Genomic DNA, 57,671 nt, shown 5'->3' with positions numbered 1-57,671 from the left:
TTCGTGGGAGAATTGAACAAGCAATTGACATTCTAAAAGAAAATCCACCAGATGTGTTTAACCATAATCTGGAAAATGTACCACGCTTATATCGTGAAATCCGTCCGGGCGCAGATTATGATTGGTCATTAAAATTACTCAAAGGCTTTAAACAACAATTCCCTAATATACCCACTAAATCTGGCTTAATGGTAGGCTTGGGTGAGACTAATGATGAAATTTTAGAAGTAATGCAAGATTTGCGTAATCACGGCGTGACAATGCTCACCCTGGGACAATATTTACAACCAAGCCGTCATCATTTACCAGTAGCACGTTACGTCCCGCCAACAGAATTTGATGAACTACGCGAAAAAGCCGAAGCCATGGGATTTGAACACGCGGCTTGTGGACCTTTCGTACGTTCTTCTTATCATGCGGATTTACAGGCGAGTGGTGGGGTTGTGAAATAATTTTGTAAAGTAGACTTAATTAAAGCGCGGTGGAAAATCTTAAAATTTCCACCGTATTTCTTTCTAACTAGTGAGTTTTTTGTTGTTGTCCATATGTTGAGAGATAGTGGAAAGACACTTATTTCACTCATTTTTATAGCATTATAGTAGTTGCACGAAGACTAAAAATAACTCAAGCTACAAAAAATTAAACTGATAATTCTTTATTAATTACATTAAACTTTTCTCTCGCCTGTAGTAAAAGTTTTTTGATTAACGTTTTTTTTGTTTCATTCACTCTAAAAACAGGCAAACTGATACTTAAGGCTATTCTCTGATTATTATGCAGATTAATTGGTGTAGCGTAGCAACATAGATAAGGTGTTACTTCCTCTTCCTCATAAAAAATATTTTCTACTGAGAAATTATCTAATTGTTTTTTCAACTTATTTATATCTGTAATTGTATTTTCTGTTTGGGCTAACAGCCCATTGGGGTACAGATCTTTTAATTGAGATATGTCATAACCTGCAAGAAGTGATTTTCCTAAGGCCGTGCAATATGCGGGTATTAGTTTTCCAACATAAGAAATAATTTGAATTTCTAAATTACTTGTTGGTTCTTCTTTTGCAATATATAACACATTTGGACCTTCTAAAATACCCAACTGACAAATTTCATTTGTTTTTGCTGTAATATTTTTCATTTCTCGCTGAATATGAGTAAATATTTCTTGGAGCGGATCATAATAAGAAGCTATTGCGTGAGTGGTAATACCAATATGATATTTATTTGTTTGGTTATCTAAATATAAATAATTTTGATACACCATTTCTTGCAATATTGGTGAAATAGTACTTTTGGGAATATTTAGACTATTTGCCAAATCAGTCAAAGTTCTCCCTTCTCGCCAGTTGGCAAGGTGTGTAAAAACACTTAGAACACGCTCAGTTGGTTTATGGTACATATTTTTACCTTCGTTGATTCTACGCGTTATCTTTCCTTAAAAAGTTTCGATTCATTATAAATGGACTTACTAAAAATAGCAATTTCATCAATAAGCTCCAGATGCTTCTATAGTACCTATTGTTGGTCATTATCGACATTATTTGGATGTTTGTAATTTGTGATCTAGATCACATAAATGAATTAAATCAATTTTTGGTACCGTTTTCTTGTTGACATATAGAAATAGCTTAAGTACTATTGCGCTTAATTCGCATATACGAATTAATAAAACGCATATACAAACAAAATATTGTATGGAGAGATTTATGTCTATTGAAACATTATTTTCAAATCAAGATCCAAAGATCTTTAACGCAAGAACTCATGCAGATGGACCAAATGGGAAATTACCTCTAACACCCGAGTTTTTACGTTCAGCACCAAGTGGAAATATATTTGGTATGACGGTAAATGCAGGTATGGGATGGAATCCTGATACTTTAGCAAATGGTGATTTTATGATCATTAGTACTCAGGGAGGGATTCGTCGAGACAATGGGACTACAACAGCAGTGGGATTACATAACGGTCATTTTGAATTAGGCCTATTAATGTCAGAAGCTGCGGATGTCATCAAGCAAATGGGGGGAGTACCACATGCAGCTTTCGTGACAGATCCTTGTGATGGTCGTAGTCAGGGTACTATTGGTATGTTTGATTCGTTACCTTATCGGAACGATGCCGCAATAGTAATGCGACGTTTAATTCGTTCATTACCGACAAGAAAAGCCGTGATTGGTGTTGCAAGTTGCGATAAAGGATTACCTGCGATGATGATGGCTCTTGCTGGGCAGAAAAATGATACTACAATTCTTATTCCTGGAGGTGCCACATTAGCACCAAATAATGGTGAAGATTTAGGTACGGTACAAACTATAGGTGTTCGTTATGCTAATAATGAAATTTCTTTTGATTATGCTACTCGTGTAGGGTGTAGTGCTTGTGCTTCGGCAGGTGGTGGTTGCCAATTCTTTGGTACAGCAGGTACTTCTCAAGTTATTGCAGAAAGTTTGGGACTATCACTTACCCATTCTGCTTTAGCTCCATCCGGTGAAGAGATCTGGTATGAAATAGCTCGTAACTCGGCTACAGCTGCATTGGAATTAGTCGTAAAAGGAATAAAGACTAAGGATATTTTAACAGATAAAGCTATTGAAAATGCCATGGTATTACATGCTGCTTTTGGGGGTTCTACAAATCTACTTCTCCATTTACCAGCAATTGCTCATGCTGCTGGCTTGAAAATGCCTCAAGTGGCAGATTGGTCTAAAGTGAACAAAGAAGTTCCACGTTTAGTTAGCGTGTTGCCAATTGGACCTGTAAATTACCCAACGGTATATGGATTTATGGCGGGGGGAGTGCCTGAGGTCATGTTACATTTGCGTAAACTTGGTCTGCTCCATGAAGATGTTCTCACGGTAACTGGTAGTAGATTGGGGGAAAATCTTGATTGGTGGGAGCAATCAGAACGTCGTCATAATTGCCGTACACATCTTCAAGCAACGACAGGAGTTTCTCCGGATGAAGTAATTTTCACTCCAAAAAGAGCAAAAGAAAGAGGTATTGGCTCGACAGTTACTTTCCCAATCGGAAATATAGCACCTGAAGGCGCTGTTGTGAAATCAACAGCAATTGATCCAAGTGTAATTGGTGAAGACAAAATTTTTAGACATACGGCTAAAGTAAAAACATTTGTTTCAGAAAAAGACGCTATTAAAGCATTAAAAGAGCCAGGTCGAATCCAATCAGGCGATATTATGATCGTCATGGGAGGAGGACCAAAAGGTACTGGTATGGAAGAAACTTACCAATTAACTTCTGCATTAAAACATTTACCTTTTGGAAAACATGTTTCATTAATCACTGATGCTAGATTCTCAGGAGTATCTACAGGGGCTTGTTTCGGTCATGTCGGCCCGGAAGCATTAGCAGGAGGACCAATCGGTAAATTAAGGGATGGTGACATTGTGGAAATTATTGTTGATACAGTGAAACTAGAGGGTAGTTTAAATTTCATTGGTACTGAAAATCAAAAACTTACTTATGAAGAAGGAGCTCAAGTATTAGCACAACGCGAAACACATGAAAACGTAGGGGCTGATAAAGATCTTCCTGAAGATACACGTTTATGGGCTGCATTACAAGAAGTTAGTGGGGGGACATGGCGTGGTAATGTTTATGATGTTGATAGAATCATTGAAGTCCTAGAAGCTGGTAAAAAAACTTTAATGAAATGACCATTATTTGGATTATAGAGGAGAATTTATATGCCTTTACTTATAACAGCTATTGCCGTAGTTATTTTGATATTACTTATTTCTATTTGGAAAATGAATACTTTTATTGCATTAATCATTGTTTCTGCAGGAGCTGCATTAGCATTTGGTATTCCAGTGGAAAAGGTAGCAGCTACCATTGAAAGTGGTATTGGTGGTACATTAGGACATATTGCCCTTATATTTGGACTTGGGGCAATGTTAGGGAGACTTGTAGCAGATGCAGGAGGTGCACAACGCATTGCTTTAACTTTAATTAATAAATTTGGCGAACAAAAAATCCAGTGGGCAATTTTTATCGCATCTTTTATAGTTGGTATTGCAATGTTCTTTGAAGTTGGATTAGTGTTATTAATTCCGATTGTGTTCTCTGTCGCTAGGGAAATGAGAGTAAATCCTCTTTATTTAGGTATATCAATGTTATCTGCTTTACTTGCTACACACTGTTTTTTACCACCGCATCCAGGTCCAACAGTCATAGCCGGTGAATATGGGGCAGATTTAGGTAGTGTACTCACTTATGGCTGTATTATAGCAATTCCAATAGTCATTATTTGTGGTCCTTTATTTACTAAAATCTCACAAAAGATTATTCCATCTGCTTTTGAAAAGGTGGGTGATATTACAGCACTAGGTACTCAAAAAACATTTAAAGATAATGAAATGCCTGGTTTTGGTGTAAGTTTACTTACATCTATGTTACCTGTTATTTTGATGATGATTGCTACATTTGCTTCAGGGATCTTTAGTAAAGGAAGTTTTATTTCCAATACTATCAGTTTTATTGGGAACCCTTCAATTGCAATGTTGATTTCCATTTTACTCGCGATGTACACTATGGGTATCGCAAGAAATATATCAATAAAAGATATTATGGGTAGTTGTTATGCTTCTATTTCTGCAATAGGAATGATGCTTTTAATTATTGGTGGCGGTGGAGCTTTTAAACAAGTACTTATTGTGGGTGGTGTAGGTAATTATATCGGTGAGTTGTTTGTAGGTACTTCACTATCACCGATTCTACTTGCTTGGGGAGTTGCTGCGATTCTTCGTATTGCCTTAGGATCCGCAACTGTTGCTGCCCTCTCCACTGCGGGATTGGTTGTCCCAATTTTAAGTAATTATGATGTAAATCTGGCATTGGTGACATTAGCAACCGGTGCGGGAAGTTCAATAGCTTCTCATGTTAATGATGCAGGTTTCTGGATGGTTAAAGAATATTTTGGTTTAACGCTTAAAGAAACATTTGCAACCTGGACATTTATGTCCACAATATTATCAATATTAGGTCTAATCATGCTGTTATGCTTAGATGTGTTTCTTTAACTAATTTAGAAAGATGAAATTTAAATATTAAATTGGAGAAATTATTATGATTTTTGAAGGCGTAAACTCTCCTGTTATCACAATTATGACTGATGATGGGAAAATTGATTATCCAAATATGGGAAAACATATTAATAGATTAATCAATGCAGGATTAAATGGATTATTATTTTTTGGCAGTCTAGGAGAATTTTATGGTATCTCATTAGCAGAAAAGAAAGAGTTTATTGATTGGGTCGTTAAAGTTGTGAATAAACGAACACAAGTTATTATTGGTATTGGTGACACATCTCTTGATAATGTCCTTGACTTAGCACGTTATTCTGAGAAAGCAGGAGTGGATGCATTAAATATTGTTTCTACTTATTATTTTGGGCTCAATGAACAATCAACAGTTTCTTACTTTGCTAAAGTAGCGGAGGCAGTGAAATTACCTATCATGTTGTATAATTTCCCTGATCGTACAGGAAATGATTTGACACCTGAGTTGGTTTGTGAGCTTGCAGAAAAATATCCAAATATTATAGGTATTAAAGATACGGTTGATAATATTAGTCATACGCGCCGTTTATGCCAAAAAATAAAACCTATTCGTCCTGACTTTTCTATATTATCTGGGTTTGATGAATATTATTTAGTCAATAGAATATCAGGAGGAGATGGTGTACTTTGTGGACTGACAAATGTCATTCCAGAGGATTTTGTTCAATTTCATAAGGCGTTTGAAGCTAAAGACTTTGTTACAATGGAGAAAATGGGTAAGAAAATTTCATATCTAATGCAATTGTATCAAATAACACCATTGTTTATTGTGGCAATAAAATCGGCTGTAAAAATCTCAAGTGGATTAGATATGTCACTTTATACAAAAGCACCGGCTTCCCCTTTAACGAAAGAGCAAGAAGAGAAAATTAAAACAATTTTACTTGAAGCCAATTAATAACTTGTAATTATGTATTAACAAAGACTTGAAAATGATCTGCTCCCCAAAAGTTAGATTAATAGCTAATTAAGGTGCAGATTTTTTTATTTTTGAAACAGTTATACATCACTGATATATCTTTATCTTCAAAATAAGTATCAATTTATTCCGTAATATATATTGAGAGGTGTTTTCTAGATCTAATGGATGACTGGAAAGCTATTTCTTGATCACTTCGTGTAATAAATAACGCTGTTTTTTACAATTGTAGCATGCACTACGATTGTAGTTGTTGAAACCAAATAGTAATTATGAATAGATGCTGAATACGGTTTAATACCGCTTTAGTATCACTCAAAGGAAATTTGGTATTGGACAGTTATCTCTGTTTTTTTGATAATGTTCTCATCAATATTCTATTTTTCTTTTATTTCGTGGAGGTCATGATATGCCATTAATACAGATTACCCTTGTTGAGGGGCGTGATGATAAGGTTGTAACTGAATGTGCAAAAGAAATCGCACAGGTTGCACATACTAAATTGGGTGCACCGCTGGAAAGTATTCGTGTGGTGGTCAATCAAGTTCCTGCAACACACTGGATTGTGGGAAACCAAAGTAAAGCCGAGCGTGATGCGGCGAAAGGAGAATCAAAATGAGCTTAAATTTAGATGCGAAGACCATTGAACAGGCGGCAGCCTCTTTGCGTGGGGCGACAAATACAGGGCGTTTTATTACGCCATTACGTGAGCAATATCCAAACATGACGTTAGCAGATGCCTATGCAATTCAAGCCGCGAATACACAACATGCGATACAAGCTGGACGGCGTATTACTGGACGTAAGATAGGTTTAACGTCTGTTGCGGTGCAAAAACAATTAGGCGTAGATCAACCTGACTTTGGTACTCTATTTGATGATCTCGCATTTGGTGACAGTCAGCCCATTCCTTTCTCGCTTTTGCACCAACCTAAGGTGGAAGCAGAAATTGCTTTTGTACTTGGGCGTGATTTACCCCATGAACGTCCCGGTTTTGCCGATGTGTTAGGGGCGATAGATTATGCTGTGGCTGCTATTGAGGTAGTCGGTAGCCGTATTGAAAATTGGAATATCGGTTTGGTGGATACTGTGGCGGATAATGCATCCTTTGGTGCTTATGTATTGGGCGGTACGCCTTATTCAATGCGTGGCTTGGATCTGCGGTTGGCAGGTATGGCGATGTTCCGTGCGGGTGAACCTGTTTCTACTGGAGCAGGCGCTGCTTGTTTAGGTCATCCGCTGAATGCCGTAGTTTGGTTGGCGCGCACCATGACAGAGTTAGGTACACCATTACGAGCTGGCGATGTGGTACTTTCAGGGGCGTTAGGTCCAATGGCAGCCGTGAAACCAGGTGAACGCTTTGAAGCCCATATTGAGGGTTTAGGTTCAGTACGTGCGGTGTTTGAAAACGATAATGCAGAGGAGAAATAAGCCATGAGTCATTTAGAAAATTTTGCACAGATTGTGGATCAAGCTGCATTCAACTGCCAAGAAATTGCACAGATTGACAGCGAAGGAAAACTAACTTTAGAAGAGGCTTATTATATTCAAAAACTCTCCATTGGGCGACGTTTAGCCCGTGGTGAACGTCAAGTAGGCTTCAAAATGGGCTTTACCAGCCGTGCCAAAATGATCCAAATGGGCTTATCCGATGTCATTTGGGGACGTTTAACCGATACTATGCAAATTGAAGAAGGCTCTGAAGTAGAAGTAAATCGCTTTATTCATCCTCGGGTTGAACCTGAATTGGCATTTTTGCTGAAAAAAGATTTGCCGGCACAAGTGACGAATGCACAAGCCTTGAGTGCGGTGGAAGCCATTGCACCAGCCTTGGAGGTGATTGATTCTCGCTATAAAGATTTTAAATTTAATTTGCCCGAAGTGATTGCCGATAATGCTTCTTCTAGTGGTTTTGTAGTCGGTAGTTGGCATTCACCGACCATTGATTTTAGCAATCTTGGTCTTGTGATGAGCATTGACGGTCGCCCATTGCATGTGGGATCAACGGCTGCTTTGCTTGGGCATCCGATCCGTTCTTTAGTGGCGGCGGCTCGTTTAGCAGCGGGGGCGGGTGAACCTTTAAAAGCAGGCGATATTATTTTAGCAGGCGGAGCAACGCCAGCGGAATGGATTAAATCTGGTCAATATATTGAAGTGGAAATGCAATATTTGGGACGGGCAGGATTTTCGCTATCTGCTCAAAAATCAGCTTAACTCTCGCCTAAAAATGGAGTGCAAAAATGAGTGAAAAGAAAATTAAAGTCGCTATTATTGGTAGCGGTAATATTGGTACCGATTTACTGATGAAAATCTTACGCCATGGTAAACATCTTGAAGCCGCCGTATTGGTAGGAATTGATCCCAATTCAGACGGTTTGGCTCGTGCTGCCAAATTGGGTGTAGCGACTACGTACCAAGGCGTGCAAGGTTTAATTGAAATGAACGAATTTGCCGATATTGATATTGTGTTTGATGCCACCAGTGCCACTGCGCATGTAAAAAATGATGCTGCCTTGCGAGCCGTTAAGCCGAATATTCGTTTAATTGACTTAACCCCAGCGGCTATTGGTCCTTATTGTGTGCCAGTAGTGAATCTTGAACAGCATGTCAATCAGCAAAATGTGAATATGGTTACCTGTGGCGGTCAAGCCACTATTCCAATGGTGGCAGCGGTGTCGCAAGTGACCAAGGTGCATTATGCGGAAATTGTGGCGGCTATTTCCAGTAAAAGTGCTGGACCTGGCACAAGAGCCAATATTGATGAATTTACCGAAACCACCTCTAAAGCCATTGAAGTCATCGGTGGAGCAGAGAAAGGTAAAGCCATGATTGTACTCAATCCAGCTGAACCGCCAGTAATGATGCGTGATACGGTGTATACCTTAAGCGATCTAGCCGATGAACAAGCCATTCGAGAATCTGTTGAACGCATGGCAGCGGCGGTGCAAAGCTATGTACCAGGTTATCGCCTTAAACAACAAGTCCAATTTGAACACCTTGAAAAACCTGTTTTTATTGAGGGATTGGGACGTGTGGCTGGCTTAAAAACTTCTATTTTCATTGAAGTAGAGGGGGCAGCACATTATCTTCCTGCTTATGCAGGCAATTTGGATATTATGACCAGTGCTGCTCTTGCCACCGCAGAACGTATGGCACAGTCATTACTTAATACGGAGAAATAAGCCATGAGTACAGAAAAACTTTATATTTCCGATGTGACCTTGCGTGACGGTAGCCATGCGGTACGTCATCAATACAGTATTGAACAAGTACAACAAATTGCTCGTGCCTTGGACGAAGCTAAAGTAGATAGCATTGAAATCGCCCACGGTGACGGCTTACAAGGTTCTAGTTTTAACTACGGCTTTGCCGCCCATACGGATTTAGAATGGATTGAAGCCGCCGCCGATGTTATCAGTCATTCTCGCATTGCCACCTTGTTACTCCCTGGAATTGGTACAGTGCATGATCTCAAAGCCGCTTATCAAGCGGGGGCGAGAGTCGTGCGTGTGGCAACCCATTGTACCGAAGCCGATGTGTCTAAACAACATCTTGAATATGCCCGAGAATTAGGCATGGATCCTGTGGGCTTTTTAATGATGAGCCACATGACCACGCCAGAAAAATTAGCTCAACAAGCTAAATTAATGGAAAGTTATGGGGCAAGTTGTGTGTATGTGGTGGATTCAGGCGGAGCAATGGTCATGGACGATATTCGTCAACGGGTGCGAGCCGTCCGTGACACACTAAAACCTGAAACTCAAATTGGGATTCATACCCATCACAATATGGGCTTAGGCGTTGCCAATGCCATTGTTGCTGTGGAAGAAGGGTGTCACCGTGTGGATGCCAGTTTAACGGGCATGGGGGCAGGGGCAGGCAATGCCCCACTAGAAATCTTTATTGCCACCGCAGAACGTATGGGCTGGAATCATGGTTGTGATTTATATCGCTTAATGGATGCCGCCGATGATTTAGTGCGCCCGTTACAAGATCGTCCAGTACGCGTGGATCGTGAAACTCTTGCATTAGGTTATGCAGGCGTGTACAGCAGTTTCTTACGTCATGCCGAACGAGCAGCTAAACAATATGGCTTAAAAACCATGGATATTCTGATTGAACTCGGCAAACGCCACATGGTCGGCGGTCAAGAAGATATGATTGTGGATGTGGCGTTGGATTTATTGAAAAATCGCTAAAATATCGTATCTAAAATTAAGGACTAAATTCTGTGTAGGATTTAGTCCTTTTGTTGCAAAAAAGTGCGGTGAAAATATACCGCACTTTTGGTATTTGTGATAAAGACAGCACATAAAAAACACTCAAGCAATGACTTGAGTGTTAGTTTTGACCGAATACAAATTTTATTTCTTGCCAAGCAAATGTGCGGCTTCGGCGGCAATATAACGATTCGGTGTACGATAGTTAGTTGGTCCATAATGCGGTGTACCATAAGTATCAAATTCTTTTGGCAACGGTGCACCATACCAAATAATTGCATTATCTAATTGGTCCTGGCTCCAAACCACAGGTTCCCAAGCCGGATCTTCAATGATATAGCCGGGTACACCAACCAATTCAATGCGATTGCCACCCGGTTCAAGTACATACACAAATTGCGCTTGACTCACTGCGTGCGAGGCAGGACCCGCTTCCATTTCTAAACCGCAATCCGTTACCACTTCACAAATATCCATTAAATGTTGCGTGTTACCATATAAGAAAGCCACATGATGTAATCGTCCACCGGGACCCGCAGCGTCTTGTACTAGTGCTATGTCATGAGAACGGTGCATACATCTTAACCAAGCAGCGACTTCAGTATTGTCACTAAATACAATGTGTTCACTGAGTTTTAACCCCAAATGCTCACGTAAAAAGTGGTGATTCTCGCTTACATTATGAGAAAGAATGTTGATGTGATCGAGACGACGTACAGGAATACCACGTAAAGGACGGCGTTGAATACGATTGAGTACCACGCTTTTTTCCTCTTGCTCAGGACGATAATACTCCACGTCCCAATGAATCCGTAGCACGGCACCATCTGGCAAAGTAAACTCATAAGCACGGCCAATACCGCCTTCGGGCTCGACCCAACCGCGTCCCAAACCTGAAGATTCAATAGATTTTACTCGTCTTTCAAGAGCTTGTGGACTAGTGGTTCGCCAAGCGGTGTAACCCATACCCGGTTGGTCACGATAAGTCACTTTCAGCGAATGTTTATAGGGATCTTGCCAACCACGTAGGTAAACGGATTCACCATCGCGACCAGTCTCGATCATACCAAGTAAGTCTTTAAAGAACCAAACTGTTTCATCAACATTGGGCGAAAACAGCTCAAACGCAGAAATGCTGGCAATATCAAAGATCGGTTCAGGGGGTAAGGTGTTTTGAGAAAATGTAGTATTCATGTATCCTCCATTAGGTATTGGAATAAGATGATTAAAAGTACTGCACTACTCACTATAATTTTGATTATAAGATGAATCCAATACTTTTTTTTGTTTGTCTTGATACCTAAAATGTAAGGAAATTTAGCAGGAAAAACAGCGTAAAATCGGTCGTAATAATTGTGATTATTCACTATGCTGATACTGCTGCACAACATCCAGAAAAGCCCGCAACGCGGGAGAATTATCATTGTGTCGATACAAATAGTTGAGTTCTATATATTGTAGATATTTGCTGATTAAAGGACGATAAACCACGCCCGGCAAATTTAAATTGGCGACAGAAGCGGTCGTAATACAAAGTCCGAGACGGCTAGCAACTAGAGCGATAGCCGTAATGAAATCCTCCGTTTCCCAACCGACCGTTAAATTACACCCTTCGTGCTCAAAAGCCTGTCTGACTTCTTGCGCCAAACCATGGGTGGGAAAATTGGGATAGAGAATAATAGACTCGCCGGCTAAATCAGCCAGCTTAATCAGTGTTTGTTGACAGAGCGGGTGGTCCTCATATAGGGCAACCATAAAGGGTTCTTGCAATATAGTGCCTACTGCAATGTCGTCCTCCTGTGGTGTAAAACGAGTAAAACCAATGCTGATACGTCGCTCACGTAGCGCTTCTATTTGCTCGTACTTAGTCATATTGTGCAAACCGATACGTACCCCCGGGCGTTGGGCGTGAAAACGTGCCAATAATTGCGGGATAACATATAGTACGCCAGAACTGAAAATACCAATATCCAAGCGACCAAGCATTCCTTGGCTGGCAAGTTGGGTCTGTTCTTTAGCACGTTGAACCAAGGAGAGTATATTGGGTACCTCAGCCAGTAGTACTTCTCCTGCTTCAGTCAATTCTGCTCCTTTGGTTGTACGAACGAACAGATCTGTACCCAACTCTTCTTCTAAAGCACGAATTTGACGAGTTAAAGGAGGCTGTGCGATATGTAGGCGCTGTGCCGCTCGACCAAAATTGGCTTCCTGTGCGACAGCCAAAAAATAACGCATATGTTTCAAGTTCATAGTGATAATAGCCTTTGGCAATATTCTAATAGACAGGGCGAATCTCAGAACTTGATTGTAACAGAACAGAAAAGATTATCAACATTCTGTCAGTACCAGCCTTGAAAAGTTAAAATATCAACCTATCAATAAACACTCAATAATCATCTATTTCTATAATTATTGGATAAACTTATACAATCACATTGCTAGTTTGAAAAAATTTGGGGCAAGCACGACAGAATAACGAAAATTTCCACCGCACTTTTAATTTGATTTATGGTTCTTCAAGGAATTATGCTGAATTGATACATTTTTCCCTTTATCTTTAAAATACTTGCCAATTTGTTCGGCAATATACACTGAACGATGTTTTCCACCAGTACAACCAATGGCAATGGTTAAATAACTGCGGTTGTTGTTCTCTAACATTGGGAGCCAAGTTTCGATAAAGTTACGTGTTTGGTAAATAAAATTATGCACTTCGGTATGTCGTTGCAAAAAGTCAATGACGGGTTGTTCTAAGCCAGTCATTGAGCGTAAAGAGGGATCCCAATGGGGGTTGGGGAGAAAACGTACGTCAAATACATAATCCGCATCAAGAGGAATACCATATTTAAAGCCAAAGGATTCCACCACGATTTTAAGTGCTTTATTATTTTCACCACGCAAGAACTTTCGCAATTTTTCAGCCAGCTCGTGGGTGGATAATTCCGTGGTATCTATGATGATATTGGCTTGCTGATATAAAGGTTCAAGATAATCACGTTCAGCATTAATGGCGACTTCAAGGGAAATATCTTTGATCGATGAAAGTGGGTGAGGGCGACGAGAATCACTGTAGCGTCGAATTAACACATCCTGATCCGCATCTAAGAAAATAATTTTTACTTGATGTTGTTCTGATAGCTGAATAATTCTTTGTTCTAAGGATTCTGCTGAATCAGGGAGATTACGAATATCGACACTCACCGCCGCAAGCTGCTGGTTTTTTGAGAGAATTTTGGCTAGTTGAGGGAGTAATTCAATAGGTAAATTATCGACACAATAATAGCCGATGTCTTCTAAAGCACGTAAAGCAACTGATTTTCCTGCTCCTGAGCGTCCGCTAACAATAATCAATTCCATAAATTCTCTCAATAATGTGGCTATGTTGTTGAATCTATATTTTCTTGTTTATGATCATCAAAATGTTGAAAAATTTGCCAAATTTCCTCCGCACTTTGCGCGGATCTAAGCTGTTTATCCAGAGTTTTGTCTTTTAATTTTTCACTTAATTCTACCAGAATTGGAGTATAAGTTTGACAAAGTTGTTCAGGAATAATCACGGCTAAAATTAAATCTACTTCTCGTTTATCTGCTGCTTCATAATCAATAGGAGTATTTAATTGTAAAAATACCGCAAATACCTTATCTCCTTGTGATAGACGAGCTCGAGGCATAGCGATACCATTACCGAGTGCTGTGCAACCTAATTTTTCTCGATTAAATAGACTTTCAAAGCATTCAACTTCATCAACATTTGCTTGTTTAGCTAAAATACCAGCCACCATTTCTAATGCCGTTTTTTTACTTGAACAAATAACGCCTTGACGAATATTTTCAGGACGTAAAAGTGCGGTAAATTTTGCCATGGTTTTCTTCTTTATAATTTAAATTCTTCACCAAGATAAACACGTTTAACCTGTTCGTTATTCATCACTTCACTTGGTGTGCCCGTAGCAATCATATGCCCGGCGCTCACAATATAAGCACGTTCACACACATCAAGGGTTTCACGCACATTGTGGTCAGTGATTAACACGCCTAAACCACGATTACGTAAATCTGTAATGATTTTCTTAATGTCGATTACCGAAATGGGGTCAACTCCGGCAAAGGGTTCATCTAACAAAATAAATTTGGGATTAGCCGCTAAGGCACGCGCAATTTCCACTCGGCGACGCTCACCGCCTGACAAAGATTGCCCTAGATTATCACGAATATGTCCAATATTAAATTCATCAATTAACTCATCCGCTCTGTCTTTACGTTGTACGGAATTTAAATCTTTACGAATTTCTAATACTGCCATTAAATTATCATACACACTTAACCGGCGAAAGATAGAGGCTTCTTGTGGTAAATAACCGATTCCTTTTTGTGCCCGATTATGCATAGGTAACAGACTGACATCTTCATTATCAATGCTGATTTTGCCTTCATCATGACGCACTAATCCAACCACCATATAGAAAGACGTGGTTTTACCTGCACCATTTGGTCCAAGCAATCCTACGATTTCCCCCGATTTCACGGTGAAACTCACGTCACAGACGACTTTGCGGCTTTTATAACTTTTTGCTAGGTTCTCAGCGTTTAATACGGCCATCTTCGCTTACCTTATTTTTTCGTTTTGTTATCGTTTAACTGGGTTGGAATTAATATGGTTTTAACTCGGGTTCCGTTTGAACCATTTGCTTTAAGTTGTTGTTTTTTAACATCATAAGTAATACGTTCACCATTAATCTGACTGTCTAACTGTTTGAGTTCCGCATTGCCTGTTAGGGTTAAAAATTCCGCGCCTAAGTCATAATGGACTTTATTGGCTTTGCCATCCACCGGTTTGCCGTCATCTAACAATTGGTGAAAACTCACAGGGCTACCAAAAGCCTCCACTGTTTCTTTTTTACCAGAATTTTCTGGCGGACGAGTAATAGTGACTTTATTGGCTTTAATTAAAATGGAGCCTTGGGTAATCACCACATTGTCGGTAAACGTAACTACGCTATTTTCCATATCTAAGGATTGATTATCAGATGTAATACTAATCGGTTGATTAGTATCATCTTTTAATGCAAAAGCAGATACCGACGTCATTATTAACGCGGTTAATAGCATAATTCTATTGTTCATTTTGGGATTCATCGGTTTCATCATTTGTTTTACTAATTTCATAGTGAGTTTTCACCTGTTCTTTCAATGTGGCGACTTGTTGTTGTAAATTACCGGTTAATTTCAATCCTATAGAGGTAAAATTTAAACCGTTAATTTTTACTTGTTTATCGGAACTAATATCTTGCGTAGTCAAATTAACCACCGCACTTTCCGTTTCAAAACGCTGTAATTTAGACTGTGGCAATAAACTTTCACCCAACACATTACCGTCTAAATACAACATATTATCTTTGGTTAATGTGGCTTTGTTCGCACTCAATTTCCAACTTTCTGTTTGTTGGATTTTTTCGTGTTGAATGTCAAATAAATAGACTATCGGGGTGTAGAAATCCGTATGTCCATCGTATTCGTAATATTCCACCTTTTCAGACAATGCTACATATTGTTTGGCACCAGTGGGAGAATATATCACGGTATTCATTTTGTTCCCAACGTATTCAGGGCTTTCTTCCTGTTTAATTAATTCAGCTAATTCACTATCTGTCTGATTTAACGAATAAAACCAGCCTAATAAGATCAATGTAATGATAGCGAGAATAACTGTCCAACGAATATTCATGTTTATTGTGTTAAATTAATATAGGGTTAAATTAGTAAATTATAACATAATTTTGTTAATTAGTTAGTCGAATAATGACGTTTACCAAAAATTGCCGTACCGATTCGTACCATCGTGGAACCACAAGCAATCGCCGTTTCCATATCACTGGTCATACCCATTGAGAGCGTGTCAATTTGTTGTTCAGGAAAAGCTTTTTTTAGTTGTTCAAATAAAACATACATCGCACTCAATGCCATTTTTTGCTGGGGCATATTATCTGTTGGGGCGGGAATTGCCATCAATCCACGTAAACGTAAGTGAGGTAAATTTTCAATGTGTTTTGCTAACCCCAACATTTCTTTCGGTTGAATACCGGCTTTACTGTTTTCATCGCTAATATTAATTTGAATAAGGACATTTAACGGTGGTTTTCCCATTGGACGTTGTTTATTTAATCGTTCAGCAATTTTGACACGATCAAGGGTTTGCATCCAGTCAAAATGTTCTGCCACTAAACGTGATTTATTGGATTGTAACGGACCGATAAAATGCCAAGTTAAAGGAATGCCTTTTTGCGCAAAATATTGAATTTTCTCCACGCCTTCTTGTACATAATTTTCGCCAAAAGCCTGTTGTCCAGCATTTATAGCTTGTTGAATATCTTGTACAGTTTTGGTTTTTGATACGGCTAATAACTGTACTGAATCCGCTAACCGATTCGTTTGTTGGCAGGCTTGACTAATTTGTTGGTGAATATGGATTAAATTATCTTGAATTTGCATTGTTGTCTGTGTTCAATAATTTTCAATTTAAAGAATCTATTTTAGCTGATTTCTAAAAAATAAGCATCAAGGATAATTTTTAGTGTTATTTTTTTATTTTCTATTTGACAATCCTAAAAAATTTCGGTATTTCTAGCATCAGTTAGAAATTTCGGAAAAAACGAATGCAATTAAACCGCACTTTTGCAATGATGATTATGACCACCACTATTATGACGATTAATGGGGCGGGTTAGTGCGTAATAAGATTCAACGAAACCCGCAACTGGTTAAAAGTGCGGGTTTTTTTATACAAAATTTTAAATATTCACAACATTAAGGAAACATTATGCGAGTACTCAAATTTGGTGGCACTTCTTTAGCTAACCCTGAACGTTTTTTACAAGCAGCAGAGCTTATTGAAAAAGCCCATTTAGAAGAACAGGCAGCGGGGGTTTTATCGGCACCCGCTAAAATCACCAACCACCTTGTCGCCATTTCAGAAAAAGCCAGTCTAAACCAACCTACCGAAGATCATTTTAGTGAAGCACTTGATATTTTCTATAATATTATCAATGGATTACATGAAAAAAATAATAAATTTGATTTGGCTGGTACAAAATCCTTAATTGATGCAGAATTTGCTCAAATTAAACAATTAGATGCGGAAATTCGCCAAGCAGGTAAAGTAGATGATGCGGTGAAAGCGACCATTGACTGTCGTGGTGAGAAGTTATCTATTGCGATGATGAAAGCTTGGTTTGAAGCCTGTGGTTATCAGGTGACCTTAATTGATCCGGTACAAAAATTATTAGCCAATGGTTCCTATTTAGAAAGTAGCGTCGATATTGCCGAATCTACTAAACGTGTTGATGCTAGTTCAATCCCAACCAAAAATGTAGTACTTATGGCTGGGTTTACGGCGGGTAATGAAAAAGGCGAACTCGTGCTGTTAGGCCGTAATGGTTCAGATTATTCAGCGGCTTGTTTGGCAGCCTGTTTACATGCCAGTGTATGTGAAATTTGGACGGATGTAGATGGTGTATTTACTTGTGATCCTCGTTTAGTACCAGATGCGCGCTTATTACCAAGCCTTTCTTATCGTGAAGCCATGGAGTTGTCTTATTTCGGTGCGAAAGTGATTCATCCACGCACTATCGGACCGTTGGTAGAACCGAAAATTCCTTGCTTAATCAAAAATACCGGCAACCCGGATGCTCCAGGTTCTATCATTGACGGAGAAGAACGTGCATCTAATGGTTTGCAAGTGAAAGGGATCACCAATTTGGATAATGTCGCCATGTTTAATGTGTCTGGCGCAGGTATGCAAGGTATGGTCGGCATGGCCGCGCGAGTGTTTTCTACTATGTCAAAAGCGGGTGTGTCGGTGATTTTAATTACCCAATCTTCTTCTGAATATAGCATTAGTTTCTGTGTGCCAACCAAAGCCATGGATAAAGCTAAAGCTGCTTTAAATGTGGAATTTGCCAATGAATTAGCGTCCAAAGCCCTTGATCCTGTGGAAGTGAGCCATGATTTATCTATTATTTCAGTGGTTGGCGATGGCATGAAACAAGCCAAGGGGATTGCGGCTAACTTTTTTTCTGCGTTAGCCAGTGCGAATATTAGTATTGTGGCGATTGCACAAGGATCTTCGGAACGTTCTATTTCTGCCGTGGTACCTTTAAATAAAGCCATTGAAGCCGTACGTGCTACCCACCAATCTCTTTTTAATAACAAAAAAGTGGTGGATATGTTTCTGGTCGGCGTTGGCGGCGTCGGTAGCGAGTTAATTGAGCAAATTAAACGTCAGCGGGAATATTTAGCAAAAAAGGATATTGAAATCCGAGTGTGTGCCTTAGCCAATTCGAATAAAATGCTGCTCAATGAAAATGGCTTGAATTTGGACAATTGGAAAGAAGATTTAGCCCATGCGATGCAACCTTCTGATTTTGATGTGTTATTGTCATTTATTAAATTACATCATGTGGTCAATCCGGTCTTTGTGGATTGTACATCTTCCGATTCTGTGCCAGCTTTATATGCGCGTGCGTTAAGTGAAGGGTTTCACGTGGTGACACCGAATAAAAAGGCAAATACTCGAGAACTCGAATACTATAATTTACTGCGTGAAAATTCGCGTGGCACACAGCGTAAGTTTTTGTATGATACCAATGTGGGCGCCGGTTTGCCGGTGATTGAAAACTTACAAAATCTGCTCGCTGCCGGTGATGATGTGGTGAAATTTAACGGTATTTTATCAGGCTCATTATCCTTTATTTTTGGTGAATTAGAAACGGGCAAAACTCTATCAGAAATCACCGCACTTGCACGTGAAAAAGGCTTTACCGAACCTGATCCAAGAGATGATTTATCGGGGACTGATGTGGCACGTAAGCTATTAATTTTAGCCCGTGAAATTGGTTTAAACCTTGAATTAGACGATATTGAAGTAGATAGTGTGCTACCAAAAGGCTTTAGCGAAGGCAAAAATGTCGATGAATTTATGGCAATGTTACCGCAATTAGATGCGGAATTTGCACAGCGAGTAGCAAAAGCCAAAGCCGATGGGAAAGTATTGCGTTATGTGGGTCAGATTGAAAACGGCAAATGTAAGGTGTCTATTGTTGCCGTGGACGGTGATGATCCTTTATATAAAGTGAAAAACGGTGAAAATGCGTTGGCGTTTTACACTCGCTATTACCAGCCGATTCCGTTGTTATTGCGTGGTTATGGGGCGGGTAATGCGGTGACTGCCGCAGGAATCTTTGCCGATATTCTCAGAACATTGAAATCCTAATAACGGCAAAAAGAATAGCAATAAGGACAGCCAGTATGACAACATTACGAATTTATGCCCCTGCATCCAGTGCCAATATTAACGTGGGCTTTGACACGCTCGGGGCGGCGATTTCGCCCATTGACGGCTCGTTGCTTGGCGATGTGGTGCAGATTGAAGAAATTGAGCAGGGTTTTGAGCTGGAAAATGCAGGTTATTTTGTGCGGAAATTGCCTAAAGAACCGCAAAAAAATATTGTCTATCAAGCCTATGTGTTATTTAGCGAACGCTTTAAATTGCGTGGCGGAAAAACCAAAGGCTTACGTTTAACCCTTGAAAAAAATATGCCGATTGGTTCTGGGCTTGGCTCAAGTGCTTGCTCTATTGTGGCAGCCTTGGTAGCGTTGAATAATTTCCATGATCAACCGTTCTCAAAAATGGAATTATTGGAAATGATGGGCGAGTTGGAAGGTCGCATTTCAGGCTCGATTCATTATGATAATGTGGCACCTTGTTATTTGGGTGGTGTGCAGTTAATGGTGCAAAGTTTAGGCAATATCAGCCAAAAATTACCGTTTTTTGACAGCTGGTATTGGGTGTTGGCGTATCCGGGCATTGAAGTGTCCACCGCCGAAGCCCGTGCCATTTTGCCGAAAAGCTACACTCGTCAAGATATGATCGCCCACGGTCGCCATTTAGGCAGTTTTGTGCATGCGTGCCACACGGGGCAAGATGTGTTGGCGGCGATTATGATGAAAGATGTCATCGCCGAACCTTATCGAGCAGCATTATTGCCAAACTTCGCCGAAGTGAAACAAGCCAGCCGCGATCTCGGGGCATTGGTGAGTGGCATTTCAGGATCAGGACCCACTATGTTTAGCATTACGCCAGATTTAGCCACGGCAACCAAAGTGGCAAATTACCTTGAAAACCATTATCTGCAAAACAACGAGGGTTTTGTGCATATTTGCAAAGTGGATAATGCAGGGGCAAGGGAATTGGGGTAGAATGTCATTATTCGTAGGGGCGTATTGCATACGCCCATAACAACCGTAGCGTATTGCATACGCCCAAATCACCCAATTAAATGAAAAAAACGACAAAAACGGAACAACCATGAATTTATACAACATCAAACACCCAACCGAACAAGTCAGCTTCGCCCAAGCCGTCCGCCAAGGTTTAGGCAAAGATCAGGGCCTATTTTTCCCTGAAACCATTCCCCAATTTCACAACATTGACGAACTGTTGGCGTTGCCCTTAGTGGAACGTAGCCAAAAAATCTTAGGGGCATTAATCGGCGATGAAATCCCAACGGATAAGCTTAACGCCATGATTGAAAACGCCTTTACGTTTCCTGCCCCTGTGGCGAAAGTGGCAGACAATATTTACGCCTTAGAATTATTCCACGGGCCCACCTTGGCGTTCAAGGATTTCGGCGGTCGCTTTATGGCACAAGCATTGGCTACCGTGCGTAAAGATGGCAAAATCACCATTTTGACTGCCACTTCGGGCGACACGGGAGCAGCCGTGGCTCACGCATTCTACGGGTTAGAAAACATTGAAGTGGTGATTTTGTATCCAAAAGGCAAAATCAGCCCGTTGCAAGAAAAATTATTCTGCACCCTTGGCGGCAATATTCGCACTGTGGCGATTAATGCGGATTTTGATGCCTGTCAAGCCTTGGTAAAACAAGCCTTTGATGATGAAACACTCCGCCAAACTATCGGCTTAAATTCTGCCAACTCCATTAATATCAGCCGTTTATTGGCACAGGTTTGCTACTATTTTGAAGCGGCAGCACAGTTGACCGCCGAACAACGTCAAAACTTGGTGGTGTCCGTGCCAAGTGGCAATTTCGGCAACTTAACCGCAGGCTTAATCGCCAAAACCTTGGGCTTACCAATTAAACGCTTTATTGCGTCCACCAACGCCAACGACACCGTGCCACGCTATTTACAAACAGGCGAATGGTCGCCAAATGCCACCGTGGCAACGCTGTCCAATGCCATGGATGTCAGCCGTCCAAACAACTGGCCAAGAGTGGAAGAATTATTTAAACGCAACGGCTGGAATTTAAGCGAATTAGGCAGTGGGGCATTAAATGATGCCCAAACCGAAACCGCCTTAAAAGCCCAATACGCCCAAGGTTATTTATGCGAACCACACGGAGCGATTGCCTACCAAGTGTTAAGCGAACAACTACAAGCAGGCGAAACAGGGCTTTTCCTTTGCACCGCTCACCCTGCCAAATTCAAAGAAAGTGTAGAACGCATTTTAGACATCGAATTGCCACTGCCCGAAGCCTTGGACAAACACAATAAATTGCCGTTATTGTCCGATGAAATGGACGCTGATTTTGTGGCGTTAAGAGCATACTTGTTGAAGTAACCAGAAAAAAGTGCGGTGAAATATTAACCGCACTTTTCTTTTGTAAAGGATAAATAATGATAAAAGTGTATGGCATCAAAAACTGTGACACCGTGAAAAAAGCCCTCAAATGGCTAAGCGATAACCATGTGGAGCATCAATTACACGATTACCGTGTAGACGGGCTACCTGCTGATTTTTTAATTCAAGCAGAACGCCAATTTGGTTGGCAGAATTTAGTCAATAAACGTAGCACCACTTGGCGAAATTTAGATGAAAAGGTGAAAAAAACGTTGGAAAAAAACACCGCACTTCAAGTGCTAACAGACCAACCCACCTTAATTAAACGCCCGATTATTTTGCAAGAAGAGATTGCGTTGATTGGGTTTGATGAAACCGACTATCAATCTGCTTTTAAATAAAATGAAAAACGATATTCTCTCCCTTGCTCAAAATTTAATCCGCCGTCCATCTATCAGTCCTGATGATCAAGGTTGTCAACAAGTCATTGCTGAACGCCTTGAAAAACTGGGGTTTAGCATTGAATGGTTGCCTTTTAATGATACGCTCAATCTATGGGCTAAACATGGCACGACAGCCCCAATTTTTGCCTTTGCAGGGCATACTGATGTGGTGCCAGCTGGTGATGAGAATCAATGGACATATCCGCCTTTTTCCGCTGAAATTGTCGGTGATATGCTGTATGGACGTGGGGCGGCGGATATGAAAGGATCGCTGGCGGCAATGGTGGTGGCAGCGGAAGAATTTGTGAAAGCCAATCCAAATCATCAAGGTACAGTGGCGTTGTTAATCACTTCCGATGAAGAAGCAGCAGCCAAAGATGGCACGGTGCGAGTGGTGGAAACCCTGATGGCAAGGGGAGAAAATATTGATTATTGTCTTGTCGGCGAGCCATCCAGTTCCCAAACCCTTGGCGATATGGTCAAAAATGGCAGACGGGGATCGCTCACAGGGAATTTGTATATTCAAGGTATTCAAGGGCATGTGGCTTATCCGCATTTGGCGGAAAATCCTGTACATAAAGCTGTGCCATTTTTGCAGGAACTGACCACTTACCAATGGGATAAAGGCAATGAATTTTTTCCGCCAACCAGTTTACAAATTGCTAATATTCAAGCTGGCACTGGCAGTAATAATGTGATTCCAGGGGAGCTTTTTGTACAATTTAATTTACGCTATTGCACCGAAGTGACCGATGACATCATTAAAAATAAAGTTGCTGAAATGTTGGCAAAACATGGATTAAAATATTGCATTGAGTGGAATTTATCAGGCAAACCGTTTTTAACCAAGCTAAATAAATTGGTGCAAGCGGTTGTTGAAGCCCTTGAAAAAATCGTCAATATTTCACCGCAGTTAGACACCGGCGGAGGTACGTCTGATGCCCGTTTTATCGCCTTAATGGGCGGTGAAGTGGTGGAACTTGGACCGCTGAATCGCACGATTCATAAAGTGGATGAGTGTGTGAGTGTAACGGATCTTGCAATATTGGGAAAGGTTTATAAAAGTATATTGGAAAAATTATTGTAACAAATGACTACATATTTGCATGCAAGATTAAACGTGGTATAGCTACAGCGTAGCATTACGTTGTTAACTCTGTACGCAAGTGCAGAGTAAGATTATGTTTACTAAAAACCAAGACAAAAATATGAAATTAACTATCGATCAATTAACCGGTAAATCCCGTACCCATTTAGTGTCATTACCTTGTCCACATTCGCCAAATCATTTCTTGCAACCGCAGGCGATGAAAGCCTTTCAAGGGTTGCAACAAAGTGCGGTGCAAAATGGCTTTAATTTACAGCCAGCCAGTAGCTTTCGGGATTTTCAACGCCAGCAGTTAATTTGGAATGCGAAGTTTAATGGGGCACGAAAAGTGCATGATGATCAGGGCAATCCGATTGATTTAAACCAACTTTCTGATTGGCAAAAAGCTCAGACAATTTTGCGTTGGTCAGCCATGCCGGGAGCAAGCCGTCATCATTGGGGAACAGAAATTGATTTTTTTGATCCCGATTTATTACCCGTCAATCAATCTTTGCAACTCGAGCCTTGGGAATATCAACAAGGTGGCTATTTTTATGAATTAAGCCAATTTCTACAGGAAAAATTATCACACTTTGATTTTGCCTTGCCTTTTATGCAATATAATCAATATTTTAATATTGGGCGTGAGCCTTGGCATATCAGCTATTTGCCGTTGGCAGACATTGCTCAACAGCAATTTTGTCCAGAAATATTATTAGCCAGTTGGCAAAATGAAGAGATTGCCGGGAAAATAACCTTAATTCGCAATATAAATGAGATTTTTATGCGTTTTTTGAACTAAAATAGACAGCCGTCTTGTAAATGAATAAGGAATTATAATATGTCAGAAGAAACCAATTTTCCTTCAAGTAAAAAGAAAAATCGTAAAAAAGCCCTAGTTATTTTTATCTTTATTTTATTATTGCTCGCGTTAGTCACCGGACTTTATTGGTTCTTTTTTGTGAAAGGCTATGAAAGCACCGACGATGCTTATGTGAGTGGAAATCAAGTGATGATTTCATCACAAGTAAGTGGCAATGTTCAGCAAATTAACGCGGATAATATGGATTTTGTACGAGCGGGGGAACAGTTATTATCTTTAGATAACAGCGACTTACAACTTGCCTTTGAACAAGCTCAAAGTAATTTAGCCAGTGCTGTTCGTCAAGTTTCCCAATTAAATTATACCATCAAACAACTCTCTGCTGCGGTGCAAAGTAAAACCGTTAGCCTTGAGCAGGTGCGTGGTAATTTACAACGGCGTGAACAGTTAAATAAAACGCAATCTATTGATAAAGAAAGTTATTTACACGCTAAAGAAGCGGTAGAATTGGCAAAAGTAGATTTAATTGCCACGCAAAATCAATTGAGCGCTAATCAAGCATTATTACTGGATGTACCATTAGATCAGCAACCGAGTGTTTTGCATGCGGTGAGCCAGTTAAAACAGGCGTGGTTAAATTTACAACGCAGTAAAATTGTCAGTCCGATTGATGGTTATGTGGCGCGTCGTTCAGTACAAGTGGGACAAAAAGTCGCCGTGGGATCGGCATTGTTGGCGGTTATTCCAGTTGATCAAATGTGGATTGATGCCAATTTCAAAGAAACCCAATTAAGATATATGCGACTTGGTCAACCAGTCAAAGTAAAAGTGGATTTATACGGCGATAAAGTGGAATTTAACGGAAAAGTATCTGGGATTGATATGGGAACAGGTAGTGCCTTTTCTTTATTGCCAGCCCAAAATGCGACGGGTAACTGGATTAAAGTGGTGCAACGTGTGCCTGTGCGTATTGCGTTAGAACCTGAGCAGTTGCAAAAATATCCGCTACGTATCGGGTTATCTTCTCAAGTGGAAGTGAATGTACAGCAAACCGACGGTGATGTATTGCGAACCGCACGTGATCAAACTCAACAACAAACGCTCTATTCCACTTCTAGCTTAGTTTATGATCAAACTGCGGTGGAAAATTTAGTGAATTCTATTATTTCGCAAAATACCTACTAAGGCGGTTCGCTATGCAAAAACCAGTTCATGGGGTGGCACTTGCCATAATGACCATTGCCTTAGCGTTGGCCACTTTTATGCAAGTGTTGGATTCGACCATTGCGAACGTTGCCATTCCAACCATTGCAGGGGATTTAGGAGCGTCAACTAGTCAAGGAACTTGGGTTATTACGTCTTTTGGGGTGGCAAATGCCATTGCCATTCCGATTACTGGTTGGTTGGCAAAACGCTTTGGCGAAGTGCGGTTGTTTTTGTTGGCGGTGTTAGGTTTTGTGGTCGCCTCTTGGCTATGTGGTATTTCACATAGCCTTGAAATGCTGATTTTATGTCGTGTGCTACAGGGCTTAGCCGCGGGTCCCATTGTTCCTCTTTCGCAAAGTTTATTATTAAATAATTATCCGCCCGAAAAACGAGGCATGGCGTTGGCGTTTTGGTCTATGACCGTGGTGGTAGCCCCTATTTTTGGACCGATTCTTGGTGGTTGGATTAGTGATAATTTACACTGGGGATGGATCTTCTTTATCAATGTACCGATTGGGTTAGCCGTGATGTTTATGACGTGGAAAACCTTGGGCGATCGTGAAACGCCGACCCAGCACAGTCCAGTGGATTTAATCGGGTTAAGTCTATTAGTGTTAGGTGTAGGTTGCTTGCAATTAATGCTCGACCAAGGGCGTGAACAGGACTGGTTTAATTCCACTGAAATTGTGGTATTAACCATCGTTTCCGTTGTTGCCTTAATTGCGTTAATTATTTGGTCATTGACCGATGATAATCCGATTATTGATGTGTCTTTATTTCAGCGACGAAATTTTGTAATTGGCTGTTTATGTTCTAGTTCAGCTTTTTTAGTTTATCTCGGTTCTGTGGTGCTGATTCCGTTGTTATTACAACAAGTTTATGGCTACACTGCCACGTGGGCGGGGCTAGCTGCTGCACCAGTGGGTATATTGCCGATCTTTCTATCACCGATTATCGGACGATTTGGGCATAAAATTGATATGCGAATTCTGGTAACATTCAGTTTTATTATGTTTGCAGTGACATTCTATTGGCGTGCTGTTACCTTTGAAACGTCCACCACCTTTTGGGATTTTGCTTTGCCGCAATTTATACAAGGTTTTGCCGTAGCGTGTTTCTTTATGCCGTTAACCACCATTACATTATCAGGTTTACCCCCACAAAAAATGGCATCCGCCTCCAGTTTATTTAACTTCTTACGGACGTTAGCCGGTTCGGTCGGCACCTCATTAACCACCTTTTTATGGTACCGCCGTGAAGCCATGCATCACACCCGTTTAACCGAAATGATTACGCCGTATGACTATAATTCACAAGTGTATTATCAAACGCTCGGTCAATTGGGGTTAAATGATACACAAATTTCCAGTATGTTGGCTCAGACTATTACGGGACAAGGCTTTATTATTGGCGCAAATGAAATCTTTTGGTTGTCTGCAATTTTATTTTTATTGCTGGTTATCGTGGTATGGTTTGCCAGACCACCCTTTGGTGGACGGCATTAAAATATAGCAAAAGTGCGGTGAAAAAATAAAAATTTTTTCACCGCAGTTAGCTTGAATAAGAATGTTAATTTACATAACGGCTAATTGCACCAGCAATTTCAGTGTCTTTATATAATGCAGAAACTACGTCTGTTAAAGTCGCATCCAGAGATTTTTGAATATCGTTATTATTTACCCCTAAAGCCCCTTCATCAATGCGGCTTGCACCAAAGTTTTTGGTGAAATTGCCTTGAATGCCTTGGACATGAATTTCTAACTGGATTTTAGAGGTGATTTTATGCCGAATATTACCTTCTTCTACTTTGGCATAGAATTCTTTTACGGTGACTAACACGTTCGTATTCACGCCACTATCGGCTAAACGGAAGCCTTTTGCATTTAAATCTTGTTGAACCACTTGTTGAAATAATTTTTCTACTGCTGGAGAAGAATATAGTTTGAATAAGGCACTATTTAGCGTGTAACTAGAAACTTCTGATTGACTACGCCCGTCTTTACTTACGACATTCACAATGGCTTTTTGATTTTGGGTATTAAATGCAGTGGTTGCTGTTGGGGATTGTGGGTTAAAGGTTAATGTGTTACTTGGCATGCTTGAACAGCCTGCCAGTAAAATAGCACTGGCTAGGCATGCTCCAAATGATAATTTTTGCATTAATTTCATAATTGCTCCTTAATGTTAAAATTTTATATGACTATATTCTTGCAAACTTCATGAATAATGTATAGCCTTTCCATATCAATTTTATGTTAGGAACTTATTTATGTCAAAACAACAAGCACTAGCGCAGCGATTAATGGCTGAATTTCAACCGCACTTTGTGAAAGTCGAGAACGAAAGTTATATGCATAATTCAGGGAAAGGGGCAAATTCACATTTTAAAATAGTGTTAGTCAGCGACAAATTTAACGGTATTCGTCAAGTCGCTCGTCATCGCCTGATTTATCAACTATTTGCTCAAGATCTTGCGAATGGTATTCATGCCTTAGCCTTACATACGTATACCTTAACGGAATGGCAAAATTTGCAAGGGAATTATCCTAAGTCACCAACTTGTACTGGAGTTGGTTTGTAACGCTTTCTTAGTATATTAAAATATTTTCACCTTTTTTTAACAAAAACACGTAAAAAAATACGGTTAAACTGGAAGAACGATCGGATTTTAGTTAAAATACTTCGTTATTATTGTTTTTTATGAACAACAACACTGAATTTGAGTTTTTATTTTTATGATTTCTTGGGGGCTGTCTTTTCTTCTCTCCAATGTTATCGCTCAAAGTGCGGTCATTATTTTAGTTAATTTTGTTGCAAAAATAATGGCTTAATTTTCAACCCTAACGAAAAAGTAGTGCAAATAATGATTACGATTAAAAAAGGCTTGGATCTTCCCATTGCGGGAAAACCAGAACAAGTAATCCGTGACGGTAATACCGTGACTGAAGTTGCTATGCTTGGCGAAGAGTATGTGGGTATGCGTCCTTCAATGAAGGTGCGTGAAGGTGATGTGGTGAAAAAAGGTCAGGTGCTTTTTGAAGATAAAAAGAATCCGGGCGTCGTTTTCACAGCTCCTGCAAGTGGTACTGTAACTGCGATTAATCGTGGCGCTAAGCGTGTGTTACAATCTGTGGTTATTCATCTGGAAGGTAACGAACAAGAAACATTTACGAAATATGATGTGCGTGCCTTAACCCAATTAACTGAACAACAAGTACGTCAGAATTTACAATCCTCAGGCTTATGGACAGCATTTCGTACTCGCCCATTTAGCAAAATTCCTACGGTAGATGCCGTACCATCATCTATTTTTGTGAATGCCATGGATACTAGTCCACTGGCAGCAGATCCTGCGGTGGTTATTAGTCAACATGCAGAAGATTTCACTCATGGTTTAACGGTATTAAGTCGTTTACATGATAAAATTCATTTAGTCAAAGCACCTGAATTAAGTGTAGCAAGTGTTAATGGTGTGACTGTGCATGAAGTCAAAGGGGTACATCCAGCAGGCTTAGTAGGGACACATATTCACTTTATTGATCCCGTAAGTATTAGCAAACAAGTATGGCATTTGAATTATCAAGATGTGATTGCTATTGGTAAATTATTTACCACTGGTGAATTATTTACTGATCGCGTGGTTTCTTTAGCGGGTCCACAAGTGAAAAAACCATGTTTGGTACGTACTCGTTTGGGGGCGAATTTATCCCAATTGACCGCAAATGAAGTCAAAGACGGAAACAATCGCGTAGTATCAGGTTCTGTTTTACATGGTGCAATTGCCAACGGACCACATGATTACTTAGGGCGTTATGCCTTGCAAGTCTCCGTATTGGAAGAAGGCGAAGGTTTAGAGTTCTTTGGTTGGATCACCCCACAACCGGATAAATATTCTATTACTCGTACGGTATTAGGACATTTCTCAAAAAAACTATTTAATTTTACCACCGAGATTCACGGTAGTGAGCGGGCAATGGTGCCAATTGGTTCTTTTGAACGAGTGATGCCGTTGGATATTTTACCAACGATGCTATTGCGTGATCTTGCATCAGGTGATACGGACGGGGCGCAAGCCTTAGGCTGTTTGGAGCTAGATGAAGAAGATTTGGCACTTTGTACTTATGTTTGTCCAGGTAAAACCGATTACGGTGCTTTACTCCGTCAAGCATTAGAAAAAATCGAGAAGGAAGGTTAATACTATGGTTTTTCTGAAAAATTTATTTCACAAACTTGAGCCTGCGTTCTTACCCGGTGGCAAATTTGAGAAGTTTTATACCATATTTGAGGCAATGTACACCTTGCATTTCACGCCCGGTCAAGTTGCTAAGGGTACTACTCATGTACGTGATGCCATCAGCTCTAAACGGATGATGATTACCGTGTGGCTGGCGTTATTTCCTGCGGCTTTTTACGGTATGTATAACGTAGGACATCAATCCATTCATGCCATTGCCAGCCTCGGTACCACCGTGGAAGCCTTAGCAGCACAAGATTGGCATTATGGCTTAATTCAATGGTTAAACCTTGATACTGCTGTTACTGCTGGTGTCGGCAGTAAAATGGCTATAGGTGCAGTGTTTTTCTTACCGATTTATTTATTAGTCTTCGGTTTAGGTTCATTGATTGAGATGATTTTCGCTATTGTGCGTGGTCATGAAATTAATGAAGGGGTATTCGTTACCACCATTTTATTTGCCTTAATCGTGCCACCAACCTTGCCATTATGGCAAGCTGCGCTTGGTATTACTTTCGGTTTAGTGGTAGCCAAAGAAGTATTTGGGGGAGTCGGTAAAAACTTTATGAACCCGGCGTTAGCAGGTCGTGCATTCTTGTTCTTTGCGTATCCGGCACAGATTTCAGGTGATGCAGTGTGGACAGCAGCCGATGGTTTCTCTGGTGCCACTGCACTTTCCCAATGGGCTCAAGGTGGCGAAGTCGCATTAAAACATATTTCTACCGGTCAACCGATTGTGTGGATGGATGCGTTTTTAGGTAACTTACCGGGTTCTATGGGGGAAGTTTCTACCTTGGCATTGATTATCGGTGGTTTGATGATCGTATTTGCGCGCATTGCTTCTTGGCGTATTATTGCTGGTACCATGATAGGGATGATTTTGACATCAACCTTATTCAATTTCATTGGTTCCGACACCAACCCTATGTTCTCTATGCCTTGGCATTGGCACTTGGTATTAGGAGGCTTTGCGATCGGTATGATCTTTATGGCAACCGATCCAGTTTCTGCTTCCTTTACCAATAAAGGTAAATGGTGGTATGGTGGTTTAATCGGGGTGATGGCAGTGTTAATTCGTGTGGTCAACCCAGCTTACCCAGAGGGCATGATGTTAGCGATTTTATTCGCCAATCTATTTGCGCCATTATTCGACTATTTAGTAGTTCAAGCAAATATCAAACGTCGGAGAGCACGCAATGGCTAAATTTAATAAAGATAGTGTCGGCGGCACCTTAACCGTCGTGGTATTGCTGAGTTTGGTCTGTTCACTCATTGTGGCAGGGGCAGCTGTGTTGTTAAAACCAACCCAAGAGATTCAAAAACAGTTGGATAAACAACGCAATATTTTACAAGTAGCAGGTCTGTTACAAGAAAACACCAATGTGCAAGCAGTCTATGCTCAACGTATTGAAGCCAAATTGGTGGATCTTGATAGCGGCGATTATGTTGATGGTCCAGCAGATTTTGATGCTGCCAAAGCAGCAAAAGATCCTGCACAAAGCACCGCACTTTCGCCAGAAGAAGACATCGCTGGGATTCGTAACCGTGCTAACTTAGCTGAAGTGTATTTAGTGAAAGATGAAAATGATAAAGTTAGCCAGATCGTTGTACCGTTTTACGGTCGTGGTCTTTGGTCAACCATGTATGGCTTTATGTCAATTCAACCAGACGGTAATACCATTAACGGGATCACCTACTACGACCAAGGGGAAACTCCGGGGTTAGGTGGTGAAATTGAAAATCCACGTTGGCAAGCTCAGTTCCCAGGTAAAAAATTGCTTGATGAGCAAGGCAACCCAGCCTTACATGTCGGTAAAGGGGCAAGTGCTGATAAAGAACATGGTATTGATGCCATTTCTGGTTCAACCTTAACTAGTAATGGTGTGGATCATTCTTTCAAATTCTGGTTCGGTCAAAAAGGTTTTGGCCCATATCTAGCAAAATTAAAAGCGGAGGCTAACTAATGGCTGCTTCTAATCTGAAAAAATTGTTACTCTCGCCAATTGTCGATAGTAACCCAATTGCTTTACAAATTTTGGGGATCTGTTCCGCTTTAGCGGTGACCACTAAATTGGAAACCGCATTTGTGATGACCATTGCGGTAACTTTTGTGGTGTCATTCTCAAATTTGTTTATTTCCATTATTCGTAACTATGTGCCAAACAGCATTCGTATTATTGTGCAAATGGCGATTATTGCCTCATTGGTTATTTTGGTTGACCAAATTTTGCGTGCTTATGCTTATGGTTTATCTAAACAGCTTTCGGTTTTCGTTGGTTTGATTATTACCAATTGTATCGTAATGGGACGTGCGGAGGCCTTTGCCATGAAATCAGGTCCAGTGGAAAGTTTCGTCGATGGGATCGGTAATGGTTTAGGCTATGGAGCGATTTTAATTGCGGTTGCCTTTATTCGTGAGCTGATTGGTTCAGGTAAATTATTTGGTGCCACCATTTTCCAAACCATTAATGAGGGCGGCTGGTATCAAACTAACGGCTTATTCCTGTTAGCACCAAGTGCATTCTTTATTATCGGTTTCCTAATTTGGGGTATTCGTACTTGGAAACCTGAGCAAGTGGAGAAATAACATGGAACATTATATTAGTCTATTTGTAAAATCTGTATTCGTAGAGAATATGGCGCTTTCTTTCTTCCTTGGTATGTGTACATTCCTTGCAGTATCAAAAAAAGTATCTACTTCTTTCGGTCTTGGGATTGCGGTTATCGTGGTATTAGGCATTGCCGTACCCGCTAACCAATTAGTTTATACCCATATTCTGAAAGAAAATGCCTTAGTGGAAGGGGTGGATTTGAGTTTCTTAAACTTCATCACTTTTATCGGCGTGATTGCTGCGTTAGTACAAATTCTTGAGATGGTATTAGATAAATTCTTTCCAGCCCTTTATAGTGCACTGGGGATCTTCTTACCATTGATCACGGTAAATTGTGCCATTTTCGGCGGTGTATCCTTTATGGTACAACGTGAATACAACTTCCCAGAATCTGTGGTGTACGGTATTGGTGCTGGTACTGGCTGGATGTTGGCTATCGTGGCTCTTGCAGGCTTAACCGAAAAAATGAAATATGCTGATGTACCAGCGGGTTTACGTGGTTTGGGGATTACCTTTATCACCGTAGGTTTAATGGCGTTAGGCTTTATGTCATTCTCAGGCATTCAATTATAAGGAGCATATCGTGGATAGTAATTTTATTTTCGGTATCGGCATTTTTACAGCCCTTGTATTAGTGCTTGCAGTGGTTATTTTATTCGCTAAATCTAAATTAGTGGATTCAGGCGATATTACCATTTCCATCAATGATGATCCTGAAAAAGCGATCACATTGCCAGCAGGTGGTAAATTATTAGGGGCACTAGCTAGCAAAGGAATTTTCGTTTCATCGGCTTGCGGTGGCGGTGGCTCTTGCGGTCAATGTGTGGTAAAAGTGAAATCAGGCGGCGGTGAAATTCTGCCAACCGAGCTTTCTCATATTACCAAACGGGAAGCCAAAGAAGGTTATCGCTTATCTTGTCAGGTAAACGTAAAATCTTCCATGGATATTGAATTGCCAGAAGAAATCTTTGGCGTGAAAAAATGGGAATGTACCGTTATCTCTAACGATAACAAAGCCACGTTCATCAAAGAGTTAAAATTGGCAATCCCTGAGGGTGAAGAAGTGCCATTCCGTGCTGGTGGGTATATTCAGATTGAAGCTGAACCACATACTGTGGCATACAAAGACTTCGATATTCCAAAGGAATACCACGAAGACTGGGATAAATTTGATCTCTGGCGTTATGTGTCAAAAGTGGACGAACCTATTGTGCGTGCTTACTCTATGGCATCTTATCCTGAAGAAAAAGGCATTATTATGCTTAACGTGCGTATTGCGACACCGCCACCACGTAACCCAGACGTGCCGCCAGGTCAAATGTCTTCTTACATTTGGTCATTAAAACCAGGTGATAAAGTCACGATTTCAGGTCCATTTGGTGAATTTTTTGCTAAAGATACCGATGCTGAAATGGTGTTTATCGGCGGTGGTGCAGGTATGGCACCAATGCGTTCGCATATCTTCGACCAGTTAAAACGTTTACACAGTAAACGTAAAATAACGTTTTGGTATGGTGCACGTTCAAAACGCGAAATTTTCTATGAGGAAGATTTTGATATGTTGGCGCGTGAAAATGACAACTTTGAATGGCATATTGCCTTATCAGATGCGTTACCAGAAGATAACTGGACAGGTTACACTGGCTTTATTCACAACGTGCTTTATGAAAACTATCTGAAAAATCACGAAGCCCCAGAAGATTGTGAATATTATATGTGTGGACCACCAGTGATGAATGCTGCGGTGATCAAAATGTTAGAGAGCTTAGGCGTTGAACACGAAAATATCTTATTAGATGATTTTGGAGGTTAACCTTTATTCCCATACTTAGGTATGGGGCTAAGCATGGTGACGCTACTCCGTAGCTTTATAGAAAAGATGCGGAGCATCGTTATTCTTTATAACCCTGTACGTAAGTGCAGGGTTGAAAACATAAATAAAGCAATAAAATGAAATATTCTATAAAATATTTATTCACACTAGTTTTAAGCCTGTTACTCGTGGCGTGTAGTAAAGATCCTGAGATTATCACTCTAACAGGCAAAACCATGGGAACCACCTATCACATCAAATATATTGATGATGGTAAAGTCAGCCAAAAAGTAGAACAAGCTCATGAACAAATTGAAGTCATTTTGAAACAGGTAAATGACCAAATGTCCACCTATATTCCTACCTCAGAGTTAAGCCGTTTTAATCAAAATACACAGATTAATCAACCAATTGAGATTTCTCCTGAATTGGGTAAAGTCATTACCGAATCACTTCGCTTAAATAAATTAACTGACGGTGCATTAGATGTCACCGTTGGACCTTTAGTCAATTTATGGGGATTTGGACCCGATAAACGCCTAGATAAAGAACCTAGCCAACAAGAATTAAATGAATGTTTAGCATTAGTTGGCATTAACAAGCTCAAACTTACTCAAAGTGCGGAGAAATTTAGTTTAGAAAAAAGCATTCCTGAGCTTTATATAGATTTATCATCTATTGCCAAAGGTTATGGTGTCGATCAAGTGGCGGGTTATCTTGAAACAATCGGCACTCAAAATTATTTAGTGGAAATTGGTGGCGAAATTCGTGCTAAAGGTAAAAATGCTGAACAAAAAACATGGCAAATTGCCATTGAACAACCGAATCTTGACGGCAGCCGCACCATTCAACAGGTCATCGGTTTAGACAATATTGGCATGGCAACCTCGGGCGATTACCGCAATTATTTTGAACAAGACGGCGTGCGTTATAGCCATGAAATTGATCCAAAAACAGGCTATCCAGTGCAACATCATTTAGCTTCGATTACCGTATTACATCCGTCAGCTATGACCGCAGACGGTTTATCCACAGGCTTATTTGTTCTTGGCGAAGAAAAAGCCTTGGAAATTGCCGAACAACAAGGGATTGCGATTTTCATGATCATCAAAACCGATAACGGCTTTGAAACAAAAACGTCTTCAAAATTCACCTCACTTTTAGCGGAACAAAATTAATTAAGGAGATATTATGCAAGTTTTTTTAGTGACCTTTGGCATTTTTATGCTAGTTATTTTTGGTATGGCGTTGGGTTATATTGTCAAACGTAAATCTATTCAAGGGAGCTGTGGGGGCATTTCATCGTTAGGGATGAAAAAAGTTTGTGACTGTGACGAACCTTGTGACGACTTGAAAAACAAAGTTGCCAAAGGGGATGCAGATCCGAAAGAATTAGAACGGTTTACTAAACCTGCCTTTTATGAAGTAAAATAATTACTGCTCCGTATTAGCCATACGGGGATACGCAAATCATGATGCTTTGCATCTTTAGACCAGCTACGGAGTAGCGTCACCATGTTTAACCCCATACGTGAGTATGGGGGAAGAGAACAAAATTATGCAATCGATCACTTACAACACACATTTTCCGCCACTCACTGCCGATCAGCTCACTTACAACCAAAGCAAAAAAGTCATCGTGGGTATGTCAGGTGGCGTAGATTCTTCCGTATCCGCCTTTATCCTACAACAACAAGGCTACCAAGTGGAAGGCTTGTTTATGAAAAACTGGGAAGAAGATGATGATACCGACTACTGTACTGCTACAGCCGATCTAGCCGATGCACAAGCAGTTTGCGATAAACTAGGTATTCACTTACATAAAATCAATTTTGCAGCGGAATATTGGGATAATGTGTTCGAACATTTCTTAACTGAATATAAAGCTGGTCGCACGCCAAATCCTGATATTTTGTGCAACAAAGAAATTAAATTCAAAGCCTTTTTAGAATATGCGGCAGAAGACCTAGGTGCAGATTATATCGCTACAGGGCATTATGTTCGCCGTTCAGGTGATGATGAGCATGCTCAATTATTACGTGGTTTAGATAGCAATAAAGATCAAAGCTATTTCCTTTATACCTTAAGCTATCAACAAGTTGGACAAAGCCTGTTCCCAGTTGGTGATATTGAAAAACCAATTGTACGAGCTATAGCGGAAGATCTCGGCTTAGTCACCGCGAAGAAAAAAGATTCTACTGGCATTTGTTTTATCGGCGAACGCAAATTCAAAGATTTCTTAGCTCGTTATTTGCCTGCTCAACCTGGTGAAATTCGTACAGTGGACGGTAAGTTAGTCGGTCATCACGATGGGTTAATGTATCACACCTTAGGACAACGCAAAGGCTTAGGAATTGGCGGTGTACAAGGATTAAGCGAAGATCCTTTCTACGTGGTTGAAAAAGACTTAATTAACAATGTATTGATCGTGGCTCAGGGACATGATAATTCCGCCCTGCTTTCCATGGGTTTGACTGCCAGCCAACTACATTGGGTAGATCGCCAACCTATCCGCCAACCGTTACGTTGCACAGTAAAAACTCGCTATCGTCAAAGCGATATTCCTTGCAAAATTATCCCCATCAACGATGATAATATTCGAGTGATATTTGACGAGCCACAAATCGCCGTCACCCCAGGACAAAGTGCGGTATTTTATCAAGGAGAAATTTGTCTGGGGGGGGGGGTGATTGAAACACAAGTTAAATAATCAATAAAACCGCGGTGAAAAAAACAAATATTTTTCACCGCAATCCAAACTATTATTTTACCAACTCTACAACTTCCTTCGTCAACCGCCCAATCTCATCCCACTTTTTCTGCTTGATCAAGGCTTTTTCTACAAACCAAGATCCACCACAAGCAACCACATTTGAAATGGCTAGATAGTCTTTAATATTGGTCGGTGAAATTCCCCCTGTTGGCATAATTTGCAAATTGCCGTAAGGACCAAGTAAGGCTTTAATCATTTTCACCCCACCGCTGGCTTCTGCTGGAAAAAATTTTACTGCGGTGATACCAAATTCTAATGCAGCTTCAATGGACATTGGATTATTCACTCCGGGGGTAATTGGCAAACCTAGATCTTGACAGAGTTGTACAATTTTTGGGTTAAATCCTGGAGTAACAATGGCATCTGCTCCTGCGTTCTTAGCAGCGACCACTTGTTCTGCGGTCAACACAGTACCTGCTAAAATTAACACATCAGGAAAATGCTGACGCACCAATCGAATAGATTCTTCCGCTGCTGCCGAGCGGAATGTGATTTCTGCCACAGGCAAGCCATTGTCAGACAAGGCCTTGACAAGTGGTAAACTATCTTGTGCATCATCCACGGCGATAACAGGGACGACTTTTAGTGTTTTTAATTTTTCAATAATTTGTTCGGTAGTGTATAACATTGTTTTTCCTTAATGAAATTAGTAAATTATCCGAAGTCCTAAAATAGTTGCATTTTCTCGAGTACGCTTATATTCACTGCTTGAATTTGCGGTTGAAGGCTCGTAAGTTTTTGTTCGAATAGTTTGCCATTCTAATGCAACACGAACATATTTAGGAATAATATAATATTCTGTTCCTATTTTAAATTTTTTTACTTTGCCTTTATAGGTTGGTGCATCATTTAGCAAATGTTTCACTTTGTTATGGGTATCCATATATTGAGAATAAATTGCCCATTGTGGCGTGAGATCTTGCCAAATTAAAAAACGTGCTTCAGTTTCGGTGCGATCTTCTGTTAAAGATTTAATTGATTTGGTAAGACGTTGATCTAAATCGAATGCGATAGTGGTTTTATCATAACTATAAGATGACCCCATACTATAAATTGTAGTACGCCCAGTACGATCAGTATTGGTAACGTGATTACGCATTTGGCTAAAACCAACAGCTAACACATATTTTTGACGATCATCAATTTGTTGTTTATGAATAACACCTAAACCCCAAACATTTTTACGCTTATTCGCCAATTTTGTTTGAAAAACAGAAAGTGATTCTGCTCCACCATAATATGCACCAAATTCTAAACCTTTAATTGCACCTTTATTAACATACTGGAAAACTTTACGTTCAACTGAACGTTGTAAACCGTCCGCAATAGAATGTGTATTGGCTTTATCAGTTTGTTTTATATAATCAGTAAATACATTCTGATTACCATAAGTAAATTCACCATATATTTTATGACCAAATCCACCAAAAAAAGTATGAGAATACAATTTACCAAAATTATGTCGATGATGATGTGCATAACCTGTTGTAGAGCCAAAACGCAATTGATTGTGAAGGCGTAAGTAATAATCACCACCGACTGATTGTTGAAGATTCATATAGATACGCGTGCTATCATTTTGCACAGGTGTATGATAATGGGTTTTGGTACGAATATCCGTTGCTGCATTACTTGTTTTTGTTGAAGTCGTAATATAACTTAAACTCAAGCCACCATAAATATCAAATCTAGTACCTGTCTCTTTATTATCAATAACATTCCACGCTAAAACAGAAGGACTCACTAATACAATGCTAAAAAAAATAGTAAATGTCTTTTTCATATTCATGACCTTTATTTGAAATAATTTTTTGCATTATTAAAGCAAATATTTTTTACCATATTGCCAAGTAATGCTAAATCATTCGGTGCTTCGCCATTTTCAACCCAATTTCCGAGCATTTCGCATAGAATACGACGGAAATATTCGTGGCGAGTATAAGATAAGAAGCTGCGTGAATCGGTCAGCATTCCGACAAATTGGCTGAGTAAACCGAGTTGCGAAAGTTGTTGCAGCTGGCGTTCCATACCGTCTTTCTGATCATTAAACCACCAGCCAGATCCAAATTGAATTTTGCCTGCAATACCACCGCCTTGGAAGTTGCCAATTAGGCTTGCGATCATTTCGTTATCCCGTGGATTTAGGCAATATAAAATGGTTTTCGGTAGCTGATCGGTTTGATCCATCGCATCAAGCAATTTAGCCAAAGGTTCAGCGAAAATGCGATCACCAATGGAATCATAACCACTGTCAGCGCCTAATAAACGGAACATTCGGCTATTCGTATTGCGAATTGCACCAATGTGATATTGCATCACCCAGTTACGCGCGTGATACTGTTTGCCTAACCAAACCAAAATTGCGCTGCTAAATTGGGCAATTTCAAGCTCAGTGTGCGCCGATTTTTTCAAACCATTTTGCAAAATTTGATCTAATACTTTTTCATCAGGAATTGGCGCAAAACGCACCACTTCAATGCCGTGATCGGCAGATTTACAACCGTGTTGATCGAAATGATCCAAGCGTTGTAATAAGGCTTGCTGCAAATCAGCAAAACGTCGAATCTCAATATTAGTCAGTTCGCCTAATTTTTCGATATAGTCGGCAAACTGTGGCAAATCGATTTTAAATACTTTATCTGGTCGCCAGCTTGGTGTTACTTCCACATCGAAAGTCGGATCGAGCGCAATCTGTTTGTGGTATGCCAAACCATCAATCGGATCGTCTGTTGTGCCGACCATTTTTACATTCATTTGGCGCATAATACCGCGCGTTGAAAATTCAGGTTGTTGTAATAACTCATTACAGTGCGCCCAAATTTTTTCGGCATTTTGCGGATTAAATAAGGTATTACTAACGCCAAACGGACGGCGCAGTTCTAAATGCGTCCAGTGATAAATGGGATTGCCAATACAAAGTGGAACGGTTTTCGCCCACGCTTGATATTTTTCATAAGGGCTGGCATTGCCTGTAATAAAACATTCATCAACGCCTGCAGTACGCAATGCACGCCATTTATAATGATCCCCTTCTAGCCAAATTTCCGCTAGATTATTAAATTGGCGATTCTCAGCAATTTCTTTTGGCGATAAATGGCAGTGGTAATCATAAATTGGCTGATTTTTAGCATAATCGTGATATAAGCGTTTGGCTGTATCAGTGGATAATAAAAAATCTTCGTTCATAAAGGTTTTCATTTTATTTTTCCTTATTGATTATTTTGATTGGGTTGTAATGTACGCATTGCCAGTTCACTCATATTTTTTTCAACCATCGATTTAGATAATGGATACCAATATTGCAATATAATAAAAATCAACAAGGCTGAAATAGCAGGAATAAGCGTGGCAACATTATAAATATGCTCTAATGTTTCAGGGGATTGTTTAGGTACATTTGCGGTATAGCCGACAAAACTTAATACAAAACCGCCTAAACCGCCAGCCAGTGCTTGTCCCAGTTTACGTGCAAAGGAATAAACAGAATAGATTGTGCCATCTTCACGCACATTACTTTTTAAATATTGATTATCGATAATATCTGCGATAAACGCCCAAATAATAATCATAAAATAGTTAAAGGTTAAGGCAGCAATTGTAATCAAGACAAGATAAGCCCATAAATTTTCTACACGTAAAATAAACAGGGCAAAATAAATAACACTAGTAATCAGCATTCCCACCGCAGCGGACTCTTTTTTACCAAAACGTTTTACTAACATTGGTGCAAAAGGCACCATGGCAAACGTGCAGGCAACAGGAATAATACCACCAATCGATAAACCAAGTTTATTATTAAAATAATCAATATATAAATAAGGATTTAATGTGCCTGTAGATAAACTAGAGAGCAGTAAAATAATAGCGACAAGAATAAAAATCTGTAATGGACGATTGCTTTTAATCCCTGAAAAAATACTCGTAACATCTTTTACACAACTTTGTTTGCTATGTTGACGCTCTGTATCCGGTAATTTAATTCTTTCAATCGTAAAACGATAACAAATTTGGTAGAGAATAAAAGCTAAAATCGTAAAGACCGCCATAATAACAGTAAACATTTCTGGCTGAATAACCTGTTTACCATCAATTTCTTTATAAATAAGTAATGGCACAATAGAGGTTATCAATAAAATGGCAATATTTGCACCAATTGCTCTAAATCCAGATAATGCTGCGCGATCTTCAGGTTTAGCACTAATAACGGTTGCCATTGATCCATAAGGAATATTTACTGCGGTGTAAGAAAAACTGCCCCATAAAATATAAGTTACAACCACATACGCTAATTTTAGTGGATACGCCCAATCTTTAACGACATAAACAAACATTAAAAAACCAGTAATACAAACAAAAGGTGATGCACGTTTAATCCATGTTCTAAAACGCCCATCTTTACCTGCTTTTGATGTATCTAATAAACGTCCCATACCAATATCGGTAAATGCATCAATAACTCGCGCACTTAAAAATAATAAACCCACTACATAACCAGGAATTTCAAGCACATTAGTATAAAATAGCATTAAGAAAAATGCTGCCATAATAAAAGTTAAATCATTGGCTAAATCACCACACAGATAAGCAATTTTATCTATTAAGCCAAATTCTCTATTGCCATTATTAAAACGCATATAAAGCTCCTATAAATTAGATATGTGTATCGTTAAACCCACAGAAAACATCAACAGGGCTAATTCCTTTAAATTCCGATTTGCCCATTAGTTTTTCCACTAATTTCGCTAATGTGGCTGGTTTGGAATCATAGGCGTTAATATAAGTTTTCATTTGTGGCACATCGGCTAAATGGAATGGGCATTGTACCGAAACAAAAATGGTTGGAATTTCGTGTACATAAAAAGGAATATCAGGTGTACCTTTACTTGCTGGCCAAATAATTCGTTGCCCTGTGCTGGCATTCACATTTGCCACATTGATTATCAAATCATAATTATTTACCAAATCTGAAATTGGGCGTTTGGCAGCATATACACTACGAATTGTTTTAATCTGTTCTTCCCCCGACATTTGGGCAATGTTTTCCATCGGTGATTTAAAGATTTCAACGTTAAAACCTTGTTCTCTTAATTGTTCTTGTAATACTTCAGTTGCTTTTCGATTATTCCCTGCGATCATTTTGCCAAAACCGCCTTCTACACCTTTAATATCCACTAATAAAATACGCGGATATTTATTGGGGGTAATTGGGAAAATATCTTGTTTATGTTTAACTAAAGTAATCGCACGATCGGCAACTTCACTAAAAATAGCTTTATTTTCAGCCAGACCAATTTGTGCAAGTGCTTGTTCTTTTGGCTGTAGAATTTCGGTTTTGGCTTTTTTATGTAAACCTAATTTTGCTTTTAAAGCTAAAATACGACTTAGTGCATCAGTTAAACGTTGTTCGGTAATAATGCCATTTTTATAACCGTCTAACATATATTGGAAATCTTCATCAGGATCGTTGAAGAATAAAAACAGATCACAACCTGCGGCAATACTGGTTGGTAACATTTCGCTACGTTTCATTGATGAAGTCATTGCAACCATATGGCTGGCATCGGTTACCACTAATCCATTAAAACCTAATTTCCCACGTAATAAATCGGTAATCAGCCCTTTGGATAATGTGGCTGGTAAACATTCTTCATCGGTTAAATTTGGATTAAAATGTTTTTCATAGGCGGGCTGATGAATATGCCCTGCCATAATAGAGGGTAAACCAGCATCAATTAAACCTTGATAAACTTTGCCGAAAGTTTTATCCCATTCTTCGCAAGAAAAGCTGTTAATGCTGAATGATAAATGTTGATCGCGTTCATCAACGCCGTCGCCTGGGAAGTGTTTTGCCGCAGGTAAAATGCCGTGCTCTTGCACCCCTTTTATATAGGCAAGTGCCATTTCTAACACTTGATCAGGATTTTGACTAAAGGCGCGGTTAGATATAATCGGGTTACGCCAGTTGTAGTTAATATCCACAATCGGGGCAAAACACCAGTTACAGCCGACAGCAGCTGCTTCTAAGCCGCCCACACGTCCCATTTCATAAGCCCATTTTGGATCATTGGTTGAAGCAATTTTCACTTGCACGCCAATTTCTGTGCCGTCTGTGCAAGCGCCATTGCCACCAGCTTCAATATTGGCAGAAATTAACAACGGAATTTTGCTATTTTCTTGTAAAATACGGTTTTGTTCATACACTTCAGCAGCGCTTGCAGGGTTATAACGCACTGCGCCAATATGATATTTATTTACGACATCTTTTAAATATTGTTCATCACGGCTTGAGCCCATATTGACAAATAATTGCCCAATTTTTTCTTCAAGGCTCATATTTGCAATGGTTTTTTCTACCCATTGAATATCTTCATCCGTTAAATAAAAGGGTTTGGCTTTTAAATCGACAGACATTTCTTATCTCCTATTATTTTAATGTTGATTAAGATTCTGATTGAATGCTTGTAATAATTCATTAGCATAGTTTTCATCGAATAAATTAAATTTCAACTTTCCGAAAGCTTCTAGTACCAATTTATCCCAAGATTCATTTTCAAAATTAAATAAAATTGGATAAAAATAAGTATTTGCTTTTTGTGCTGCAGAATAATCCCCTGGGGAATCCCCGACCATTAACACTTTTTTATAACCTAATTGTTTAATCAATTTCAAGCAGTGTGCTTTTGAACCTTCATTTTGTCCAAAAACTAAATCGGTATATTGAAGAACATCATATTCCGACCACTCTTTTTCAATCGCTTCATTATTGGCAGAACTCACCACCGCAATATCAGCAAAGTTTTTTAATATAGCCAATGATCGACCTGCATTTTTAAATAATGCATTTTCCATTGTTAAATTCTTAATAGCACTATTGACTTGTTCCGACCACTGCAAAGCAAGTAATAAATCAGGGCTAGAATTTTTTTCAATTTCACGTTTTAATGAACCGTTAGATAATTCATTGGTTGTTTTTACCCATTGGGTTAATTGGCTAAAATCTTTGTTATAGCCATATTCTTGTAAGGTAAAAATTAAACCGTTAAAACGATTTGTTCCACGCGTGGCAGAAAATAAATTCACTTTATTCCAAATTGTTAAAAAGCGTTCGCGATCGGTAATTTGAAATACATCAACGGCAATAGGCCCGAAACATTCGTAATGCTTAATATTCATCGTATCCATTACGCAACCATCGGAATCCACACACACAATAATGTTATGTTTAGGTTGAAACTCTTGCATTTTAAACTCCGCTATAGGCTGAGAATCCGCCATCAACAGGTACAACCACGCCATTTACAAAGCTGGCATATTGGCTATCAATTAAAAAGAGCAATGCACCAAGCAACTCTTCTGGTTCACCAAAGCGACCCATTGGTGTGTTGGTGAGAATTTTATTGGCGCGTGCGGTTGGTTTGCCGTCTTGATCAAATAACAATGCACGATTTTGATTACTGACTAAAAAGCCAGGAGCGATTGCATTACAACGAATGCCGACTTTAGAGAAGTACACCGCCAGCCATTGCGTGAAGTTACTAATTGCTGCTTTCGCACCTGAATAAGCGGGGATTTTGGTTAATGGCGTGAAGGCATTCATACTGGAAATATTGACGATATTTGCGTCATCTTTACCAAGCATATCTTTGGCAAACACTTGCGTAGGAAGCAATGTGCCGAGATAGTTAAGGTTAAATACGAACTCAATACCTGCTTTATCGAGCTCAAAAAAGGTTTTTACCCCTTCAGCTAAATCAGTGGTATGAAATTCATTGTCTGTGGTTGCTTTTGGATTATTACCGCCTGCGCCGTTAATTAAAATGTCGCAAGTGCCAAAATCGGCTGCGATTTGATCGCGCACCGCTTGAATGCTGGCTAAATCCAGCACATTGGTTTGATAGGCTTTCGCACTGCCACCTGCTTGGTTAATTTCTTGTGCCACAAGGTTTGCAGCATCAAGGTTAATATCCAATAAAGCGATATGTGCTTTGGTATGCGCAAGCTGTTTGGCTAAGAAGGCGCAAAGCACACCGCCTGCGCCAGTTATTACAATTACTTTGTTATTAAAATTGTGGTTCATAGCAATATTTGTCATTGGTTGTCTCCTAAATTTTCTTTGAACTGGTTGTCCAATATTATGTAATTGGTATACCTATAGCTAAAAACATAAAAAATTCTATACTATTTCGAAACAAAAAAATGTGAACTAGATCACATTTCTTAAAATTGGTCCACCAATAATTAAGTTTTTGTGATGTAGATCACGTTTTTATAAAAATTCTCTTTTTTAAATAATAAAAACAAGTAAAATAAAACAAGAAAAGACAAAAATGCCGAATTAGTTATACCAATTTATACCTAATAAGGATTTTGAAAACTTAGGAGGAAATATGCTACAAGAGATTTCACGCTCCTATAAAAAAATCGGAGCCATATTAAAACAACAGCTAGTTGATGGTGTTTATCAAGTGGGCGACCGTTTACCTCCCGAACGTGATTTAGCAGAACTGATGAATGTAAGTCGCACGGTCATCCGTGAAGCCATTATTATGTTGGAATTAGACGATCTGGTTTCCGTGCGTAAAGGATCAGGTGTATATGTCATCGCTTCACCTAAAGTAATGGCACAAAATGATGATAACTATGAATATGCGGATGTGGGGCCTTTCGAATTATTACAAGCTCGACAATTGGTAGAAAGTAGCATTGCAGAATTTGCGGCGATTCAGGCGAGCCGCAATGATATTTTACGCTTAAAAGATATTTTAAGTCGTGAGCGAATTACTCTTGAGCAAAATGATGAAGATTATTCCGAAGATGAAGAATTTCACAGTGCTATTGCGGAAATTACCCAAAATGAAGTATTAATCAATCTGCAAAAAGAACTGTGGAAATACCGCAATAATCCGATGTGGAAAGGCTTACATTTACATATTAGCGATCATAAATATCGCCAAATGTGGTTAAAAGATCACGAAGCGATTTTAACCAGCATACAACGAAAAGATCCTGCACTGGCGAAAAAAGCCATGTGGCAACATTTGGAAAACGTAAAACAAAAACTGTTTGAACTCTCGGATGTAGAAGATCCGAATTTTGATGGTTTTTTGTTTAATGTGAATCCTGTGTCAGTGGGGTTAAATTAATAAATTATAAGGAGTTATCTATGGAACAAACATGGCGTTGGTACGGCCCTAATGATCCCGTTTCCCTTTCCGACATCCGCCAAGCAGGGGCAACAGGTATTGTAACGGCTTTGCATCATATCTCCAATGGGCAAGTGTGGACAGTGGACGAAATTGAAAAACGCAAAACCGTGATTGAGCAAGCTGGGCTTTCGTGGTCAGTAGTAGAAAGCGTGCCAGTTCACGAAGAAATCAAAACCCAAACAGGCCATTTTCAAACGTGGATTGATAATTATAAACAGACCTTACGCAATCTCGCTCAATGTGGGATTGATACGGTTTGCTACAATTTTATGCCCGTGTTGGACTGGACGAGAACCGATTTAGCTTATGAAATGCCAGACGGTTCAAAGGCATTGCGATTTGATCATATTGCCTTTGCGGCATTTGAATTGCATATTTTAAAACGTCCGAATGCGGAGCGGACTTACACTGAAGAAGAACGTCAACAAGCCCAATCCTATTTTGAACAAATGACAGCAGACGACATTGCGACGCTCACCAAAAACATTATTGCAGGGTTACCAGGGGCAGAAGAAGGCTACACATTGGAAGAATTTCAGGCTCAACTGGATCGCTACAACGGCATTACCCCTGAAAAATTCCGTACTCACTTGGCGTATTTCTTAAACGAAATTATACCCGTGGCACAAGAAGTCGGGATTCGTATGGCGGTTCACCCTGACGATCCACCACGCCCGATTTTAGGCCTACCACGCATTGTATCCACTATTGACGATATGCAATGGTATGTGGACACGCAACCTTTGGCTGCCAATGGTTTTACGATGTGTACAGGCTCTTACGGTGTTCGTCCTGACAACGATTTAGTTGCAATGACCGAACGTTTTGCCGATCGGATTTACTTCGCTCATTTGCGTGCCACCCAACGAGAAGATAATCCGTTAAGTTTCCACGAAGCGGATCATTTGGCAGGGGACGTGGATATGTTCGGCGTAGTAAAAGCCTTACTTGCGGAAGAATATCGCCACAAAGCCAATGGCGACACGAGATTAATCCCAATGCGTCCCGATCACGGTCATCAAATGCTGGATGATTTGCAGAAAAAAACCAATCCGGGTTATTCCGCTATTGGGCGGTTGCGTGGTTTGGCGGAGTTTCGTGGATTGGAATTGGCGTTGAAGAAAGTGTATTTTGAAATGTAAAATATTGACGAAAATTTGACCGCGGTTTTAGTTAAGTTGAAGAAACCGCGGTGAATTTTAAATCTATTTTTTGTGGTCGTGGTTAGTTACTTTTATTTTGTTTTCATAATATCTAATACGGTATCACACAACAATATTAACTTTCACCAAATAATCTAAAAATTGACGAATTGTCGGAGAAAGATACTTGTCTTTTTGGTGAACAAAACAAATTTTGCGATTAAATTCAATATCGACAACTTTCACTTCTTTAATTAACCCAAATTTTAATTCATTTTTTACCGCAATTTTCGGAATAATTCCAATACCTAGACCATAGATAACTCCTTGTTTTATACCTTCTAGGCTGTTTATTTCGAGTAATTTAGGCATTATTTTATCCTTTTGATGGATCCGTTTCTCTAAAAATAAGCGAGTGTTTGAATGTTCTTGTTTTGTTAACAATGTTTCATTTCTAAGCGAATCAAAGGTACAACCTTTTTCGGTGGCAAGCCAATGATCATTTGGTACGATTAAAATTAACTCATCATCAAGAAAAGTTTTTAACTCATACTTGTGTGGATCAAAATAAATTTGATCGGACATTATTAATAAGTCAAGTTGATGATCTGCCAATTTTTGAATTAATTGTTGAGATGAAGATATATCTAACGATATGTTTACATTAGGATAGGATTTTTTATAATTTGCCATTAATTGTGGTAAGAAGAATACCCCAACAAAATGGCTTGCTCCTAACTTAATATTGCCTTGAGTAGGATCGTTGAATTGATCTAAATGTGTTTTGGCGGTTTCCAATAAATTGAGAGCCTGTCGTACATATTTTTGGTAGATTCTTCCTTGTTCAGTCAAAAATAAACGATTATTAATCCGTTCAAATAATAAGGTATTCAACTGTTGTTCTAAGTTGCGTATTTTTATACTGACAGCTGGTTGTGTACAAAAGGTTTTTTCTGCAGTTTTAGTAATGCTTAGCGTTTGTGCAAGCACCAAAAAGGTTTCAAGTTGAGAAAAGTTCATTTACTCACCTAAGCTATAAAATTATTTTATGGTATTCATATAATAATAAAAATATTCTTATCTTGTAAAGGTCATTATACTTCCTTGTGACTTTTTAATAATATGAGGTGACATATGGAAACGACATCTTCTTCTCAATCTTCTTGGTTGAAAAAATTAGGCATTCCGTTAGCGATTGTGATTTTTTGTGCATTAATGTTTATGCCTACCCCCGACGGTTTGACATTAGAAGGAAAAAAGGCATTAGCTATTTTCTGTGCAGCATTGATGTTATGGGTAAGTGGTGCTTTACCTATCTATTTGACGTCTATGATAATTATTATTTTATTGCCCCTTTCTGGTACCGTCGCCAAAGAAAAAGAAGTTTTTGCCACTCTGGGGTTTGATGTTATCTGGTTAATGGTTTCTGCGTTTGTCTTAACATCTGCCATGATTAAATCGAATATTGCTCGCCGTTTTGCTTTATGGATGATTACGACTTTTGGGCAAACACCGAAAAAAGCCTTAATTGTACTGATTCTAATTAATTTTAGTATTGTCTTTTTTGTGCCGTCAACAACAGCCCGAGCCAGTCTAATGGTGCCAATTTGTATGATTTTATTAGAAATTTACAAAGCCGTACCAGGTAAAAGTAACTTTGGTAAAGTCATGATGTTGCAAGGGGTACAAGCTGATGCTATTGCTACATCGGGGGTAATGACAGGAACAGCAGGTAATATTATTGCTGTTGGTTTCATTAATCAACAAGCAGGTGGAAACATTGGTTATATGGATTGGCTTATTGCTTCATTCCCTATTTCTTTCTTTGGTATGATGCTCTCTTTTTGGGTAGGATTGAAGTTATTTAAATTTAAAGACGAAATAGATTTTGAAAGAGCGTTAGTCACATTAAAAGAAGAACGTCAACGATTAGGTGCATTCACTCTAAACGAGAAAAAAGCAATGTTTATTTTTTTACTTGCGGTTTTCCTTTGGGCGACAGAATCCTATCATAAAGCATTATTTGGTTTCAAAATCAGTGTGTATATGACTGCGGTAATCGCTGCTGTACTTTGTTTAATGCCAAAAATTGGTTTACTTAATTGGTCTGAAGCAAAAATAAAATGGGAGCTCATGATTTTTGCTGCTGGGGCTTATGCCGCAGGTAACACCCTTGAATCAACACAGAGTGCCCAATGGTTAATTTCAAAAATGGTGTATGGATTAGGCCTTGAGCAGATGAATATTTATCTGGTGTATATCATCGTCATCTTTATTTGTATGTATAGCCATTTAATTTTTACCAGTAAAACGGTTAAAACGACCATTTTAATTCCAGCTATTATTGCTTTAGCCAAAACAATGGGAATGGATCCTGTGACATTAGCCTTAGCAGCGTCCTTTACACTCACTTACACCATCACATTACCCCCACATTCTAAAGTAAATACTATTTACTTTGCGACAGGCTATTTTAGTGTCATGGATCAAATGAAATATGGGTTGATTACTTGCTTTATTGGTGCAACGTTAATTTGTATATCTATTTTCACTTGGTTCCAATTATTGGGTTATGGATTGTGAAGGGGAATCAAAATGCGTTTAATTTTATTACGACATGGTGAAACGGAATGGAATAAATCATTCCGTTTACAAGGGCATGCAAATTCAAGTCTGTCTGAACGGGGAATTGCTCAAGTAAAAGCAATCAAACCGATACTCGCCCAATTTAAACCACAAATTATTGTGGCATCTGATTTGGGACGAGTACGACAAACTGCAAAAATAGTAGGTTACAAGAATGCCCATTTTGATGCCCATCTAAGAGAATTGAATATGGGAGACTGGACAGGTAAATCAAAGATAGATTTACTAAAAGAGCAGCCAGAATATTATAAGGCTTGGCGAGCAGGCGAATTTACCCCTGATAATGGTGAATCTTGGCAAGATTTTTGTCTGCGAATTAAAACAACATTACTAAGCTATATCAAGAAATATCCTAATCAGGATATTTTAGCTATTGTACATAGCGGTGTAATTCGGGTTGTTTGCCATGTTTTCCTTGGTATTGCGACAGATAAATTATTACCTGTCACCCCAGCGACACTTGCAGTATTTGATGTAGATGAAAATCATAATTTGAAACTTGAAGCCTATAATCTAGGAGCATTTTGTCCTGATATTGATGTGGCAGATTAAAACTCTGCAAAGCCAATATATAAAGCCGTCTTAATGGGCGGTTTTATTCTAATAGGATAATCATATCCTTTAAATTATTCCCTAAAAATGCTATATTACTCTTAACTTTCTCAATCTCATTTTCATCAAAAAACATGGCAAATTATCAAGACATCACTCTCGCCCTAGCTGGGGTTTGTCAGTCGGCAAGATTAGTGCAACAGTTTGCACAACGAGGGCAAGCGAATACCTATGCCCTAGAAGTTTCTTTAAAAAGTTTATTGCAAACACACCCAACTGATACATTGGCGGTTTTTGGTGGTTCGTTGGATAATATCAAATTAGGTTTAGAAACCTTAATTGAACAACTAAATGCTCAAAACCCTGAACTCGCTCGCTATTGGTTGAGCTTAGTGGCAATGGCTGGCAGATTGCAAGATAATGCGGAAGCGAAATCTCAGCTTGCCCATCGTATTCAATATATGCCAACGCAATTAGAATATTATTCACTGCTTGATGAAACCATGTTAGAAAAAATTGCTACTATCTATACCGATATTCTCAGTCCATTGGGTAAACGGATTCAAATATTCGGTAATGCGGAATATTTACAGCAACCATCTATTCAAAACCGTATTCGAGCCTGTTTGCTAGCGGGTGTTCGAGCGGCTATGCTTTGGCAACAAGTAGGTGGTAGCAAATGGCAACTGCTATTCTCTCGCCGTAAGATCCTAAATATGGCACAACAATTATATGAAACTATTTAACGGAGCAAAATCTCTATGTCTTTCAATGCTATGCAACTCAATGCGTTAACTGCCCTTTCCCCGATTGATGGTCGCTATCAAGATAAAACCACTGCTTTGCGTGGTATTTTTAGCGAGTTTGGTCTATTAAAATTCCGTGTCACCGTTGAAGTACGTTGGTTACAAAAATTGGCATCTACTGCACAAATTGCGGAAGTTTCTTCTTTGTCAAAACAAGCAAACGATTACCTCGATCAACTTGTGGCAAATTTCAGTCTTGCCGATGCACAACATATTAAAGAAATAGAACGTACTACCAATCACGATGTGAAAGCGGTGGAATATTTCTTAAAAGAAAAATCCGCCGCCTTGCCTGAATTGGCGGCAATTAGCGAGTTTATCCATTTTGCTTGTACATCCGAAGATATTAACAATCTGTCCCATGCGTTGATGTTAAAAACCGCTCGTGAAGAAGTGATTTTGCCACAATGGCAAAAATTAATTGATGAAATTACTCGTTTAGCTAACGAATACAAAGAAATTCCATTGCTCTCTCGTACGCACGGTCAACCTGCATCACCGTCCACTGTTGGCAAAGAAATGGCGAATGTGGTGTATCGCTTACGCCGTCAATTTAATCAATTAAAACAAGTGGATGTGTTAGGCAAAATTAATGGTGCGGTGGGGAACTATAACGCCCATTTATCTGCCTATCCTGACATTGACTGGCATCAATTAAGTCGAGAATTCGTCACTTCCCTTGGCATTCAATGGAATCCCTACACCACCCAAATTGAACCGCACGATTACATTGCGGAATTTTTCGATGCCGTGGTGCGTTTTAACACCATTATCATTGATTTTGACCGTGATTTGTGGGGTTATATTGCATTAAATCATTTCAAACAACGCACTATTGCAGGGGAAATTGGCTCAAGCACCATGCCACATAAAGTTAATCCCATTGACTTTGAAAATTCTGAAGGCAATCTTGGGGTGGCGAATGCGGTGATGAGCCATTTAGGGCAAAAATTGCCAATTTCTCGCTGGCAGCGTGATTTAACCGACTCTACTGTATTGCGTAATCTCGGTGTCGGCTTGGGTTATTGCTTAATTGCCTATACTGCAACGCTCAAGGGCATTAGCAAATTAGAAGTGAACGAACAACATTTGCGTGATGAACTTAACCAAAACTGGGAAGTGTTAGCCGAACCAATTCAAACCGTGATGCGTCGCTATGGCATTGAAAAACCTTATGAAAAACTCAAAGAATTAACCCGTGGCAAACGTGTTGATGAACAAGCCATGCGTGAATTTGTGGAAAAACTGGCTATTCCAGAAGAAGAGAAAGTGCGTTTACAACAGCTTACGCCTGCGAGCTATATTGGGAATGCAGTGAAGTTGGTTGAGGCGTTATAAGAAGCTTTAAAAGTGTGGTGTTTTTTTATTGTTTTAAAAAGCAGCAAACGATATTATGACGTAATTTTTATTCTTGACAGAAAATAGAAAAATCCTTATTATGCATCCCACAGCTGCGGAGGAATGGTCGAGCGGTTGAAGGCACCGGTCTTGAAAACCGGCGAGGGTTTACGCCCTCCGTGAGTTCGAATCTCACTTCCTCCGCCACTTAAATTTAGAGAAGTCGTAAGTTAATCAGTAACTTACGGCTTTTTTGTTTTGGGGTGGTTCGGTTTGTGGGTCGTTTTCTGCGGTGAATTTGAATGAGGTGATAGTGGACTGTTCCCAAAATGTACCCACGCTGGCATAGTTGAGTAGATGGGTGGCGTTTAAGTGGGCGTAGCGTTTTACCATTTCCACAGTTTCCCAACCGCCGAGTTCTTTTAGCACCATTAACGGTGTGCCGTTTTGTACGTGCCAACTTGCCCAGGTGTGACGTAAGTCGTGAAAGCGAAAATCCTGGATATTTGCTTTGGTTAATGCTCGTTGGAAGTCTTCACGGTCAATTTCGCTGATGTATTTTCCCTTGCCACGATGAAAGACGTAGTGAGCGAGTTGTTGACTTTGTCTTTTTCTGAGTAAAGTGATCGCTTCACGGCTAAGCGGTAAGGCTCTTGCTTTGCCTGATTTGGCGATGTCACTACTGACAATGGCGATATTTCTTGCGAAATCTATTTTGTCCCATGTGAGTGAGAGAATTTCTGTCATTCTTGCCCCTGTCATTAAAGCAAATGAGCAGACTTCTTTCATCCATTGTAGGCTAAGGGCGTTGATTAATTGCAACGCCTGTTCTTTGCTTAGCCAACGAACCCGCAATTTAGGTTCGGGATTTTTCGGGACGTAAGGCACGCTATCAATCCACCCTGCTTTGTGGGCTAGGGATAAGGCACGCAAAATAGATGTGCGATAGCGATTTTGTGTGGCGGGGGAGAGTTTCTTTTTTGTGCCTGTTTTGTGGGTAGGCAGATTATTGAGAATGTCATCTGTTGTTAAAGAGCTAAGTGTGCGTCCTGCCAATACGCTTCGCCAGTATTCCGTATGGCGAATTTTGGTTTCAATATCTTTTTGTTCTTGAGAAACTTCTAAAAATCTGATTAATGCTTCTTCAATTGTGCGTTCAGGTTTTTTGTTCAGTCTTTCAATTTGCCAGGCTTCATGTTTGAGTTTATCGTGGTATTCTTGGGCTAACTTTTTTTCAGTCGTTTTAGCAGAGTGTCTAATTCTTTGACCGCTTGGCGTTCTGAAATCAATCCACCAGATACCGTTTGATTTTTTGTAGATCGACATGTTAAATGCTCCTTATCGCCGACCTGTATTTCTAGCCGACAAACATTATTCTGCTTTTTACAGTGTTTTTCAAGCACTGACGGGAAAATTCGCCACAATCTTGAACCTTCCATTTGAAATGCTCCCCAACGCAAGCGGTTGTTATACACGGCGGAATAACTCATGTTGAGCATTTTTGACACGGTTTGTAAGGATATTGCCTGTTCCATAATTCCCCCTTATTTTCTTCTTTTGAAATACCGTTGTTTTTTCTTTTCTAATTTTGCTTTGAGTTGCAAAATATCTTTTGCCTGATTATCAATAACCTTTTGCAAGCCTGTAATCTTGTTTTCGTGTTGGATTTGTTGGTTGTGGAGTTTGGCGTTGAGCTGGGCGAGTTCTACGCATTTTTCTTTGTACATGATCCTGCTTTGTTCTAACAGGGCATTTACGGATTGAGCGATGTTTGAATATTCTCGAGCCTTTTCGTTGGTTTCGTCTATCTCTTTGTCTAGGCGTTGAATGGTGGTGATTAGGCTGTTTTTGCTTTTGAACCATTGTTTAATTGTGTTTAGCATTGTATTTCTCCTGTGAGATAATGGGGATTTCAAGTGATTTTTTGTTGTTGGTTGGGGTGGTGGGTTGTTGTTGTATCCAGTTTAGGGTATTAGCCCAAGATTCATAATCCAGTTTGAAATAGTAATCCTGTTGGGATTCTTCGTACATTTCAAGATGTCGTTGTATGTCTTGGGCGATAATGGTTTTGGTTTTGTTGTCTAGCAATTGCCAGTATTTTTTGATGTACTGCTGTCCGTCCCATACAGCGTAGCTGTGGCGTTCTAGACAGTAGCGGACGGCGTAGTTCAGCATTTCATTAAAATCATAAGCCGAAAGGCTGGTTTTTATTTCATTCATAGGGTTTCCTTTTGATAAATATCTAAACCGGAAAAGTTAATAAAGTCTTCTCGTCCTTGGTGGCGGAGTTGGCGTAAATGCCGGGCGATAATGGCGTAGTGAGCAGTGATTTGTTGTTTACTGAGTGTTAGCGGTTTTTTATCTTTGACTTTAAGTTGCAAAGCGAGTGACCCTAAATCTCCTAATCTCTTTTTCATCATTTGTCCAAATTTGGTTCGTCCTTCCGTTGTTTTGTCTGATGCAAAATGGCAATTTCGGCATAATGCAACCGCGTTATTGGGGTCGTAGCGTAATGCTTGTATTCCCCTTCCGTACCAGTGACAGCAATGTAGATTTTTCATATTATTCGGTGAGAATACCATTCCGCAAATTTCACAGGTACAATTGGCTCGTAACCTGACACATTGTGAAAAGACTTCATCCGCTGAATCTCGGGTGATGCGGTCATAGCGTCTGCCTTTTGTACTCCTTTCGACGGCTTCCCTGTTCTGTTGTTTGATTAATTGTTTGGTGAGCTTGATTTGGCTTTGTCGTTCGACCATTTGCTCAATGGCTTTCGCTCGTTGTTTCTTTTCTGCACAAGTTAAATGCGTTCCTTGTGTGGTTATTAATTGTGAGATGGTTTTAGTGGATTTTAGCTCGCGTTGATGTTTTTGATTGATTTGCCGTTCTTGTTTAAATTTATTCCCACTTAATGCCGAAATCCGGACTAATTTATTAAACAAGTTACTCATTTGGGTATTTAAAGAAACTGCGGTCATTTTTCCGCTCCTTTTTCTTTGAATAATAATTTAGGGTGCGTATCAATAAAACGGCGAATATCAGGAGCCGGACATTCTGGTAAGGTTTGAAAGGCGTCTAATCGGTCACTATCGGCTTGATAAAGCGTGATTAAGTCTCTGATATTTTCGTAAGCATCGGATAAAATTTCATAAATAGCGGTTTGCCCTAATTCCTTTGCATCTTTCATTGCCTGCTTAATAGATTTTAAGGCGAGTTTGGTAGGTTCGCTTAGGCTCGGTTGTTCATTTAATACAATGTACATCTTACTTTCCCTTGTTGTAGACTGCGGTTTCTAGATTGATAACTTGACGTTTAAGTGGTTTAAGGCTGTCATGGGTATCGTAATAACCTTTGTGAGCCAGCTGAGCCGCTTCTTGACGTGTGATGAGTTCTAAATTTTCAATACGGTCATCAGTGGAGTTGCCATTTTTGTGCCAAACAATGTAGCCTTTGGGAATCTCGCCGAAATGCTTTTGCCAAACAAGGTGGGCGCGCGGGCGCCAATTAACACTCTTCTTTGCATAACGAATATCAGACACTTTGACATATATTTGATTATCTTTTTGGCTATAGCGCTCATCACCAATTGGGCGAGTTCGGGAGGGTGTATGCCCCTTTTTAAAATGAAATTCTCGGCATTTACCTATTTTCGCCCATGGGCTTTTTATGCCTTTATTCCAAGTTTGATGTCCTTTCTGGAATCGTCCGCTGTTCTCACGATAGATGCCGAGTTTATTGAGTTTAAATGAGATTTGGTTAGTCGTTAGTGTGATACCAAATTCTTCTTTCATCATTTCAGCAATTTCTGAATAACGGAAATAAGGTTGAAATAACTTAATAAACGTTAGCATTTCAGGTGTCCATTTTACATAGATTCCTTTTGGCATGGTTGTTTCTCCTGTATCAATTAGTTTCTTGATTAATCACCTTAGTTTCATTTGTCACTTGCAATAACGCCGGCATAATCGGGCAATAATCCTTGTTTTGCTTGCATGCTAATTCTTGACCGCGTAAAGCAAGTTCGCCAAGGCTGATAATTTGTCCCGCCACACTGGCAACTGCTTTGCTTTGTTCAATCGTATCTTTTAATTGCTCGCCACTTAAATCAGGATTATTTATTCGGTTTAGATTGTCAAAAAGGACTTTATTTAAATCGTTTAGGTTCATTGGATTTTCCTTATTTAGTTAATTGATATTGCCAGTTGTTAGGGGTTTCATTATCTTGCATGCCCATAATTACCAATTGAGCAATATTATCGGGAAACTCTGCAATAGTTTTGTTTTCGCCAAAATGAAGTCGCACACCTTTGTCAGCACCAATAGTCGGTATAATACTTAGGGCTTTGAGCATGTTATCTAGGATTTTCAAGTAAGGCGTGTAATAACAAACTTGTATATTTCCATCTGATTGTAATAACAATGGCGTTATTACATAGACATTAGCAATGCTTGGAAATCGTTCTTGTGTCGCTTGACTCTTTAACGTCATTGATTTAATCGTGGCGGTGATTTCCTGTGAATCTGGGTCAAATTCAAGATAAAGAGTATGTTCTTCTGATATTTTCTTATCAATTTTGACAGAAAGAATCTGCTTGACGAGTTCAGATGGTAATACAAAGCCACCTTTGCGTTCGCCTTCGATGAGTGAAAGTGATTCAGGTTTAGAGATAAAGGCGATGTATCTGTTTGTCGCCTGTAAACTTAAATCCGCTAGATTGACGTAAACCCCTTTAAGAAAAGGGTCATAATCTTTGGCTGTCGCTAAATTAGCTGCCTTGAGTAGGGCGATGTTAAAATGAAGTTTAATCATGTGGGTTTCCTTGTTTAGTTGGGTTGATACAAAATTTTGATAATAAAAAACCGCACCTGTTAAAGTGCGGTCAATTTTGCCTTAATTTTACCGTGCTGCGTAATTCTTCACAGGTTTTGGTTTCGGTAACTGGTTAGTTGACATCCTCCCTGCCCTAAAGGACGGGGATTCCTACTAGCTCCCCCTTTCAGGGGCTACTCTCGGTGGGTTCTTGTTGCTGACATCTAACGATATTCACTTCACAAGCTCTACGGGTATGTCCTACCCTGAATATGTCGTCATTGAGAAAGCCTAAGCATATCTCTGTTAACACGAAT

General features: G+C 39.6%; 60 protein-coding genes and 1 tRNA gene (1 of these 61 running past the window's edge). 34 read left to right on the top strand and 27 right to left on the bottom strand.

Annotated elements, in window-relative coordinates; all coding sequences use genetic code 11:
- Positions 1-452, top strand: partial view of a lipoyl synthase gene (gene lipA, locus E0709_RS10010; protein WP_132302627.1) — the end only. It extends 511 nt beyond the left edge of the window; 452 of the gene's 963 nt are visible here — the last part of the coding sequence; the start codon falls outside the window, past its left edge; the stop codon is at positions 450-452.
- Positions 453-639: 187 nt separating this feature from the next.
- Here the strand turns inward: lipA and E0709_RS10005 are convergent, their stop codons facing one another.
- Positions 640-1,398, bottom strand: a complete 759-nt coding sequence (locus E0709_RS10005) for an IclR family transcriptional regulator (protein WP_132302628.1) — start codon at positions 1,396-1,398, stop codon at positions 640-642.
- Positions 1,399-1,705: 307 nt separating this feature from the next.
- Between E0709_RS10005 and E0709_RS10000 the strand changes: the two genes are divergently transcribed.
- From E0709_RS10000 to dmpG, 8 genes are all read left to right on the top strand, one after another.
- Complete coding sequence (locus E0709_RS10000; RefSeq protein WP_132302629.1) at positions 1,706-3,676, top strand: YjhG/YagF family D-xylonate dehydratase; 1,971 nt, start codon at positions 1,706-1,708, stop codon at positions 3,674-3,676.
- A gap of 30 nt (positions 3,677-3,706) precedes the next feature.
- Positions 3,707-5,041, top strand: a complete 1,335-nt coding sequence (locus E0709_RS09995; RefSeq protein WP_132302630.1) for a gluconate:H+ symporter — start codon at positions 3,707-3,709, stop codon at positions 5,039-5,041.
- Positions 5,042-5,087: 46 nt separating this feature from the next.
- Positions 5,088-5,981: a dihydrodipicolinate synthase family protein gene (locus E0709_RS09990; RefSeq protein WP_132302631.1), complete on the top strand. Its 894-nt coding sequence runs from the start codon at positions 5,088-5,090 to the stop codon at positions 5,979-5,981.
- Positions 5,982-6,411: 430 nt separating this feature from the next.
- A complete protein-coding gene (locus E0709_RS09985) occupies positions 6,412-6,621 on the top strand; it encodes a tautomerase family protein (RefSeq protein ID WP_132302632.1) in 210 nt (69 codons plus the stop codon).
- Positions 6,618-7,433, top strand: coding sequence for a 2-keto-4-pentenoate hydratase (mhpD, locus tag E0709_RS09980; RefSeq protein WP_132302633.1), 816 nt, complete (start codon positions 6,618-6,620; stop codon positions 7,431-7,433). Before E0709_RS09985 ends, mhpD begins: the two co-directional genes overlap by 4 nt.
- 3 nt (positions 7,434-7,436) lie before the next feature.
- Positions 7,437-8,216, top strand: a complete 780-nt coding sequence (locus E0709_RS09975; RefSeq protein WP_132302634.1) for a 2-keto-4-pentenoate hydratase — start codon at positions 7,437-7,439, stop codon at positions 8,214-8,216.
- Positions 8,217-8,242: 26 nt separating this feature from the next.
- Complete coding sequence (locus E0709_RS09970) at positions 8,243-9,184, top strand: acetaldehyde dehydrogenase (acetylating) (protein ID WP_132302635.1); 942 nt, start codon at positions 8,243-8,245, stop codon at positions 9,182-9,184.
- A 3-nt stretch (positions 9,185-9,187) separates the two neighbouring features.
- Positions 9,188-10,201, top strand: a complete 1,014-nt coding sequence (gene dmpG / locus E0709_RS09965) for a 4-hydroxy-2-oxovalerate aldolase (protein ID WP_132302636.1) — start codon at positions 9,188-9,190, stop codon at positions 10,199-10,201.
- A gap of 165 nt (positions 10,202-10,366) precedes the next feature.
- Here the strand turns inward: dmpG and E0709_RS09960 are convergent, their stop codons facing one another.
- From E0709_RS09960 to E0709_RS09925, 8 genes are all read right to left on the bottom strand, one after another.
- Complete coding sequence (locus E0709_RS09960; RefSeq protein ID WP_132302637.1) at positions 10,367-11,416, bottom strand: VOC family protein; 1,050 nt, start codon at positions 11,414-11,416, stop codon at positions 10,367-10,369.
- A gap of 165 nt (positions 11,417-11,581) precedes the next feature.
- Entirely contained in the window at positions 11,582-12,472 is an 891-nt protein-coding gene (locus tag E0709_RS09955) for a LysR family transcriptional regulator (protein ID WP_132302638.1), read from the bottom strand.
- A gap of 246 nt (positions 12,473-12,718) precedes the next feature.
- Positions 12,719-13,579, bottom strand: a complete 861-nt coding sequence (gene rapZ / locus E0709_RS09950) for an RNase adapter RapZ (protein WP_132302639.1) — start codon at positions 13,577-13,579, stop codon at positions 12,719-12,721.
- 20 nt (positions 13,580-13,599) lie between these two features.
- Positions 13,600-14,085, bottom strand: coding sequence for a PTS IIA-like nitrogen regulatory protein PtsN (gene ptsN / locus E0709_RS09945; RefSeq protein ID WP_132302640.1), 486 nt, complete (start codon positions 14,083-14,085; stop codon positions 13,600-13,602).
- 11 nt (positions 14,086-14,096) lie between these two features.
- A complete protein-coding gene (gene lptB, locus E0709_RS09940; RefSeq protein WP_132302641.1) occupies positions 14,097-14,822 on the bottom strand; it encodes an LPS export ABC transporter ATP-binding protein in 726 nt (241 codons plus the stop codon).
- A gap of 11 nt (positions 14,823-14,833) precedes the next feature.
- Positions 14,834-15,346, bottom strand: a complete 513-nt coding sequence (lptA, locus tag E0709_RS09935; protein WP_132302689.1) for a lipopolysaccharide transport periplasmic protein LptA — start codon at positions 15,344-15,346, stop codon at positions 14,834-14,836.
- Positions 15,336-15,947 (bottom strand): LPS export ABC transporter periplasmic protein LptC, encoded by a 612-nt coding sequence (gene lptC / locus E0709_RS09930; protein ID WP_132302642.1) that lies wholly within the window; start codon positions 15,945-15,947, stop codon positions 15,336-15,338. The genes lptA and lptC overlap by 11 nt, the downstream gene beginning before the upstream one ends.
- 59 nt (positions 15,948-16,006) lie before the next feature.
- Positions 16,007-16,711, bottom strand: a complete 705-nt coding sequence (locus tag E0709_RS09925) for a YggS family pyridoxal phosphate-dependent enzyme (protein ID WP_132302643.1) — start codon at positions 16,709-16,711, stop codon at positions 16,007-16,009.
- Positions 16,712-17,039: 328 nt separating this feature from the next.
- On the opposite strand from E0709_RS09925, the gene thrA reads away from it, so the two are divergent.
- From thrA to E0709_RS09885, 8 genes are all read left to right on the top strand, one after another.
- A complete protein-coding gene (gene thrA, locus E0709_RS09920) occupies positions 17,040-19,490 on the top strand; it encodes a bifunctional aspartate kinase/homoserine dehydrogenase I (protein WP_132302644.1) in 2,451 nt (816 codons plus the stop codon).
- 35 nt (positions 19,491-19,525) lie between these two features.
- Positions 19,526-20,476, top strand: coding sequence for a homoserine kinase (gene thrB, locus E0709_RS09915; protein WP_132302645.1), 951 nt, complete (start codon positions 19,526-19,528; stop codon positions 20,474-20,476).
- Between the two features lie 109 nt (positions 20,477-20,585).
- The gene (thrC, locus tag E0709_RS09910; RefSeq protein WP_132302646.1) at positions 20,586-21,860 is read left to right on the top strand and encodes a threonine synthase; all 1,275 of its coding nucleotides are present in this window, start codon (positions 20,586-20,588) and stop codon (positions 21,858-21,860) included.
- A gap of 56 nt (positions 21,861-21,916) precedes the next feature.
- Positions 21,917-22,261 (top strand): ArsC family reductase, encoded by a 345-nt coding sequence (locus E0709_RS09905; RefSeq protein ID WP_132302647.1) that lies wholly within the window; start codon positions 21,917-21,919, stop codon positions 22,259-22,261.
- Between the two features lies 1 nt (position 22,262).
- Complete coding sequence (gene dapE, locus E0709_RS09900; protein ID WP_132302648.1) at positions 22,263-23,390, top strand: succinyl-diaminopimelate desuccinylase; 1,128 nt, start codon at positions 22,263-22,265, stop codon at positions 23,388-23,390.
- Positions 23,391-23,511: 121 nt separating this feature from the next.
- Entirely contained in the window at positions 23,512-24,192 is a 681-nt protein-coding gene (locus E0709_RS09895; RefSeq protein WP_132302649.1) for a M15 family metallopeptidase, read from the top strand.
- A gap of 39 nt (positions 24,193-24,231) precedes the next feature.
- A complete protein-coding gene (locus tag E0709_RS09890; protein ID WP_132302650.1) occupies positions 24,232-25,398 on the top strand; it encodes an EmrA/EmrK family multidrug efflux transporter periplasmic adaptor subunit in 1,167 nt (388 codons plus the stop codon).
- An 11-nt stretch (positions 25,399-25,409) separates the two neighbouring features.
- A complete protein-coding gene (locus tag E0709_RS09885) occupies positions 25,410-26,924 on the top strand; it encodes a DHA2 family efflux MFS transporter permease subunit (protein ID WP_132302651.1) in 1,515 nt (504 codons plus the stop codon).
- A gap of 64 nt (positions 26,925-26,988) precedes the next feature.
- Here E0709_RS09885 and E0709_RS09880 read toward each other — a convergent pair whose 3' ends face one another.
- Positions 26,989-27,588: a YajG family lipoprotein gene (locus E0709_RS09880; RefSeq protein WP_132302652.1), complete on the bottom strand. Its 600-nt coding sequence runs from the start codon at positions 27,586-27,588 to the stop codon at positions 26,989-26,991.
- A 100-nt stretch (positions 27,589-27,688) separates the two neighbouring features.
- Here E0709_RS09880 and E0709_RS09875 point away from each other — a divergent pair, with 100 nt between their 5' ends.
- The 10 genes from E0709_RS09875 to mnmA all read left to right on the top strand — a co-directional run bounded on the left by E0709_RS09875 (position 27,689) and on the right by mnmA (position 36,788).
- A complete protein-coding gene (locus E0709_RS09875; protein ID WP_132302653.1) occupies positions 27,689-28,000 on the top strand; it encodes a BolA family protein in 312 nt (103 codons plus the stop codon).
- 282 nt (positions 28,001-28,282) lie between these two features.
- On the top strand, positions 28,283-29,614 hold the full coding sequence (locus tag E0709_RS09870) for a Na(+)-translocating NADH-quinone reductase subunit A (protein ID WP_132302654.1): 1,332 nt from the start codon (positions 28,283-28,285) through the stop codon (positions 29,612-29,614).
- Positions 29,615-29,618: 4 nt separating this feature from the next.
- On the top strand, positions 29,619-30,857 hold the full coding sequence (locus E0709_RS09865; RefSeq protein ID WP_132302655.1) for an NADH:ubiquinone reductase (Na(+)-transporting) subunit B: 1,239 nt from the start codon (positions 29,619-29,621) through the stop codon (positions 30,855-30,857).
- On the top strand, positions 30,850-31,617 hold the full coding sequence (locus tag E0709_RS09860) for a Na(+)-translocating NADH-quinone reductase subunit C (protein ID WP_132302656.1): 768 nt from the start codon (positions 30,850-30,852) through the stop codon (positions 31,615-31,617). Before E0709_RS09865 ends, E0709_RS09860 begins: the two co-directional genes overlap by 8 nt.
- Positions 31,617-32,240, top strand: coding sequence for an NADH:ubiquinone reductase (Na(+)-transporting) subunit D (locus E0709_RS09855; protein ID WP_132302657.1), 624 nt, complete (start codon positions 31,617-31,619; stop codon positions 32,238-32,240). The genes E0709_RS09860 and E0709_RS09855 overlap by 1 nt, the downstream gene beginning before the upstream one ends.
- A 1-nt stretch (position 32,241) precedes the next feature.
- Positions 32,242-32,838 carry an NADH:ubiquinone reductase (Na(+)-transporting) subunit E gene (gene nqrE / locus E0709_RS09850; RefSeq protein WP_132302658.1) on the top strand — a complete coding sequence of 199 codons (597 nt, stop codon included), beginning with the start codon at positions 32,242-32,244 and terminating at the stop codon, positions 32,836-32,838.
- Positions 32,839-32,848: 10 nt separating this feature from the next.
- Positions 32,849-34,078: an NADH:ubiquinone reductase (Na(+)-transporting) subunit F gene (nqrF, locus tag E0709_RS09845; RefSeq protein WP_132302659.1), complete on the top strand. Its 1,230-nt coding sequence runs from the start codon at positions 32,849-32,851 to the stop codon at positions 34,076-34,078.
- 137 nt (positions 34,079-34,215) lie between these two features.
- Positions 34,216-35,256 carry an FAD:protein FMN transferase gene (locus E0709_RS09840; RefSeq protein ID WP_132302660.1) on the top strand — a complete coding sequence of 347 codons (1,041 nt, stop codon included), beginning with the start codon at positions 34,216-34,218 and terminating at the stop codon, positions 35,254-35,256.
- A gap of 13 nt (positions 35,257-35,269) precedes the next feature.
- Positions 35,270-35,512, top strand: coding sequence for a (Na+)-NQR maturation NqrM (nqrM, locus tag E0709_RS09835; RefSeq protein ID WP_132302661.1), 243 nt, complete (start codon positions 35,270-35,272; stop codon positions 35,510-35,512).
- A gap of 124 nt (positions 35,513-35,636) precedes the next feature.
- Positions 35,637-36,788, top strand: coding sequence for a tRNA 2-thiouridine(34) synthase MnmA (gene mnmA / locus E0709_RS09830; protein WP_194965394.1), 1,152 nt, complete (start codon positions 35,637-35,639; stop codon positions 36,786-36,788).
- 52 nt (positions 36,789-36,840) lie between these two features.
- Here mnmA and E0709_RS09825 read toward each other — a convergent pair whose 3' ends face one another.
- From E0709_RS09825 to E0709_RS09795, 7 genes are read right to left on the bottom strand one after another with little or no spacing between them, the layout of a single operon-like run.
- A complete protein-coding gene (locus E0709_RS09825) occupies positions 36,841-37,479 on the bottom strand; it encodes a bifunctional 4-hydroxy-2-oxoglutarate aldolase/2-dehydro-3-deoxy-phosphogluconate aldolase (RefSeq protein WP_132302663.1) in 639 nt (212 codons plus the stop codon).
- Positions 37,480-37,497: 18 nt separating this feature from the next.
- Positions 37,498-38,634: a porin family protein gene (locus tag E0709_RS09820; protein WP_132302664.1), complete on the bottom strand. Its 1,137-nt coding sequence runs from the start codon at positions 38,632-38,634 to the stop codon at positions 37,498-37,500.
- An 11-nt stretch (positions 38,635-38,645) separates the two neighbouring features.
- The gene (gene uxaC, locus E0709_RS09815; protein WP_132302665.1) at positions 38,646-40,049 is read right to left on the bottom strand and encodes a glucuronate isomerase; all 1,404 of its coding nucleotides are present in this window, start codon (positions 40,047-40,049) and stop codon (positions 38,646-38,648) included.
- An 11-nt stretch (positions 40,050-40,060) separates the two neighbouring features.
- Positions 40,061-41,485, bottom strand: a complete 1,425-nt coding sequence (locus tag E0709_RS09810) for an MFS transporter (protein ID WP_132302666.1) — start codon at positions 41,483-41,485, stop codon at positions 40,061-40,063.
- Between the two features lie 16 nt (positions 41,486-41,501).
- Positions 41,502-43,262 (bottom strand): glycoside hydrolase family 3 protein, encoded by a 1,761-nt coding sequence (locus tag E0709_RS09805; protein WP_132302667.1) that lies wholly within the window; start codon positions 43,260-43,262, stop codon positions 41,502-41,504.
- Between the two features lie 18 nt (positions 43,263-43,280).
- Positions 43,281-44,093, bottom strand: coding sequence for an HAD family hydrolase (locus tag E0709_RS09800; protein WP_132302668.1), 813 nt, complete (start codon positions 44,091-44,093; stop codon positions 43,281-43,283).
- A 1-nt stretch (position 44,094) separates the two neighbouring features.
- The gene (locus E0709_RS09795; RefSeq protein WP_132302669.1) at positions 44,095-44,943 is read right to left on the bottom strand and encodes an SDR family oxidoreductase; all 849 of its coding nucleotides are present in this window, start codon (positions 44,941-44,943) and stop codon (positions 44,095-44,097) included.
- Positions 44,944-45,238: 295 nt separating this feature from the next.
- Between E0709_RS09795 and E0709_RS09790 the strand changes: the two genes are divergently transcribed.
- Both E0709_RS09790 and uxuA read left to right on the top strand, forming a co-directional pair.
- Complete coding sequence (locus E0709_RS09790) at positions 45,239-45,994, top strand: FCD domain-containing protein (protein ID WP_132302670.1); 756 nt, start codon at positions 45,239-45,241, stop codon at positions 45,992-45,994.
- Positions 45,995-46,014: 20 nt separating this feature from the next.
- Positions 46,015-47,199 carry a mannonate dehydratase gene (gene uxuA, locus E0709_RS09785; RefSeq protein ID WP_132302671.1) on the top strand — a complete coding sequence of 395 codons (1,185 nt, stop codon included), beginning with the start codon at positions 46,015-46,017 and terminating at the stop codon, positions 47,197-47,199.
- A gap of 123 nt (positions 47,200-47,322) precedes the next feature.
- On the opposite strand, the gene E0709_RS09780 is transcribed toward uxuA, so the two are convergent.
- The gene (locus E0709_RS09780; RefSeq protein ID WP_132302672.1) at positions 47,323-48,219 is read right to left on the bottom strand and encodes a LysR family transcriptional regulator; all 897 of its coding nucleotides are present in this window, start codon (positions 48,217-48,219) and stop codon (positions 47,323-47,325) included.
- Positions 48,220-48,333: 114 nt separating this feature from the next.
- On the opposite strand from E0709_RS09780, the gene E0709_RS09775 reads away from it, so the two are divergent.
- From E0709_RS09775 to E0709_RS09755, 5 genes are all read left to right on the top strand, one after another.
- Entirely contained in the window at positions 48,334-49,782 is a 1,449-nt protein-coding gene (locus tag E0709_RS09775) for an SLC13 family permease (protein WP_132302673.1), read from the top strand.
- 12 nt (positions 49,783-49,794) lie between these two features.
- On the top strand, positions 49,795-50,397 hold the full coding sequence (locus E0709_RS09770) for a histidine phosphatase family protein (protein ID WP_132302674.1): 603 nt from the start codon (positions 49,795-49,797) through the stop codon (positions 50,395-50,397).
- Between the two features lie 134 nt (positions 50,398-50,531).
- Positions 50,532-51,143 (top strand): high frequency lysogenization protein HflD, encoded by a 612-nt coding sequence (hflD, locus tag E0709_RS09765; protein WP_132302675.1) that lies wholly within the window; start codon positions 50,532-50,534, stop codon positions 51,141-51,143.
- Between the two features lie 30 nt (positions 51,144-51,173).
- Positions 51,174-52,541 (top strand): adenylosuccinate lyase, encoded by a 1,368-nt coding sequence (gene purB / locus E0709_RS09760; RefSeq protein ID WP_132302690.1) that lies wholly within the window; start codon positions 51,174-51,176, stop codon positions 52,539-52,541.
- 117 nt (positions 52,542-52,658) lie between these two features.
- Positions 52,659-52,748, top strand: a tRNA-Ser gene (locus E0709_RS09755).
- 27 nt (positions 52,749-52,775) lie between these two features.
- Here the strand turns inward: E0709_RS09755 and E0709_RS09750 are convergent.
- From E0709_RS09750 to E0709_RS09710, 9 genes are read right to left on the bottom strand one after another with little or no spacing between them, the layout of a single operon-like run.
- On the bottom strand, positions 52,776-53,867 hold the full coding sequence (locus E0709_RS09750) for a site-specific integrase (protein WP_132302676.1): 1,092 nt from the start codon (positions 53,865-53,867) through the stop codon (positions 52,776-52,778).
- Positions 53,765-54,076 carry a DNA-binding protein gene (locus E0709_RS09745; RefSeq protein WP_135107933.1) on the bottom strand — a complete coding sequence of 104 codons (312 nt, stop codon included), beginning with the start codon at positions 54,074-54,076 and terminating at the stop codon, positions 53,765-53,767. Before E0709_RS09745 ends, E0709_RS09750 begins: the two co-directional genes overlap by 103 nt.
- 9 nt (positions 54,077-54,085) lie before the next feature.
- Entirely contained in the window at positions 54,086-54,424 is a 339-nt protein-coding gene (locus E0709_RS09740; RefSeq protein WP_132302677.1) for a hypothetical protein, read from the bottom strand.
- Positions 54,408-54,761 carry a hypothetical protein gene (locus tag E0709_RS09735; RefSeq protein WP_132302678.1) on the bottom strand — a complete coding sequence of 118 codons (354 nt, stop codon included), beginning with the start codon at positions 54,759-54,761 and terminating at the stop codon, positions 54,408-54,410. The genes E0709_RS09740 and E0709_RS09735 overlap by 17 nt, the downstream gene beginning before the upstream one ends.
- Entirely contained in the window at positions 54,758-55,522 is a 765-nt protein-coding gene (locus E0709_RS09730; protein WP_132302679.1) for an HNH endonuclease, read from the bottom strand. Before E0709_RS09730 ends, E0709_RS09735 begins: the two co-directional genes overlap by 4 nt.
- Entirely contained in the window at positions 55,519-55,806 is a 288-nt protein-coding gene (locus tag E0709_RS09725) for a hypothetical protein (RefSeq protein ID WP_132302680.1), read from the bottom strand. The genes E0709_RS09730 and E0709_RS09725 overlap by 4 nt, the downstream gene beginning before the upstream one ends.
- Before the next feature lies 1 nt (position 55,807).
- A complete protein-coding gene (locus E0709_RS09720; protein ID WP_132302681.1) occupies positions 55,808-56,431 on the bottom strand; it encodes an HNH endonuclease signature motif containing protein in 624 nt (207 codons plus the stop codon).
- A 16-nt stretch (positions 56,432-56,447) separates the two neighbouring features.
- Positions 56,448-56,711: a hypothetical protein gene (locus E0709_RS09715; protein WP_132302682.1), complete on the bottom strand. Its 264-nt coding sequence runs from the start codon at positions 56,709-56,711 to the stop codon at positions 56,448-56,450.
- Positions 56,712-56,721: 10 nt separating this feature from the next.
- On the bottom strand, positions 56,722-57,354 hold the full coding sequence (locus E0709_RS09710; protein WP_132302683.1) for a hypothetical protein: 633 nt from the start codon (positions 57,352-57,354) through the stop codon (positions 56,722-56,724).
- Positions 57,355-57,671 lie beyond the last annotated feature (317 nt).

This window comes from Lonepinella koalarum (assembly GCF_004565475.1).
Lineage (GTDB): Bacteria > Pseudomonadota > Gammaproteobacteria > Enterobacterales > Pasteurellaceae > Lonepinella > Lonepinella koalarum.
The sequence above is the reverse complement of the archived record's forward strand: the minus strand, read 5'-3'. Positions and strand labels throughout refer to the sequence as shown.

Bases quoted from the DNA above. Each gene is read 5' to 3' on its own strand.
- E0709_RS10005 (WP_132302628.1), bottom strand. From the start codon at position 1,398: ATGTACCATAAACCAACTGAGCGTGTTCTAAGTGTTTTTACACACCTT.
- E0709_RS10000 (WP_132302629.1), top strand. From the start codon at position 1,706: ATGTCTATTGAAACATTATTTTCAAATCAAGATCCAAAGATCTTTAAC.
- E0709_RS09995 (WP_132302630.1), top strand. From the start codon at position 3,707: ATGCCTTTACTTATAACAGCTATTGCCGTAGTTATTTTGATATTACTT.
- E0709_RS09990 (WP_132302631.1), top strand. From the start codon at position 5,088: ATGATTTTTGAAGGCGTAAACTCTCCTGTTATCACAATTATGACTGAT.
- E0709_RS09985 (WP_132302632.1), top strand. From the start codon at position 6,412: ATGCCATTAATACAGATTACCCTTGTTGAGGGGCGTGATGATAAGGTT.
- mhpD (WP_132302633.1), top strand. From the start codon at position 6,618: ATGAGCTTAAATTTAGATGCGAAGACCATTGAACAGGCGGCAGCCTCT.
- E0709_RS09975 (WP_132302634.1), top strand. From the start codon at position 7,437: ATGAGTCATTTAGAAAATTTTGCACAGATTGTGGATCAAGCTGCATTC.
- E0709_RS09970 (WP_132302635.1), top strand. From the start codon at position 8,243: ATGAGTGAAAAGAAAATTAAAGTCGCTATTATTGGTAGCGGTAATATT.
- dmpG (WP_132302636.1), top strand. From the start codon at position 9,188: ATGAGTACAGAAAAACTTTATATTTCCGATGTGACCTTGCGTGACGGT.
- E0709_RS09960 (WP_132302637.1), bottom strand. From the start codon at position 11,416: ATGAATACTACATTTTCTCAAAACACCTTACCCCCTGAACCGATCTTT.
- E0709_RS09955 (WP_132302638.1), bottom strand. From the start codon at position 12,472: ATGAACTTGAAACATATGCGTTATTTTTTGGCTGTCGCACAGGAAGCC.
- rapZ (WP_132302639.1), bottom strand. From the start codon at position 13,579: ATGGAATTGATTATTGTTAGCGGACGCTCAGGAGCAGGAAAATCAGTT.
- ptsN (WP_132302640.1), bottom strand. From the start codon at position 14,085: ATGGCAAAATTTACCGCACTTTTACGTCCTGAAAATATTCGTCAAGGC.
- lptB (WP_132302641.1), bottom strand. From the start codon at position 14,822: ATGGCCGTATTAAACGCTGAGAACCTAGCAAAAAGTTATAAAAGCCGC.
- lptA (WP_132302689.1), bottom strand. From the start codon at position 15,346: ATGAACAATAGAATTATGCTATTAACCGCGTTAATAATGACGTCGGTA.
- lptC (WP_132302642.1), bottom strand. From the start codon at position 15,947: ATGAATATTCGTTGGACAGTTATTCTCGCTATCATTACATTGATCTTA.
- E0709_RS09925 (WP_132302643.1), bottom strand. From the start codon at position 16,711: ATGCAAATTCAAGATAATTTAATCCATATTCACCAACAAATTAGTCAA.
- thrA (WP_132302644.1), top strand. From the start codon at position 17,040: ATGCGAGTACTCAAATTTGGTGGCACTTCTTTAGCTAACCCTGAACGT.
- thrB (WP_132302645.1), top strand. From the start codon at position 19,526: ATGACAACATTACGAATTTATGCCCCTGCATCCAGTGCCAATATTAAC.
- thrC (WP_132302646.1), top strand. From the start codon at position 20,586: ATGAATTTATACAACATCAAACACCCAACCGAACAAGTCAGCTTCGCC.
- E0709_RS09905 (WP_132302647.1), top strand. From the start codon at position 21,917: ATGATAAAAGTGTATGGCATCAAAAACTGTGACACCGTGAAAAAAGCC.
- dapE (WP_132302648.1), top strand. From the start codon at position 22,263: ATGAAAAACGATATTCTCTCCCTTGCTCAAAATTTAATCCGCCGTCCA.
- E0709_RS09895 (WP_132302649.1), top strand. From the start codon at position 23,512: ATGAAATTAACTATCGATCAATTAACCGGTAAATCCCGTACCCATTTA.
- E0709_RS09890 (WP_132302650.1), top strand. From the start codon at position 24,232: ATGTCAGAAGAAACCAATTTTCCTTCAAGTAAAAAGAAAAATCGTAAA.
- E0709_RS09885 (WP_132302651.1), top strand. From the start codon at position 25,410: ATGCAAAAACCAGTTCATGGGGTGGCACTTGCCATAATGACCATTGCC.
- E0709_RS09880 (WP_132302652.1), bottom strand. From the start codon at position 27,588: ATGAAATTAATGCAAAAATTATCATTTGGAGCATGCCTAGCCAGTGCT.
- E0709_RS09875 (WP_132302653.1), top strand. From the start codon at position 27,689: ATGTCAAAACAACAAGCACTAGCGCAGCGATTAATGGCTGAATTTCAA.
- E0709_RS09870 (WP_132302654.1), top strand. From the start codon at position 28,283: ATGATTACGATTAAAAAAGGCTTGGATCTTCCCATTGCGGGAAAACCA.
- E0709_RS09865 (WP_132302655.1), top strand. From the start codon at position 29,619: ATGGTTTTTCTGAAAAATTTATTTCACAAACTTGAGCCTGCGTTCTTA.
- E0709_RS09860 (WP_132302656.1), top strand. From the start codon at position 30,850: ATGGCTAAATTTAATAAAGATAGTGTCGGCGGCACCTTAACCGTCGTG.
- E0709_RS09855 (WP_132302657.1), top strand. From the start codon at position 31,617: ATGGCTGCTTCTAATCTGAAAAAATTGTTACTCTCGCCAATTGTCGAT.
- nqrE (WP_132302658.1), top strand. From the start codon at position 32,242: ATGGAACATTATATTAGTCTATTTGTAAAATCTGTATTCGTAGAGAAT.
- E0709_RS09840 (WP_132302660.1), top strand. From the start codon at position 34,216: ATGAAATATTCTATAAAATATTTATTCACACTAGTTTTAAGCCTGTTA.
- nqrM (WP_132302661.1), top strand. From the start codon at position 35,270: ATGCAAGTTTTTTTAGTGACCTTTGGCATTTTTATGCTAGTTATTTTT.
- mnmA (WP_194965394.1), top strand. From the start codon at position 35,637: ATGCAATCGATCACTTACAACACACATTTTCCGCCACTCACTGCCGAT.
- E0709_RS09825 (WP_132302663.1), bottom strand. From the start codon at position 37,479: ATGTTATACACTACCGAACAAATTATTGAAAAATTAAAAACACTAAAA.
- E0709_RS09820 (WP_132302664.1), bottom strand. From the start codon at position 38,634: ATGAAAAAGACATTTACTATTTTTTTTAGCATTGTATTAGTGAGTCCT.
- uxaC (WP_132302665.1), bottom strand. From the start codon at position 40,049: ATGAAAACCTTTATGAACGAAGATTTTTTATTATCCACTGATACAGCC.
- E0709_RS09810 (WP_132302666.1), bottom strand. From the start codon at position 41,485: ATGCGTTTTAATAATGGCAATAGAGAATTTGGCTTAATAGATAAAATT.
- E0709_RS09805 (WP_132302667.1), bottom strand. From the start codon at position 43,262: ATGTCTGTCGATTTAAAAGCCAAACCCTTTTATTTAACGGATGAAGAT.
- E0709_RS09800 (WP_132302668.1), bottom strand. From the start codon at position 44,093: ATGCAAGAGTTTCAACCTAAACATAACATTATTGTGTGTGTGGATTCC.
- E0709_RS09795 (WP_132302669.1), bottom strand. From the start codon at position 44,943: ATGACAAATATTGCTATGAACCACAATTTTAATAACAAAGTAATTGTA.
- E0709_RS09790 (WP_132302670.1), top strand. From the start codon at position 45,239: ATGCTACAAGAGATTTCACGCTCCTATAAAAAAATCGGAGCCATATTA.
- uxuA (WP_132302671.1), top strand. From the start codon at position 46,015: ATGGAACAAACATGGCGTTGGTACGGCCCTAATGATCCCGTTTCCCTT.
- E0709_RS09780 (WP_132302672.1), bottom strand. From the start codon at position 48,219: ATGAACTTTTCTCAACTTGAAACCTTTTTGGTGCTTGCACAAACGCTA.
- E0709_RS09775 (WP_132302673.1), top strand. From the start codon at position 48,334: ATGGAAACGACATCTTCTTCTCAATCTTCTTGGTTGAAAAAATTAGGC.
- E0709_RS09770 (WP_132302674.1), top strand. From the start codon at position 49,795: ATGCGTTTAATTTTATTACGACATGGTGAAACGGAATGGAATAAATCA.
- hflD (WP_132302675.1), top strand. From the start codon at position 50,532: ATGGCAAATTATCAAGACATCACTCTCGCCCTAGCTGGGGTTTGTCAG.
- purB (WP_132302690.1), top strand. From the start codon at position 51,174: ATGCAACTCAATGCGTTAACTGCCCTTTCCCCGATTGATGGTCGCTAT.
- E0709_RS09750 (WP_132302676.1), bottom strand. From the start codon at position 53,867: ATGTCGATCTACAAAAAATCAAACGGTATCTGGTGGATTGATTTCAGA.
- E0709_RS09745 (WP_135107933.1), bottom strand. From the start codon at position 54,076: ATGGAACAGGCAATATCCTTACAAACCGTGTCAAAAATGCTCAACATG.
- E0709_RS09740 (WP_132302677.1), bottom strand. From the start codon at position 54,424: ATGCTAAACACAATTAAACAATGGTTCAAAAGCAAAAACAGCCTAATC.
- E0709_RS09735 (WP_132302678.1), bottom strand. From the start codon at position 54,761: ATGAATGAAATAAAAACCAGCCTTTCGGCTTATGATTTTAATGAAATG.
- E0709_RS09730 (WP_132302679.1), bottom strand. From the start codon at position 55,522: ATGACCGCAGTTTCTTTAAATACCCAAATGAGTAACTTGTTTAATAAA.
- E0709_RS09725 (WP_132302680.1), bottom strand. From the start codon at position 55,806: ATGTACATTGTATTAAATGAACAACCGAGCCTAAGCGAACCTACCAAA.
- E0709_RS09720 (WP_132302681.1), bottom strand. From the start codon at position 56,431: ATGCCAAAAGGAATCTATGTAAAATGGACACCTGAAATGCTAACGTTT.
- E0709_RS09715 (WP_132302682.1), bottom strand. From the start codon at position 56,711: ATGAACCTAAACGATTTAAATAAAGTCCTTTTTGACAATCTAAACCGA.
- E0709_RS09710 (WP_132302683.1), bottom strand. From the start codon at position 57,354: ATGATTAAACTTCATTTTAACATCGCCCTACTCAAGGCAGCTAATTTA.